Genomic DNA, 57135 nt, shown 5'->3' on the forward strand with positions numbered 1-57135 from the left:
ACGTGCATGCCTGAGATGGCGACAAGATGGGCAACCCCGGTATCGCGATACAAGGCCCAGTCCGAACGAGCGATTGGTTCAGGGCAAAAGAGTACTTCCGCGGGTATTGAGTACTTCCGAAGATTTGCCAACGGGAAAGTACTTCCCGCCGGCACGGACCAATAGGCCAAAATCGCTGCTAAGTCATTGATTTCAGCGAGAAGCACTTATTTGCCTGCCTGAAATTTAGGCAGAAATTCAAGAGGGTGGCACTGCCACCCTCTTTTTCATTTTTAAGCCGTGAACAGCACGTCGCCGCCACCCCTCCAAGAAAATCAACAACTTAGGCTCTCGACGGGTATTGAGTACTTCCCGACCCAACGCACAGCCTGGCGCCCGTCACGGGCAAAAGAGTACTTCGCCAACGGGAAAGTACTTCCCGACGTCGAGCACTCCCAGAGCGGCAATTATGGAAAATTATGGCGGAAACCATAATTGTACTTTTGGCCCATAACCGTGTCTAAGCCATTGATTTACAACACTTTCCACCGACTACGCGCAAATTTGTCCAAGGTCGGTGGAACGACGCTAAGTCCTTGTCACGTATCACTTTCCATCATGTACGCGCAGATTTGTCCAAAGATGATGGAAAACGCGAGCACGAGACACTTCAGCGCCTTGACGGGCAAAAGAGTACGTCGCCAACGCAAAGAGTTCTTCCCGACCTGGCGGGCAAAAGAGTACTTCCCAATATTTACCAACGGAAAGTACTTCCCGACGAGACGGGTAAAAGAGTATGTCGCCAACTGAAAGTGCTTCCGGACATTTGGAAACGAAGTATGTCTCGGCCGCGCGGCGCGCTTTTACTTGCCAGCACCAGCCGGTAGCCGCATCATCTTGCGACCACACCGCCCGCGAGGTTCGAATGCCCGCTCTCTACTTCTCCCCCGATGTCAGCGCCTTCACCTCGGTCGCGATGGTCGAAGGCTTCTATGTGGGGCGTGTCAGCTGTCTCCAAGGCAAGAAGGCGCTCAAGGTTGAGCACGAGTGCCTGTGCTACCGAGACACCTATGCCGAGGCTGAGCGAGACGCCAACCGAGATGCTGCAGCGCTTGTGCGCATGTGGGCCGACAAGGTGCGCATCTAAGCGTCTCGGGGCTGACTTTGGAGAGCTAGACTCGCTATGTGGCATGGCGTTAGCCCTGCCGCCCTGCTTTTCCTCCCTGAGCAGGCACTTAGCGTGATGACAGCGCATGGTGTTCCGGCCCCGACGGTGTAGACCCTCGGGGCCTTGTTTTTGTGCCTTGGCAATTTCAATCTCCGCCGGCTCTTGGGCTAGGGGGAAGCTTTCTCCTTGACACTAGCCCTGCATGGCGGGAATGCTTCGACGATGCAAATCCTCTCCGAGCGCTTGGCCTTCTGGTTCTTGCGCCTAAATGGCTTCCTCACCATCCCCAACTTCATCGTGCATCCGGAAGGCCCGCGGGAGGATGGGGCTTATCCGCAGCAGACAGATGTCGACGTGCTCGGCGTTCGTTTCCCGTTCCGAGCCGAAAACCGAAGTCGCCCGATGCCCGATTTCGAGCTGTTCACCGGCGAGAAGCGACCGATGGTTGTTCTTTCGGAGGTCAAGACGGACCAGTGCCGCTTAAACGGGCCTTGGACAGACCCCAAGCGCGAGAACCTGCAAAAGGTACTCTGTGCCGGCGGCTTCCGCCCTGCGGACCTTGCAGATGCCATCGCAGAGTCCCTGTACCAGAAGGGCGTTTGGGAGGACGAATCTCTCGTTGTCCGCATAGTGTGCTTCGGCGACCGACACAACTCGGGCCTAGAGCGTAGCCATCCGGCCGTGCCACAACTTCTTTGGAAGCGCCATGTGCTCCCCTTCATCTATCAGCGCTTCGACCAGTACAAGCTAGAAAAGCAGATGCATCACCAATGGGATGATGACGCCAAGGAGCTATTTGCCACGGCCGGTCAAAGTAGCAACGAAGGCGAGTTCTTGACGTCAATCGAAGTAGTCGACCGCTACAAGTAGTCGGATTGGGCAAGCTATGTCAACAGCCGCCGGCCAATTTCGAAGATGCCTGCCATCGGCAAGGACCGAACCGGCGCCAGCACCTCCCCAGTGTCCTGGCGAATCCAGTTCACACCATCGGTCCCCACTGCCTCCAACACAAGGCTGAAGTCGTGGGCTTCGTAGCACTTGAACTTGCCGCCACCCCGGATGAGTGCGGCCATCGTGCTGTGATTGCCGTTGGAAACCCAGACTATTGGCCACGGCTTCCAAGCGATACCGAAATGGTTCCGGTCCTGCCGCCAGGGGCCCCACTCTCGCTTCGAGCCCAGCTCCTGGAGCGCCTTGAAAAGTCGCCAGCGCTCCCACGGCGATGGAAAGACGATGGCATCGTTGAGCTCGACCGACAGTGTTCGAGAAACCTTCTTCGTCAACGAGGCGCGCGTGTCCCCAGCTGAGTTCAAGGGCAGTGACTCATCCCACAGCAAGTCGTCTGCATCCCAAGCTGGCTTATGGAACTCGCGAGCGTCCATGACCAGCGTCTCAAGGGCTCGGGCCCTGATGACCTGCGATAGTGCTACCGCTAGACCCCGAAGTGCATGCTTGCCGTTCGCCTGGGCCGAGTCGATTGACCAGAGCATCGACGTCCATTTCTGTCGCTGTGTCAGACGCCCCGATTGCGGAAGATTGGGATAGGGAACTCGCTCCGGCATTTTCTTTGAGGGGAACTCCTTCGACAGGTTCTTAAGCAGTGCAGCCAAGCTCTTTGGAATTGCAGTGTTCATGGATTGATTCGCTGCTCCGTTCAATGACAGCTCTGCCTTGCTTGCCTGCGTTGGCGACAAGTCTTCGGTGCCATAGGGTCGGGCTCTGCCCAGAGTCCACGCTTTGCAGCCTTGGCATCTGCTTGCAGGCGCCGATACCGCTCCCGGTCATGCGGGGCGTCTTCGTCGACGTAGTCCTCCGGGTACCAAGCCAGCCCCTCCGAAAGCATCAGGTCCGCGGCATCTCGACCATCGCTCGTTTTCAAACGGCAGACTTTTCGGCCATAGCGGTCGACCTTGTAGCAATCGACGGAACTACCTGGCGCCGCGAGTTCGCGAAGACGCGCCCTAGCAACTCGCCAGTAGGCTTGGCCGGTCTCAGGCGCATCAATGCTGGCAACGCGAACTACAAACTTGGAGGCTGGGGCCGATGCTGACTTGCAGGTGAACGTGTCCCCATCGTGATGGCCTGTCGTCTCAACGCAATGGACAGCCAACACCTGCGGCGTCTGGGCAAAGCTGCTGATGCCAATGGGCAACCCGGCAATGGCCAAGAGCGGCGCGCAAACCGCACGCCACTGCAGAAGGCATCGCATACCTAGCTACTCGATGACAACATAGAAGGGGTCTGACTGCCCGACCAGGCGGTTGTCGCGCTTCCGAATAAGAAACGCCTCAACGAAGTGAACGCCACGGTACTCCAGCCCTTCGGAACGACTCGTGCCACTGTCGGAAGCGTAGAACTCGCCCCGGAGCGCACCAGCTCGGGAAGCGACCTTATCCGTGTTCGTCACGCGCCATTGAACCTTGTAGTCAGAGGAAAATGGCATGCCGTGGGCGCCCGTGGCGTTGAACCGGACCCAATATCCCGGTTGCAACGCTTCCGCAGATTGAATGGTCCGAACGGTGTTTCCATATTGCCCGGTCCGTAGCTCTGCAGCCACTCTCACGGCATGCTGCTCAGGGGCCCTTCGCCAGGTTGGCCGCCGCACGTGAGGCAGTTGACGTAGCTTCGCAGGTACTGCGGCCGCCCCCAATGCCTTCACCTTCTCGACCAAGTCCTGAAAGTGGTTTCCCAGGACCAAAGCACCCGTAGTGGCTGCCTCGCTGACTTGCTCGGCGGCACGCTTGGCCTCGCCCGCGGCAAAGTTGTCGCCGAATACGCGCTGCCACTTGCCGATGCTTTCGTCACGGTCGGTCTCAGCGTACGCGTCGTCAATCCAGCCGCGATACAAATTCACCTTGTCGCGAAAGTTTCCGTATTGCGTTTGGTCCCAGCCACCGGCCTGGTCTTCGTGGGGCAGCTCTGGATTTGGCACGACCGGAACGTACGGCCGAGCCTGTAGCCAGTCATCCAGGCGGCCGACCAGCGTCTTGAGCGTAGTGGTCAAGTCTGCAAACTGAGCACTTCCTCGGTCACTCTCATAAACCTGCAGACCCATCAGCGTAGTCAGCAAGAATGAGGGGCACGTGAAGTTGCCCTTGATGTCGCGCATGTACTTCAATAGACGGGTGACCTTCTTCAAGTCGTTCCCACCGGCGACACCATTCTTGCCTTTCACCCACTCCGTGTATGCCAACGGTGCAGAGACTTCGAACTGGTCGGTATGGCGATTGCAGACTTCGTACTGGCCTGTGTAGCGCCGGTTGACCACACACGGCGCAATATCAATCTTGCGCTCGCCGGCGTACTCGATAGTGGCGCAATGCGAATAGCGACGGACCTTGCCGTCGTAGGCTGGGAGTTGCCCGAGCTTGGTGGCAAGCTCGTTTACATAGTCTTTGGGAGCCCAGCCTTCTTTGGCCTCCACGAATACGAGCAAGTCAGCGTCAAACGGTTGTCCCGGCTGCGGCTTGATGATGGTTTCGTGAGCCCACGACCCTTGATGCGCAAACGAAATAATCTTTGGACCCCAAGCAAGCGCGCGGACCGCATTCTCAACGGCAACACTGCTGCCCTCTAGTTGGCTAAGTCGCGTACTGTTCAGGTTGACATGGTCGTCGAGGAAGGTCTTGAAGTGTTCATGCAGCTTCATTAGGCCCCCGACAGCTTCAACTTGCTCACGGCCTCGGCAACAAGCTTCTCAGCTGCATGCCTAGCCTGCGCTTCGGACTTATTTCGAAGCCGGTAATAGAGCCAGTCAAACACCAGCGGATTGCTAGCGCGGTGCCGGTAGATGGCATCTTGGAGTGCACGCGAACTCAGCGTCAGGTCCTCTGCCGAAGCACCCACAAGAGCCTTGTCCCAAACCTTTTCGATTTCACCCTTGAGCGTCTTCAACGACTCGATGGTGTCCTCCTGTTTGCGGTATTCCCGGAGGACAAAACTAACCAGCGGCAACATTGGAAGACCCACAGAGATGATGAGTTCGTCGAGCTTTAGTCCGTGATAGAGGCCCACAGAAAACAACCCAACACCGAGAACCCCTGCGATGCAAAAGAGCGCTGCTGAATACTTTCGACGCACTCCCAAGTCGTAGACCACATTCGTTCGCTGGCACAGGAGCCGACCGACCGACAACGGCAACGTGGAGATGGCGCCTTCGTACCAGTTCTCGAACCCCTTCTTCTCCTTGTCGGACATCTGACCGGAAGCAATAGCGCGCAGCTCTTCAGGGTCAACTCGGCTACCAGCGACCAACTTGTTCCAATCCAGCTTCAAGACCTCGGTGTCGAATTGCTCCTGGACCAGGGCTCCCGCCTTGCTACTGGCACGCTGCCTCGGCGAAAGGACTGCCACGTCGAGGAGCAGTAGGGCAATCGACGCGAAGCCGAGATAGGGCCGAATTTCCGGAAATCGGGTTCCGAAGAGCAACCCGAGCGTCGGCAGTAACAACGCCGTGATGGCAACGAGGTTCTGACAGTTCTTCGCACGGGAATAGAAGCGCCGCTGCGCACGCAGCAGCTCCAGCCGTTCGGGCTTGTTCTGCTCGATGTCGATTCGATGTTCGGTGGTCATTGGTAGTCCTTCCCTTTTCAGTGTTCTTTAGAGGCAGCTACGGCGTTCTCGATGAGCGGTGGGCGCCGTCCCCACCTTCGCGTCTTGGGCTCCGGATGCTCTCCGCCGCCGGTCCAAACATCCGTTACGAGCCATTCCTCGAAGTAGTCGAGCCACTCCGCGGCCCAAGGAAGATAGGTCTCGCTGAACCGCATCTGTGGCGACCACTCGTGCGCACTTGGGAGCCAAAGACACAACTTGGTCCCCTGCCCTTTATGCGGATATACGTGCGGCAGCGGCCGTCCTACGGCGAGCCCCTTCGGGTCCGGGTTCATCACCAACAGCTCCGGGAAGTTCGAGGGATAAACCTTCAGAAGACATTGGTAGATACGACCCATCGGTGTCGGAGCCACCTTGAATCCGAATCTGAGCTCTCGCCCCTGGACAAACTCCAGCGTCGATTCCGGCCACCGCAGTGCCTTCAATTCGGCGTGGCGCTGGGCAAGGCTCGGAAGACGCAGTGGTGGCCTCAATCGGGTTACCCTCCGAAATAGGTGTGCGCACGGGCCGGCGTGACGACCGACGCCGCACCCGCAACCACAAAGCCGGCCTGCTTCAACGCCCGGTTGCCCTCACGTCGTTGCGCGCTGTGCGCCAGAACGGCCTGCTTTGCTCGCGGGCCGAACGCTTGCTCCACTGCCTTCGAGACAGCGTCGAGTCCATGGCTGCCTTCGATGGCAGCCAGCAACCCGTCCAGGTCGGCCACAAACTTCTGCTGCCATTGCGAAAACGCTTGCTGGCGTTTCGACTCGTTCATGGAGGCAGCAAGGTTGTCAGACTGGGCGCACGGGTTCATCAAGGTCCAGATTTCCTTACCGGACTCAAGAATCTCCCGCTCAAACAGCTCCGGCAGGAGCTCCACGATGTCGAAGAACAAGTCCAAAGGACCGTCGTGCGGCTGCGGCGCCAAGATGGCGAACGCCTTCGCAAACAGGCTCGTCAGAAAGACTGAGGTCGGCGCAATGTCGGAACCCGCCTCCAGCTCTCCGAATGAAATGTTGCGGTGCACCTTCCCCAGTTGGACGAACCTGCTCAGAAGACGAGCAAATACCTCGTCCGCCTCGGGCAGCGGCACGAGGTCGGCCTTGCGCGCCTCCGCGAAATCCGCTGTCAGCGCCGCTGAAAGCCGAAAGACTGGCGACACCTCTGCAGCCGCATCAAACCCCAGGCAGTACCCCTTCGGATTGGTCGAAAGATAGTTCTTGCGCTCGCGGTCAGGGATGCGCCCATGGTGCTCGCCATACGGAAGCACATGCAGCGGGTCGTCAATGACCGGAGCAAAGTCGGCTCGCATGCCGCCCGAGTAGATAAGCGTCACGCACCGCTCCCACCGCTCGATGCCCAGCCCATGCCGCTCGGCATAGCGCTTCAATACGACGTACAGGTGCTCGAGCAGCAGCGCCGCACCGCCGGGCCCGCCATATCTAACGAGTGCGGCCTTGGACAGTCGTACCACCAGGTCAATGTCGAAGCCCTCACGGTTCGCATCCATGGGCCGGACGATGGTTCCCATTTGGCGAGAACCCTGTGCGTGTACTTGCTCCACCAACCCATTGAATTCGGCGCAGTCGATGAGGTACTCGCCCGTCGCGATGTATGCCCGCTCAAGCTCCTGGAGCTGCGTGGCCGTGGGCTCGAAGGTCCTCGCGATGGCTTCCGCCAGGTACGTGAAACGAGCCGACGCCGAGGCGGTGACTTTGCGAATAGCGCGGGGAAGGCGGTCGGGTCGGTTCATATGGAGGTCGGGCTGCAAGCCTGTCGTTCGAAAGTGCGTCAGTTGCCCAGGTAGCGCTCGTGAACGCGTCCTGTGCGAGCTGCAATCAAGCCAGCAATCACCAACAGAATCGCCACGGCAAAGCCCAGCGCGCGCTCGGGCATCCAGACGCTGAGGTAACCAGGCAGCACATCAGACAGCGCGACCTCGGCGCGGGCAGAGCCGCCCAGCCCTTTCAAGGCCGATACGCCTGTAGTAGCCACCTGACCAACAAGGCCCGCGACTAGGAGGAAGCCGCCAGAACGCACCAGCGCAGCCCCGAGCGTGACGAGGCGCCTTGGCTTGGTGATGAAGTAGTCAGTCAGACGTTCCAGCATGGTCGGCCTACTTCTTTTCTTTGCGGACGCCCTTGAACGGCGTCTTATCGGACTTCACATCCATGAAGCGCCCCGTCTGCGCATCCCGCTTGACGTAGTGCCCAGAGGGCGTGGCGGTCTGGCTGCGCTCACGCACAGCTCCGATTCGGTGCCCGTCGCCGGGCGGGTTGTTCTTTGCCATTGCGACCTCCTGTTTCGTTTGAGTGTAGTATAGCTAATCAAAATGATTAGGCAAGAGAATTTTTTTGGAGTCATTAGGTCGCGCCATCGTCTATGATGCTTAGATGGCAGAAAACCTTGACCGGCGAACGCAGTTCCTCGCCGACCTAACCAAGACGCAGCGGGAACGGCTGTCGCACATTGACTTCAAGCTGTACTTCCTGGGAGAGCTCCGGCGAGCAGACGTTGTTGACCGCTTCGGCACCGGCCCTGCCGGCGCTACACGAGACATTGCGCTCTACCGGGAAATCGCACCTGAGAACCTCGAACTGGACAGCTCGGATAAGGTCTACCGGCCAACTCCGGTCTTCAAGCCTCTGTTCGAGCACAACCCTCGTCGAGTCCTGACCGCTCTGACGCAGGGGTACGGCGAAGGCCTGGGGGAGTTGCTGGGCGACGAGGCGCAGCCCATGCTGCGATGCGAGGTTCCAAGCGCACTGAGCCTGCCGAAGATGTCTGTATTGGCACCCATCACTCGCGCGATACACAGGGGCAAGGCAGTAAGGCTCGGCTACACCTCCATTGACAGTGGGCACACAGAACGTGAGCTGGTTCCGTTGGCCCTTGTGGACATTGGTATCCGCTGGCACGTACGAGCCTTCGACCGCAGGCACAAACAGTTCCGCGACTTCGTCTTCACACGAATGGATGAGCCCACCGTGCTTGAGGACAGCTCCGTGCATAGAGACGAAACAGCAGAGTTCGATGTGCAGTGGAGCCGCATCATTGAACTGGAGCTCGTGCCCCATCCAGAGCATCCCCGGCCTGAAATCGTGAAGATGGACTACGCCTTCCCTGCGGACGGCGTGCTCCGAGTTCGTGTCCGCGCGGCCAACGCAGGGTACATGCTTCGTCGTTGGACAGTAGACTGCTCGGCCGACCATCATCTGCGTGGTCTCGAGTACGCCCTCTGGCTACGTGACCCACTCGCGCTCTACGGTGCAAGCAACGCGCAGCTAGCACCCGGGTACCAGGACCCAAGGTCCGATAGAGAGATTAAGGCGCTCTAAACGACGGCCTCGGACTCGCCTCGAATTCGTCAAATGCCCACCGAATCTCAAGCCAGTCTGCTCTCATCCTTGAGGGACACCGACGTCTTCCGCATCTTGTTGGCGGACCTGCATGACGACGTAGGGGGCAAAGTCGCAAGATTTCATCAGCTCACGGACCTGTCCGCCACGCTCGGGTCCAGCGGAACGATGCTGCCCGGCGGCGAAACAGCGTTTGCCGCATGGACCGAGGCTAGGTCCAGCTTTGTGCACGGAAATTACGTCGCGACAGTCCTGCTATGCCAAGGATTGGCGGAGCACGTACTGGCAGCCCACCTCGCGCTTGATATCTTTGGAGACGAAGTTCCGCCTCACATCAAGTTCGACAAAACTCTAAAGAGGTGCGTCGAGAAAGGCGAACTCACGCAAGCCGATTCAGACGACTTCAAGCGACTCATGTCGCTGAGGAATCCGCTGTCTCACTACAGGGACATCAACGACCCCACGAACTTGTCTCGCCGGACCATGGATTCGCAAGTTCCTGCCGCAGTTCATCTGCTTAACGATGCGACCTTCGCCATCTCCATGGCAATTCGGCTACTTTCGATGCCCGCGTTCAAGCTCGGCGACTAGGTCACAACGTCATCCGAGCGCCGTGCACCTTCAGCCACTCGGCGGATTCGCGCCACGCTGGCAATTCCGTCGACACGATGTTCCAGAACTCAGCCGTGTGATTGCGCTCCTTCAGGTGCGCCAATTCGTGAACGACCAAGTAGTGCAGTACATCCAGAGGCGCCGCCATAGCCCGCCAGTGGAAATTCAAGTTGCCCGCTGCGGAGCAAGAAGCCCAGCGGTGGTTGAGCTCCCACACGCGTAGCTTTCCAGGCTTCACGCCCATAGACTGGCTGTGGTCGGCGATGAGTGAGGGCAGGCGCGCATAGCCAGCGCGTCGATAGAACGCCCGAAGCATCTCATCTGCTTTCGCACGATGCTCAGGTTGCAGCAAGAACCTATCGCCGACCAGGGATAGTGGCTCATCCCCTTCAGATGAGATGTCCAGGCGACACGGCTGCCCAAGAAAGTAAAAGGTCTCACCGGAGACGTACTCCTTGCCAATGGGCGCGCGGTTCAGCTCACCCCACTGCGCGAGAGTCCGATAAATCCAGGGCAATTTACGTTCGACAAGACGCTGAAGCTGCTGGTCGCTGGCCCGCGTCGGTGCCTTCACCGTGACGGTTCCATCCCGCTCAATGAAGATGGCTACCGTCCTGCGGTTCGACCTGGCGACCGAGTATTTGACGTCCCGAACTTCTGGCATTTCAGGAGAGCAAGTCGTGACTGCGCGACTTGGCCAGGTGCACAAGAGCTTTGGACCACTCATCCAAATGTTCGAGCACGACGTCGATGCCTGTGTCGACGAGCCTGTTGTAAACCTCGCCCTCCAACTCGGCAACCTTCACATGATTCGTCCAGAAGCCCGGGGCCTGAATAGTGGCGCGGAACAAGGGCACCAGGTCATTGACCAGGGACTTCAGGGTCAACGAATCAGCTGATTGCAACTTGATGGACTCGCCAAGCTTCATTGCAAGCAAACCGTAGAACGCGATGGCCTTTGGCTCAAGCCCCTCGTCCGCGGTGGTCTTCGGAGGGGTAGCCGCATCAACAAGCAGCTTCAGCTGCTTGGCCTGCTCGTCCCAGTTGTCCTTGTACTTGCGAATCACCTCTTCAAGCTTCTCGGACAGAGGGCCATAGAACGCAGGGTCCTCGTCCATGTGCATCGTGATGTGCTTGCGCAGCGCATGCTCCATCTCAGATGCCTTTGCCTTTGAGGAGGGTTGGGCCTCTGTACGCTTAAGGAAGTTCGCCTGCAGCAACTCTACAGGGGGAATCTTTGGGTCAACACCCAAGCTGACAAGGTGCTCATTGACTAGCCGACGAACCTTCTCGCCAGCATTTCCCAGGTCCAAGCTCGCGTCCTTGAACCTCTCGCGCGCCTGGGCCTTGAGCCAGGCAAACCGTTTGGCGGCCGGCTCGTACTGCATGGCCCGAGCGTCTGGAAGCACGGTGTTCATTGCCTGCAGGAAAAGCGTCAGCAGCACATCGAAGGTCTCGCGCTGTTTGACGTCGGCGATGACGTCCATCATCAGCTCAAAGACGATGTAGTCCTCGTCTGCCGGAAGCTTCTGCGCCGCCCAGTCGTAGACCTGGTCAATCTTGTGCTGCCGGAAGAACAACGCCAGGCGCTCGAATGTCGCCGTCAAGCGCAAGAACTCATCTTCCACAGAGCGGAAGCACGAAAGGAACTCGTCGACATCCTCGCCGACGTAGATGTCCAGAGCCTCCCGCAAATGCTTCGTCAACCCGATGTAGTCGACGATGATGCCGAACTTCTTGCCGGGCGCCTTGCGGTTCACTCGGGCAATAGCCTGCAGCAGAGTGTGCTCGCGCAGAGGCTTGTCCAGGTACATGACTTGTTCTATAGGGGCATCAAAGCCGGTCAACAGCATGTCGCAGACGTTGAGGAATGCGATGCCAGTTTCAGGCTTCGTCAAATCGAAGCGCTTCAGGAAGTTGTTGATGGCGTCGAGTTCCTTGGCGTCCTTACGAGCTTCACGGACTACCCCGAGCTCATTGGTGCCGTCTTCGGACACGATGGCAACAGTCTTGAGGAAGCGAATGCGCTCGAGGACCGCAGTGTCCGCGCTTGGGCGTTTGGCGTACACCATCGCATACGCGTCCAACGCCTTGCCAATGGCATCGCGATAACGAATGGCCGCTAGTTTGGAGTTAGCCACGACCTGGGCCTTGAAGCCTTCGGGCAGCACGCTCTCAACGTAGTGCTTGACGATGTCCTTCGCGACGTCGGCAATGCGAGCTTCGGCCTCAAGAATGTCGTCACGCCCGCCGTACTTTTGCTTGATTGCTTCCAGCTCTTCGGCCGTCCGCTCTGCAAACATGTCTTCAAACTTCTCATCGAACTCAGACTTGTGCGTCAACGCCGTGTTCGTCGTCTTCCCGATATAAATGATGGGCAACACTGCCTCGTCATCCTGAGCTTCCTTCAACCGGTAGGTGTCGATGACACCCCCGAAGCGCTCGACAGTGGTCTGCCGGTGCCGCTTGGTGATAAGCGGGGTTCCTGTGAACGCAATCTTGATGGCGTTTTCGAAAGCATTGGCGAGGTTGTTGCCCAGGTCGCTGTACTGCGTCCGATGAGCCTCGTCGATGAAGATGATGATGCGCGGGGAGCTGTTGACGCGCGGAAACGGCTTCACCTTCGGCACTTCCAGCGGAATGCCAATGGCGCTTTTCAGCGCTGGGGACAACTGCTCCTGCTGTTCCCGAAACTTGTGCACCATGACCATGTACAGCCCGGAGTCGTTTCCTGCCGTCTTGGTTCGAAGGTCTTCGGAGCTTTCAATGCGCGTGACTTTCTCACCCGTAAGCTGGACCGTGTCGCCCAACTGGTCTTCAAGGTCAGTGCGGTCGTTGACCATGATGACCTTGAGGTCGAACAGGTCCTTGCTAGTGCGCAGCTTGCGCACGAAGAAGACCATGGTCAAGGACTTACCCGAGCCCTGCGTATGCCAAATGACTCCGCCCCGCGCGGCACCGGTGTTGCTCCGGATGCGGTCCAGCGCCTTCAAGATGGCACGGTACTGCTGGTACCGCGGCACGACCTTCACCAACGCATCGCCTTTGGTCGTGAACAGTACGAAGTTCTGCAGAAGGTCGACCAGCGTATCGCGAGGCAACATGCCCTGGATAAGCGTCTCTTGCTGCCGCGCCTGACCACCCAACGGTGAAGTGAACGTCGCGTATTTTGTAGGCATGATGGACTTCCAACGCTGGAAGTCATCGGGGTCAGTTGTGATGGAACCGTACGACGCTTCGTTGCCGGTTGTGGCAATCAAGAAGAGGTTTGCATGGAACAGCCGCGCCTCCCCTTCGAGCTTTCCGCCTTTGGTGTCGTCGGGCCGGCGCTCGCAGTACCGCATGAGCTGCTTCTTCGCCTCCTGCATCGGAATGCTGGTGAAGGCATTCGCCTCTTTGGCTTCGACTACCACCAGTGGCAGGCCATTCACAAGGAGAACCAAGTCGGGACGGATGTGCGACTTCACCTGCCCCGGCGTATCGACTCGGAACTGGTTGATTGCGTGGAAGCTGTTGGCAAACGCGTCGTCGAAGGCAATCAGTCGCACAGGCACCGTTTCGATGCCCGTGGAAGTCTTGCGCTCAACGGGGATACCTTTGAGCAGCATCTCGTGGACGGCGCGATTGGCCTCCACTAGCGAGCCCTTCTGGCTAGTGACGTGCTCGAAAAGGGCCTCGAGGTCTTCGTCGGCCAGCCAAGTCGCACCCGATGCGTCCCTGTTGAGCGCTCGAACGCTGCTGAAGAACACAGCCTTTAGCGCGACCTCGCGGAAATCAGACCTCAGGCTCTTTGCTGGGTCAGTTGGAAGGGCCTCGCCCTGGTCGATGACTGTCCAACCAAGTGCCTCCAGCTGGGAGAGGAAAGGTAGTTCTACGAGGGTGCGTTCTGACATGTACTTATCCCTGAATCATGGTGGCTAATAGCTCTTTTCGGCTTAAGCCTTGTATAGGTAGCTTTAGGCGAATTGCCCTCTCGGGCCTCCAGACTCCAGCCCCTCGTCTAGCTGAGCAGCGCTTGAGCCAGCCCGACCTTAAGCTTTCGAAGCTTAGCCAACTCCCGCTGGTCCTGTTTAAGCTCAGCGGTGACCGTACCTACTAAGCGCAATACTTTCCGCTGCACTTCAATCTCTGGACGTAGTACCGGGAATTTTTTGAGCTGTGTCGAGTTGATTGAGGCCAAGTTCGTGGATTGCTTTGACGCGAGCATGAAGAACTTCTTTCCGAATTCGGAGGCAGCCCAAAGGGCAAGAAATTCAGGCAATAGCAGCTCCTGATTGCACCGGACACGAAATACATGGTTCTGGTGAAGACAGTTTGGCACCTCTCCTTGCCACACGGCACCACGCCCCAGCTTGTCGAAGTCACCACCCTCGTTCATAAGGACGTCACCCCGCTGCAACATTGCTCGTGCTGCGACAGACTCCGGCAGTCGAATGGTCTTCACCTCGTCGAGATTTAAATATCCGTCTTGAACATTTGCCACGCGCAAGTACGGATAGTCCACTGTTCCTGGCCCCGTGAATTTGCGACCCAGCGTGACCCCACTGCCTACCTCTGCCAAATTAGCGAGCGGCACGCGAGGTGCATCAGCAAGGCGCCCAAATGCATCAAAGACTACCCCCTCGACTACGGAAGTGCGCTTTGCTACGGCGAGCTCGACATAAGCAATCTGCTCATCTACAGCTGTCAGCAATTCAGCGATGCTTCGCTGCTCGTTTTGGTCAGGCGGAGTCGGCACCGACAAAGCGAGCAGGTGCTCGAGTCGGATGCCTTTGACGGTTGAGCCAACACCGAGACGAGACAGCCGTTCTGAAGAATTCTCGACGAGGTAGTACAGATACGTCCCATCAATGCCTTCAGATGGTAAGAGCGCTCTGAGGTCCTGGTTGATAGCGACTTCGTTAGAGAACGTAGCAACTGACCCGACCGCCATTCGCATCGCAACAATTGGCGTCCCCGGTTCTACGAGGTTAGCCGTGGATGCCTGGAGCCCAGCCGCTGAGATGAATTCTTCAGTGCATCGTAGATTCCGACCTGAAGTAGAGATGTCCTTAACAGACGCCCATGGAATCTCGGCCTTCCAGAACTCCGGAACAGCCCGAGATGGCGTACCGCCTCCGACAGTTCGACGAACAAGTGAACGCAGTGCTACCTCACTCATAGCCGAACTCCCGCATCAACTTAACAACAAGCTCAGCCTTTTCGCGACGCTGTTCGGCCAGGTGGTCGAGTGTCACTGCGTACTTTGACCACAAGGTCTCGATGCGCTGAATGAGCGAGTCACGGTACGCCTGCAATCGGCTTTCGTACGCGGATGCCAGTGTTCGCATCCATCGGTTAAGGATGAGCTGTTCGGCCTCGTCGTCCGAAATCTTTGCGCGCGCCGCGTCAACCAAGTCGTCACGACGCTTCTCTACGTTCTTGATGGTCTGCTTGGCCGTCTTGAGTTCGTCTTCCATCGCAACATGCCGCGCCAGCAGCTCATCGAGCTGCTCAGCTTCCGCGGTAAGTTCTGCTTGGTATTCGGGGTCGCCCTTCTTCTTTAAGGCTTTCAGCTCTGCTGCAACTTCTTTTTTGCGAACCTTCAGGGCGTCAACCACAGCTTTCGGCAGCACCGGTTGGTCGTCGGCAAAGTCATAGGTGGAGAGGTCAATGTCCTCCTCTTCCTCGCCCTCCTCCGGCTTGACCGCATCGAACATGGCCTGCAGCTCCGCAATGCGAGATTGCGCAGCCGCTACCTCTGCCAAAACCTCAGGGAACTGCGACTGCAGGATTTCATCGGCAGGGATAAGCTCCGCGTTCCATCCGGATGCAGCCACCGACTTGAAGTCCGCCGCGAGCACGCTGGCAAATTCAGCAAAGGCTCCGCGAATCTGGAACTTGTCCAGCACAGCCATTGCCAACAGCAAGTCCTCCAGGCTCTGCGAGAACTTCTTCTTCAACGGGAAGAAGCTGCCCGCCTTCGGAAGTGCGCGCAAGTCCGCAACGTTCTTTCCCCACCATTTGGCCAAGCGACCATGGAACTCTGCATGCTTGTCTTGAACAGCCTTGTGCTCTTCGACCAAGCGCTTGGCTATTGCCTTGTCCGCCTTTAGCTCGTCGACGAAGTCAACGTAAGCTGTGTCAGAAGGTCGCCCAACAAACAGGACATTCCGCAGTCCGGCGTAGTTCTGCCACCACTGGCTCAGCGCTTCGACTTCCGCACTCGGCACTCCACCGTGTAGATGAGCGCGCACGTCTTGCGGCTCTGGTGGCGGGGAGTTGTCGACATAACGCCGGATGTTCAAATTGAAGTCCTCGGCTTCCAGCTCCTTCACCGGAACCAGGCGTGAGTACGCATCCACCTGCAGCATCTCGTGATAGACGTAGGAAATCTTCTCGATGTCCTCTGGCCGCAAGGTGCTCTGATTCTTGCCTTCCGCATACTCGCGGTCAGCATTGATGAACAGAACATGGTCTCGCTTAATGGCACCCTTCTTATTCAGGACCAAGACGCAGGCCGGGATGCCCGTCCCATAGAAAAGACCCGGTGGCAGGCCGATGACAGCTTCCAACTGCCCGGCAAGAACGATGCGCTTGCGCGCCTCCTTCTCCTTGGAGCCACGGAACAGCACGCCGTGCGGCATCACTACCGCTGCCTTGCCTTCGGCGGCCAGCGTAGCCAGGATGTGCTGCACGAACATCAGGTCCGCCTTCTTGCCAGTTTCGGGCATGAAGGTGTGGAAGCGCTCTTTGAACTGCATCTCCTTCGCGGAATAGTTCAACGAGAACGGGGGGTTCGCAATCTGACGGTCCATCAACATCAGCTCACCGTTCTCGGCAAGATGGCGTGGGGACTTCAGGGTGTCGTCGTTGCGAATGTCCGCGGCCTTGTAGCCGTGAAGAATCATGTTCATCTTGCAGATAGCCCAGGTGGTCGGGTTGACCTCCTGGCCACAGAGCTGCAAGGTGCTCGGGTCACCACCGGACTCTTCAACGTACGCGCCAGCCTGCACCAACATGCCGCCCGAGCCACATGTTGGGTCCGCTACAGACATTAGCTCGAGCGGCTCCATGAGCTGCACAAGCAGGCGGACGACGGGCGCAGGCGTGTAGAACTCACCGCCCTTCTTACCAGCGGTGTCGGCAAAGTACTTGATGAGGTATTCGTAGCCAGCCCCCAGCAGGTCTGGGAATTCAAACCAGCCATTAGCCAAGTGGACCGTCGAGAAGTGCTCGATGAGTTCGACGATGACGTCGTCATCCACTCGGCGCTTCTTGTCGCCCTTGGTCGCCATGAAATTGATTGGCTTGAGCACGCCGGACAACGCCTCAACGTTCTCCTCTTCGATAGCAGCCAGCGACTTGTTGACCATGTCGCCTACAAGCTTCTTCACGTGCATCAGGCCGCGGAACTGCTGGCCGTTGTCGAGAGTGACAGGGTCGGCCAGCTCCCAGCGGGCGCGCTCAGGCACCCAGAAGGAGAAGCCCTTTTTGTTGCGCATCAGCGCCTGGACCTGCTTCTCAGACTTGCCCTCCGCAAGGGCCTTGCGCTGTAACGTTTCAAGGTCCTCTTCAAACTGGTCGCTCAACCGCTTGAGGAAGAGCATGCCGAAAAGGTATTCCTTGTATTCGGAGGCATCCATCCCGGTCTTACGAAGGATGTCTGCGGCTTTTAAAAGAAAAGACTCGAGCTGGGCAAGAGTCAGTTTGCTGCGTTTTGACTTGAGCATGGGAACCTGTAGACCGATATCAACTACAGGTGTAGAAGCGGTATTTATTGTTGTCATAATGGCAAATGCAGCAAAAAGAAAGCTGTTGCAAGCAGAAGCGCAAGGTGCGCGATACCCCAAGCAACCAGAGAACCCTCCTTTGTAGCAGGCTCTGGTCATGATTTAGGCAGTATCGAGCTAATGCCCAACATGTTTCAGCCCGCCTCGCCGGAAACGCTGGCCAGCCCCGCTCCAATCCCCCAGCTTGGGCAAGTACCCTAACCGGCTCATCAGCCAGTTCATGTTAGCTAAGCTATTGTTGTCATTGAAGTTTTTCTGAGACCAGGGCTTGCACAAAATGCTGTACGTTTGTACAGTAGTCGCGAACGAACAATCATTCGGTGCGACGACGATGAACGACCAAGCTCACATCCAGGCTCTCCAGCGGTACTGGAAGCGCCACAAGGCATTCCCCTCGATGGCCAAGCTCTGCAGCGTGGTTGGGCTGTCCTCCAGCGCCAGCGTCTTCGGCATGGTCGGGCGCCTGACCGAAGCTGGCTATCTGCAGCGCGTGGATGGGCGAATTGCACCCGGAGCTCGATTCTTCGCCCGCTCGGTTATGGGCTCCGTGCGCGCAGGCGTGCCCCAGCCAATCACGCAGGAGGACGTCGACGCCCTCACCTTGGACGACTACCTCATCGACGCTCCTGACCGCACCACGCTGCACCGCGTTCGAGGCGACTCCATGAAGGACGCCAACATCGTCGAAGGTGACATGGTCGTTGTCGAGCACAACTCGCCAACCAAACCCGGCGACATTGTGCTCGCCGTCGTGGACAACGAGCTGACCGTCAAGACGTTGGCCCTGGACGAGAACGGACAGTACTTTCTCCAGGCCGCGAATCCCGCCTACGAACCCATCCGTCCGGCGACATCGCTGGAACTTCTTGGCGTTGTCGTCAGCGTCGTGCGACGCGTGCGGAGGTGATGGCCTGACCACCGCACCCGACAGCGGCTAACACCGCCCTTCCCTTGCCTCTGCGCGTGCCTCGGCGCGCTGAGCCTTATATCGCCTGACCGACCTGCGCATACCGCGCAGCGGGCAGAGCTTTGCCAAAACCTGACCCAGGAGCATTCATGCAAGTGGTCTATCTAGGAATTTCAGGAGTACTGCATCCCAGCAAGAGCGCCTACACGTTCGTCGTCGGCCGCACACCCCTGCACGACGGGCGCCATGAATTCGAGGCCGTCCAAGTTCTGGAAGAGGCGCTGACGCCGTTCCCGGATGCCCACATTGTGCTGACCTCCACGCTACCGCGATTGCACGGGCTGCCTTGGGTGCTGGAGCGTCTGGGCCCTAGCTTGTCGGACAGAGTCATGGGCTTCGCATTCGAAGACCTGACTACCAAGGTTGGCGATGGCCCGCGGCAGGTGCTGACGGCCGAGGACTATTGGCGCTGCTCAAAAGCTCAAATCGTTCAGAAGCACGTCGCTTGGCTGAAGCCCAGCGCTTGGATTGCCGTGGACGACGAAGGCTCGCAGTGGCCTGCCGACATTGCTACCCAGAACCTGGTTTGGACCCATCCCTGTCGAGGTCTGATGGACCGAGCCGCTCAAGACCGGCTGCACACCGTTTTGCTGGGCAATTTCCGGCTCTACCTGGGCGTCACTTAGATGCGGCCGGTCTACTTAGTCCGACCCTTGGACCCGGCACTTGGCCGAGGCTTGCCGGGCGCAGGCTCCACAGTGAGGTCAGGCAGGTGTTCCAGGTCGAGGTGGTTGACGCCGGCGGCGCGCAAGACTCGCAGGGCGAATCCAAAGTTGAAGGAGCCCCGCGCGATGCGCTGGGTGAGCGCCTTGGCGGTGGTAGAGCCCAGGCCAGTGTTTTTAAGGCGCGCAGCCACATCCTTGGGCTTCAGTTCAGCCCCAAGCATTTCAGTTTTTAGTATCAACCGCGCCTGTTTGTCCCAGTAGTCCAAGGGCTTTCTGGGTTCGGTTTTCGGCGGTTCTACTTCGGCCTTCTTCCTTGGCATAGATATGCATTTTCGGCGTCCAAAAGCGTTCTTAAGGCTGCCAATTGGCAGCTTTGTATTCAGATTGGAATCACATAGGAAAAACGTCCCTTCACTCCGAGTCGGCCTCGCAAATCGCGGGACGTCCGGCGTAAGGACACAAGCAAATGGAGAGCAAACATGGCAGGGCCAAAGAAGTGGACAGAAGAACTGATTGATGCGCGAGTGAAGGCCGGCCGCGGCCAAGGTAGCGGCCAGACCTACAGCCCCTGGCTCAACGTCCAGGAGTTTTCATCTCGGGGAACGCAGACACGCGTGCCGAGCCACAAGCTGAACCGGACGATTCACACGTTCTCGTACCTCGAACGGGCACTGTTCTTGGTGACGGAGTTTCAAACCAACTTCGTGGACTTCAACGAGCAACGGCCGCTGGACCGTGGCGTCACCCTTGGCGCCGCGGCGAAGCTGGGGATTCGGCATCCCCGATATCCCCGCACCAACGTCCCGGTCGTCATGACGATGGACGCTCTCGTGACGACGACAGACGCCGACGGCGTGCTGACGTTCGCGGCCTGGGACGTCAAGCCGCAGAGGCGCCTGCAAGACGAGCGCGTACTGGCCAAGCTGAGCTTGCACAAGGCGTATTGCGCTCAGCAAGGCATCCCGCACTACCTGTTTACCGAGAACAGCGTGTCGCCCTATGTCGTCCGCAATATCGACTGGATTCGCATGGCACTGCCGAAGGACGGCGAGCAAGAAGTCGTACCTGGTCTTTTTACGGGGCATCTCGACCAATTCCAGGACGACCTGTTTACCTGCCGCACTCGCCCGACCATCAGCCACTTCTGCGGCCAGTACGACGCTGCGCACAAGGTTGACCGCGGCACAGGCCTGCGCATCTTCAAGCTGCTGCTTTGGCAGCATCGCGTCGATATGGACCTGAACGTCCAGTGGCTGGAGCGCCAACCCATCCCCCGTCGAGGCGAGGTAGCACCGACACCCTCGCTCCGGAAAGCAGCATGAGTGCAACGTTGCTCATCAACGACGTCTTTGAGGCGCTAGGCATTCGCTACCGCCTGCTTCATGTCGACGATGCCCGCAAAACGGCGTACGTCATTCAGCTCGATGCGCCGCATCCGCTCCCGGAGCCCTGGCCACTTGATGACTTGACATCCTGCGCCGACTTGCCCGACGTTCTACGGTTGGTACCAGACCCCTGCGCGCAGGACCGGCCGGTCAGCCCTAGGCCAGACGACGTTGCGACGCGTGACCGCCGCTACCGGAGGCTCAAAGACCTGGTTCATTTTCAGGACGGTAAGCCTCATCCAGACTTGTGGGAGCCAGAGAAACGGCGCCAGCTGCTCCGAGCTCATTCCCTCAAGGTGCATGTAACGGAAAAGTGGCTTCTGCAAGACCTACGCCGGTGGTGGCTCCGCGGCCAAACCATAGATGGACTCTTGGGCGAGTACTGGAAGTGCGGCCGCATCGACGGCAGCACTGCCGGCGCGCTCGTGTGCGAGGAGAAGAGCCGTAACGGACTGGTCAGCGTAGTCTTCGCTCCTGCAAAGCACCGAGCACGAGGCCGCACACCCAAAGACGGACAACACGGAAAGCTCGCTCTGTCTGCGGAACTGCGCGCGGTCATTCTCGAAGTGGCCAAGAAGCACTATCTCGAAGACCAAAGCCGCTCTGTTCACGGCACGACAATCACTGTCCTCGACGAGTTGTTCTCCCTTCGAGATGAAGACGGCCATCCCTTGCGCGACGAGAACGGCGCCGCCGTTCTGAAGGAACCTGGACAGCGCCCGACATTCGACCAAGTGCGATACCTGCTGCGTCGGGCGCTGCCGCTGTCGAAGGCTTTCGTCTCCCGCAATGACGCGGCCCTGTACGAGAACAATCACGCGCCGTCGACTGGCTCGGTGCTCGACGATTGCCTTGGCCCCGGCGATGTATTTGAAATCGACGCAACCATCTTGGATATGTGGGTCGTGGCGCGTGCCAACCGTGCGTCCATCATCGGCAAGCCCACCTTCTATCTCATCATCGACCGCGGGAGCCGTCTCATCGTTGGCTTCTATCTGAGCCTGGAGCCCCCTTCGTGGACTGAAGCACGACAAGCCATTCTCAGCATCGCCGGAGACTGGGAGGGTCTGTGCAAGCGCCTGGGCGTGACCTACAACCCTCGCGACTGGCCGGCTCGCGGCGTCATGCCGAACCGCTTCTTCGGGGACCGGGGCGACATGATTGCTTACGCCAGCGACGTGCTTTGTGATGGGGTGTCTGTCCAAGTGACCAACGCGCCGGCACTGCAATCCAAACGCAAGCCCTTGGTCGAATCAGGCTTCATCTGCGTCAGCACTCCGCTTCGCGACAACGCGCTGGGATATGAGCCTCCGAAGAACGCCTTCAAACGCCGGGCCAAGAAGTTCCACAAAGACGCCTGTCACACCCTTGATGAAGTTGCGGCCGACATGCTGCGCATCATCATCAAGCACAACCGTACGCAGAAGCTGGGCTACCAGCAGTCCCCGGAAGAAATCCTCGCCGACGAGTCCGTGAGCCCCATAGCGATTTGGAACCGCGAGGTGGCCAATCGCATCGGCAGCGTGGCGCGCATGCCTATCGACTTGCTGCGTCGCAAGCTCTTGCCTGAAGGCGAGGCCACCGTGCATGTCGATGGCGTCGAGTATGGCGGGCTGCTTTACAAGGCGAATGACCGCAGCCTGGGCGAGTGGCACGTGCGCGCCAGCTTGCGTGGCTCTTTCAAGGTCAAGGTGTCATACAACCCTTGCCTTGTCGACAACATCACCGTCCAAGACCCCTTCGACGACAGCAAGCGGCACGACCTGGTGCTGACCACAACCAGCGAGGCCTATGCGGGCTACTCCTTCGCCGAGGTCAAGTATGTGGTGGACAAGCGCGGTACGAAGGACCGTGCAGCGGCCAGGACAAATGAGGCTCATGCCGTGGCGCTGCGCCAGGACATGCGCACAGCTTCGTCGGTCACAGCCGCGGCAACTAAGGAAGCTGCGAAGGGCATGACGCCTGGCATGCGCCGCTCCGGTGGCGATGAAGTTCGGGAACTCGAAGCCCAAGAACGCCGTCGCGTCGTCAATGACCTACAAGCCCCGGACCTGCAGTACGGCCCACCTGGTGCAGCCAGTGACGCGGTGCGCCACGCCGCCGCGCCCGCCGGAACCTCTTCTTCGGTGCCACCAATGCCGGCCGCCGAACCGACCACTGCCGCGCGCCCTACTCCACCGGCGCCCACCTATTCCGATACCGACCCGTCGCTGATGGGCGACCTAGACAACATGCTGGACACCCTATGAACGACTACGCATTCCCCCACGTCATTGCCAACTACAGAGCTGAAGCCATCGCGAAGTACGCGGGCAATCCGTACATCGAAGCACTTCCCGACCTTCCGGACGACGCCGCCCTCGCTGCAGCGCTGAAGTACCTTCCTCGTTTTAATCCCGACGAACGGCTGCTGCCGGCGCCGGTGCGAATTCAGCTGCTGGACACGCTGCAACTGCTCGTCATTCCTCTCCCGAGGTTGGTGCGATTGGCGCGTGCCGTTCTGAAGATGATGCGAACCGGGTACGGCCCTCGCAAGCCGTATTCACGTGAAGACAAGGCCACGCTGCAAGCACTCTATGAACAACAGCAGTCGGGGTCGTTCCTCTCTGCCCGACAAACCACGCTGGCTGCGCAGCATTCGATGGCGCTCATCGGCGCGTCGGGCTGCGGCAAGACATATGGGCTGCGCCAAATCGCGGGACTGTTTCCGCCGGCCATCTATCACGAGGCAATTGGCAAGTGGCAGCTGCCGTGCTTGTTCATCGAGATGTCCTACGACGGTGAGAGCATTCACACCCTGGCCTCGGAACTGTTTGCAGAACTGGACCGGCTCTTGCCCGATGCGGGATACACCGAGCTGTACATGGAACGCAAGGGCTTGAACGCCCAGCAGCGGCTGGCCAAAGCGTTGGCTCTCGCCTACGAGCATGGCGTGGGCATGGTGTTTGTCGATGAGTCCCAAAACCAAAAATCGGTGGGCAACGGCCCGAAGCGGCGCGAGCGCAAGGACGCGTCAGCCAATGCCCCGAAGACCGAAACGCCGCTCACCAAGTTGCTCATCACCGCCTCGAACACGAGCCACATGCCGATGCTGCTCTCGGGAACGCTGGAGATGCAGGCACTGATGGGCTCTCGGTTCACTCGCGCCCGGCGGATGGCTGGTCGCGGCTCGGCAATCTGGACACCGCTGGAGTCGAGCGGCAACGTCGCGGCTCCCAATGAGTTCGAGCTGATGCTGAAGGCGCTGTGGCACTACCAGTGGATTCAGCGCCCTGTGGCGCTGACCGACGTCTGGGTGGCGCTGTTCTTCAAACTGACGCAGGGCATTCCGGACATCATGGTCAAGCTGTTCGAGTCCGCGCAAGAAGCGGCCATTGCGAGCAAGGTCGAAACGCTGACGCCCGAACTGGTCGAGCGAGTGTTTGCCAAGGAGTTCGTGACGACCGACTTCGGCATCACGGCGTTGCGCGAGAAGAACCGCGTTCTGCTCGATGCCGTCAGCGACCTGTACCAGCCGGACCCGATTGCTGAGCTCCTCGAAACACCCGCTCAGTTCGAACTGCCCAAAGGGGTGCGGGCCAAGCGGCCTCCTGCGGCTGCGCCTGAGCCGGTCGATGCATCGGTGCCGAGACGGCGACAGAAGCCCGCGAAGCCGAGTCCCGAGCCCGTTGCGGTGTCCGTCGACCTGGCGCGAGACTCGGACTTGCGCGAAACGCTGCTCGATGCAAGTACGGCCTCACGGCTGAACCTCGTCGACCTGGGCAACGGCTTTCCCGGCTGACTCCCATGCGATACCTGCTGCAACGACCTTTGCCAGACGAGTTGTTGGGCAGCGTCTGGATTCGAACCGCACGCCGAGCGGGCTTGCCCATTCGGACGGTGGCTCGTGTCCTGACGAATGGCCGCAAGTGGGCCCCGGGCTTCTTCACCGCAGGCCACCTGGTTGACCTGGCTACGGTTCTCGGAATGCAGCCCATCGACCTGCTTTGGGAGCACACGGTGTTTCCGTACGCTACTGCCTTCCACGCACCAGAGGTCTTCGAGTCGGCTATGGCTGCGGCCGTGTCTACGGGAACAGCGGCTATTGGCATGGGCGCGGTGACGCAGAGCGCCTCAGACCAAGTGCGGTTTCGAAGGTATTGCACCCGATGCGCTCGAGAGGAGCGCGCAGCCTGGGGAGAAAGCTACTGGCACCGGGCACACAACCTGCCAGGTGTCCTGATGTGCCTTAAGCACGGCAATGCGCTCAGGGTGACGGAAGTACAGACTGGCAATCGAACCTGGGAATCGGCACTGCCCCATGAGCTTGGTGGCCGACGAACATCGGAGACGCGCCCGGATGCTTTCGAGGTGGAGTTGGCAAGGCGCTCAGTCGAACTGCTTCTCCGGCCACAGCGGCAGCCCCTCGTACGAGAGCCGCAGTGGTATCGCGATGAATTGATTGAGCGCGGCTTGTTATCCCCTGACCGGCAACTGAATGCCAGCCGGCTGGCTGCCTGGCTCCTAGAGAGGACGGGAGGTCGGATGCGCCGCTTTGGGTTCAACGCCAAGGACGCTGAACTGAAATGGCCCGCACTGATGGTTCGGCCGCGTACCGGCATTCCGTTTGTTCCCTTGAAGCATCTGGTGTTCCAGACTGCCCTGGCGTTGCAGCCCCTTTCGGAGAAGCCGGTTCTGGACCACGCGCCTGTCGGACCTTCAGGACGGCCACGCGAACAATTGGATAAGCAGTTCTCTACAGCGGTGCGCGCGGTCATCCGCGCTTACGTTAGAAAGGGAGAGCGCGTGCGGGTCTGCGATGCCTTGGCCGAGGCGGGATGCTGGCAGCTGTATCGCCACAGCTCACAAGACTTCCCTCGCGTTACGGAGGCGGTTCGTCACCTGCGGCTGTCTGCTGCGAGCTATCGACCCAAGTACAGGCCTCGCTAGTCCCTACGACCTAGCCCTCTTGAGGTACCCAGTGTTTTTGCACCAAGCTGAACGCCGACAGGAAGCAAAAGGACACCTTAACCTGCTGGGGAATCTCATTGCAAAACTGAACTATGTCTTCGGTGATTGCCGGGTGCAAAACCTCCACGTCTTTGACTTGGCGCGCCATGCTGAGGGCACCAAGATTCTTGTAGTTCGCGGTTTGCATCTCTTGAAGGTCAAATTCGAATTGCAATACCGGTGCAGATGTCTCATGTCCTAGCCGGTCAACTAGTGGGGTCTGCGCCACGAAGCGCACCACCTTCCCATCGACGACGTGAAGATGAGCCTCCTGCAAGCCAGAGAGAAAGTTCTTTGCGTGGTCCATGGCTTCATAGGTTCCACGGGCGACTGTGAACGTGTTTACCAGAACCGGTTTCCCTGCTTCGTCTGCGGAATAGGACAGCGTCCCCATGTTCTTCTGCGCGGCAAACTCTTCCAAGGTCTTCGGGGACTGCTTTGCAGGCGCTTGGTCCTCTCCAAAGACAAAGTAGGCTCCCATGCCGACAAGAATGAGACCGCACAACGCTCGCGCAAGCTTGGAAAGCGGGTGCTGGGTGATTGATTCGTACATGGAGACTCCGTGGACAGGCGATGCCCGGGTATAGCCACATCCCGGGGGCTGACATCGCTGCAAATCGTGCGACCACAGCCGAATGACTAAACCCCATGCGCTTCACGTCTGGAAGGACGTACGAAGCACATGGATTGGATTTCCGGAATTGGTCGGGACAGCCGCAACAGGCTGCACGTGGAAGCGCAATGGCTCGATAGCCCGAGCACGTGGACCGACATTGAGCGACTGACGGCAGACCTTGGCATCGACGGCACTGTCCGGAGGAAGGTCGAACTGCCGCTGCATCAGTTCCATGTTGGCAATTTCGCCGAGTACTTGTCGGGCCTGGCCTTGGCCGGACTCAATGCCACCTGCCAGAGCGTCTACGAGTTCGAGACGACCGCTGGCACTGTTGTCCTTCCTTCCCAGCTCCTGGTTCTCGCGACCATCGGCGCAAACCGTCCATTCAGGCGAGCGCTTCTCAGGCCTTGGGGCCCATCCTTCCTGATGAACGCGACGGATGAGGATGGCCAGTATGAAGTCGCACCCACACCGCACCGACGGCATGACCTAAAGATGGCCCGGGACCCTTCAATCACGCGCATGCGGTGGCTGCAGGCGTATCCATCGGCTTCCGCAGCCTGGGGAAGCGTGTACGCCTCTGCGCTTAAGGGGCGCTTTGACATGCGCATGCCCAATGCAATCGTCAGTGCGTCCATCCGAGGCAAGCTGGTTGGGGGAAAACTGCTGGCCACGCGCCTTCAACTACTCGAGCTGTGGCCCACCGAGGAGCCCTTTGAGTTCGCAGAGCATGCTCCGCGACACTTCGTGTTCAACGAGGCCGTCCACCGACGGCCGGCGCATGGCAAGGCGGCAGCGCCGTCCTCTGATTCCGCGCTGACCGTCGTCGGGACGGTTCAGCCGCTCACCGATGCCGAGTGGGCGCGTGTTGAACCCTTGCTGCAGGCCATCCTCGCATCGCCGGACAGCAAGCACCCAGGCCGCTCACGTAGTCACGCGCTACGGGATGTCATCGAAACCATTCGGCTGAAACTGGGAACACCCTACGCCTGGTCGAAGTGTCCTGGGGACCGGCCGCTTGTGCAGTCGGCGTCGGTGCTGCTGTCGAAGCTGCAGCGCGCAGGCATGTGGGACAAGGTCGTCGCTGCCGGCGCCGGAGGTGCCGCGGCACCTCGGCCGCCAACAGTTATACGGAATTATCCGCCGTCGGTATAACCGCACCTAGCTGGTGTGCAGCTCATCAAGGCGGAGCCGAGACGCAAAGCGCCAAGATTTCAATTCCGCTCTCCGCAAAGACTTCGCTGAGAGACGCATACACCGGCGGCCGGGCCCAGAACTCATGGGCCATGAACTCTGCCGGAGGGTCCATCCTAGAGGCAGACATTCGAAACGCGGTGTGGCATACCTTGTGCGCCTGCACGGTGCTGTCAAGGAACCGCACTTTGTAGACCGCGCTCTTCTGTCTGAACTGGTCACGGAACCACACCGCGTCCTCAAGGGTTTCCCAAACGAAGGTAGAGGCAAGACGACGGGGTTTGTCGGGATAGTGCTCGGCCCGAATTCGTTCCCGGAGATGCTCCCCCAGCTCATCGGCGGCAACCTCGTCCGCAGGTGCCCCTTGAACAAGCGCGCCATAGGTGCCCGCCGGCTTTCGGTCGCCCGAACGGTAGACCCCCTCGCACACGTGGAAGAACTCTGCAGTCATGTCGACCGGTGTCGACGTCGGCGAATTATTGCTCATCGCACTCCGCGTAACGGTCGTTAGTGGATTTGACAAGCATTTCCAAGTCTACAGGCACTACCACTAGTCAATATTGGCCACCGTCTCTGACTCAAGTTTAAACGACCTTCGCTATAGCCCTAGTAAATCTTCGGTGCAAATTATTCAGCCAAACACATTTCAAACTCAAATACCCCTACCTATGCGCTTTCTCAGAACAGCCCTGTTAACTTTTGCATTCGGCGTGACTTCCCAATGTTTCGCTCAACAATCAAATTCAACCTGGTGCACACCACAAGAAACAACAGTTTTCAATTGCTCAATTGGCAAGAAAGTTCTTTCAATTTGCAGCTCCAGCCAGCTGACCAAGACCTCCGGTGAGATGCAATATCGTTTCGGACACCTTCACAGCCCACCCGAATTGGCGGTCCCGAAACAACCGCAGCATCCCTCGAAATTCCTCGAAATTTCCACGGGCCATTTATTCGCAAGTGGCGCACACGAGATGTTCTATCTCTTTGAATTTGAGAACAACAAAGTGCTCTATCAATTGCATTGGCAAGAATCTGACAGCAGCCCAAACGGAAAGGCGGACCTAACCATATCGGGGTCCGCAAAAAAAGCCCAGACATCCACACTGAAGTGTGCTTCGCGCTCAATTTTCATTGATACCAAGCATATCGAACCAATCATTACAACCCATTTTTGAGAATAGGCGAATCACTACATGTCAATGACATATACGCAGCAAAAAGAGCAGATGCTGATTAACGAGGAGAGCTTCACCGATTTCCTATACCTGGACGTTCACGGATTCCTTACTGCAGGCATTGGCTACCTGTATGTTAGGGACGCGAAAGGCGCCCTCCCTGGGGCGAGCACTCAAACTAGTCATGTCAACAAACTCGCTGCTAACGATATCCAGTTAACTGCAGCACAGCAAGCCGTAATCACCCAACTTTCGGCCGCGATGGCGGAGCTACCGGCTGCCTATAACTACCCGAAATATGGGAGATTGTCCGAATTTAATCCGTCCGCACTGGGGGTTGCATTGACGGACAAGCTGAAGCTTGTGAAGGAGAAGTCATCGACTGGCGCGCCCACATTCAAAGTTTCAGAGGTAAAGATTGATGGCCAATGGGTTCGCGTTGAGCCGCTATTTAGCGATTCAACAAAGCATGCCGCATATTTTGACGACATGTCAAAAACTTTTGAGGCTTTCATTGACAGGGCTTTGGCGCGCAATCCAGATGTTTCGCTCACTCAATCGCAAAGGGTTGGACTATTCTCTGCCGTCTGGAACTATCCAGACGTTGCGAGCAGAGCGGTCGCTGGTTTGGCAAAAGACTATTCTTACGATGAAATGCTGGCAGAGGTTGGAAAGGGTCGCCACAAAAGCGTTTCGATGGAGCGAATACAACTGGAGACGAAGCTCATTATGGGTTTGGTCCAAGCAGACGACGCCCTGGCAGCCCATCCACCGAAAAAAGCGAATCAGAATTTAGACGAGCTTGTGCGGATGATTATGACGCCGCCGTCTCAGTTTGTTTCCGATAGCTTCCTCCAAGCAGAAGCAACTCAGGAGCGACGAGACCCACTTATTCTCGACTTAAATGGCGACGGAATTATTAACACGCTACCCGAGTCCGGCTCGACCTACTTTGACCACGATGCGTCCGGATTTGCGGAAAGCACCGCATGGGCGGGGCCAGAAGACGGTTTGCTGGTCCGAGATTTGAATCACAACGGCCATATCGACTCCGGCCGTGAACTTTTCGGCGACCAAACGCAATTGGCTGGCGGTACGCTCGCGCAAAACGGTTTCCAAGCCTTGGCTGCCCTCGACTCGAATGGCGATGGTCGCGTCGATGCCAGTGACGCCGCATGGGGCGAACTACGTGTCTGGCGAGACGCCAACAGCGACGGTGTGGCTGCAGAGGACGAGCTACTGACGATGGATGAGGCCCAAATCCGTTCGCTCGGTACGACCGGGACACCAAGCAATCGTACGGATGCCGCCGGAAACATTCAGGCTTTTGAGGGCACCTTCGTTCGAACCGACGGCACCACAGGGGTGTCAGGTAGCTATTTGCTGTGGCGAGATACCGCCGATTCCATCGCCACTGATTGGGTTTCCGAGTCCGACGACATTCAAGCGTTGCCAGACCTCGCTGGTGGAGGCTCAGTGCGGAGTCTGCATCAAGCAATGGCCCGGGACTCCGCGTTGCTCGCGCAGGTCACAGCCCTCTCAACCTCCACCGACTACCTAAGTCTTCGTTCGCAGTTCGAAACAGTGCTGCAGAAATGGTCCGGAGCGGACGCCACCGTGACCGATTCACGAGGCTCGTTCATTGACGCAAAACAGCTTGTGGTGCTGGAGAAGTTTTATGGTCAAGGGTACGTTGGCCTGAATGGCGCCAACCCCAACAACAATGCAGCCACCATCTTGGCAAGCTCCTATCAAAAGCTGCTGGATACGCTGTACACGACTTACCTCGCCCAGGCGCAGTTAGCGTCAGTGTGGGACAAGGTTTCATTCGATTGGGATGACTCCGTCCAGGCTATGTCCCCGGATTTCTCCCAGTCAATTGCGGCGATGCAGGCATTGCTGGGGGACTCGCCGAGCTCAGCCGTCCAGCTCCTCTACGAGTTCGGCAAGAGCGCCAAGCTGTTCGGTCTCGACGCTAGCGCAGGGTTCGCTGCATTCAAGGACAGCTTCGCCGGGTCGCCATTCGAGTACGACAAGGTCCTACAGGGCGGCGTTGATGGGCTACCGCTTCTCCTGGGCACCAGCGGTGCAGACACGATTACCTTGACCTCAAAGGGCTTTGTGTTCGCGTTGGATGGCGGTGACACCGTGACAGGCAGCGGCGATGCCGATGTCCTCCTCGGTGGCGCAGGCAACGACACGTTGAACGGCAATGGCGGCAACGATGTACTGGACGGTGGCGCAGGCGATGACAGCCTCGACGGCGGCACGGGTAGCGACATCCTGCGCGGTGGCGACGGTAACGATACCCTGGGCGGGAACTGGGGTGGCGCCACCGTAGACAGCGGTGTCATCGGCAATGGCACTGTTGTATCGCCTGACGCCGTCGGCAATACCTACGAAGGAGGACACGGCAACGACGTCCTCAATGGCACAGCGATGTCCGACTTGTATTTGTTCAATCTCGGCGATGGCAACGACACGTTGTACGAACGTGCACTTCCAGCTGGATACACCCAGCCTGCGGGTCAAGTTGACGTCCTCCGGTTTGGACCTGGCATCGCTCCCACCGACGTCACGGTGACAAGGAACGGAGGCACCCTTGTCCTGACACTTGCAAACGGCAGCGACAGCATCAGTATCGCCAACTGGTACTCAGGGTCAGGCTATCGCGTAGAGCGTGTCGAGTTCGCCAACGGCACAGTGTGGACTGAAACGGACCTCACCAACCGAGGTGTGATGGTGTCCGGTACCAACGGAAATGACACGCTAACCGGCCTAACCGGGTACATCAACGCCATCGACGGTGGTGACGGGAATGACACCATCAGCGGAGGCTCGTTGGGAGACACGCTCTTTGGCGGCGGAGGTGATGATGTGCTCAAGGGTGTTGAGGGCAGCGACATCCTTGACGGTGGCGACGGTAACGACAACCTAGACGGAGGCAAGGGCAACGACATTCTTCGGGGTGGCGCCGGCAACGACACGCTCGGCGGAGCGTGGGGTAGCGCCTCGGAGGACAGTGGCGCCATTGGTGGCGGATTTACCGTGACCTCCGACGCGGTCGGAAATACATACCAAGGCGGCACCGGCGACGATGTGCTGAACGGTACGGCAATGTCAGACCTGTACTTGTTCAAGCTTGGGGACGGCAACGACACCTTGAACGAACACGCTGTACCCGCCGGTTACAACCAACCTGCCGGCCAAGTCGATGTGCTGCGCTTCGGCGAAGGAATATCGCCGTCCGACATCACAGTGGCTAGAGCTGGGGCCACGCTTACCCTGAAGCTCGCTAACGGAACGGACAGCATTGCCCTGCCAAACTGGTACTCGACTGCTGGCTACCGTGTTGAGCGCTTTGAATTTGCGGATGGCACCGTGTGGACCGATACGGACCTTACGAGCCGCGGGCTGCTCGTTGGAGGTACAGCCGGGGCCGACAATCTCACAGGGCTCAACGGCTACAGCAACACCCTCGACGGCGGGGATGGTAACGACATCCTCACCGGCGGAACCCTGGGCGACACCCTGCTGGGCGGCGTGGGCAACGATACGCTGAATGGCGTTGACGGTGATGACGTGCTGGACGGCGGTGATGGTGACGATGTGCTGGACGGCGGAAAAGGCGCCGACACCCTACGCGGCGGTGCAGGCAATGACACTCTGGGCGGCACTCCGACGGGTACTTCGGGCGACAGCGGCCTCAACACCAGCAGCTACTACATCGGAGGCACGCTGGGCAACAGCTATCAGGGCGGTCAAGGCAGTGACACCTTGAACGGCACTGCACTGGCAGACCTATATCTGTTCAATTTGGGGGATGGCGCAGACACCATCCTCGAGCCCTATGCGAACGGCGCTCCGACCGGTCAGGTCGATGTTCTGCGCTTCGGCGCAGGCATCAATCCAGCTGATGTTTCGGTCACTCGCATCAATGGTGGCGACCTCTTGCTCAAACTAGCCAACGGTGCCGACCAAGTAACGCTCAAGTATTGGTACTCCAACTCGCTGTATCGAACAGAGCGTGTTGAGTTCGCAGATGGGACGGTGTGGACGGATGCAGACCTAACCAATCGAGGCTTGGTAACGTCGGGCACTGCCGGTGCGGACATGCTCACCGGCCTCAATGGGTTCGTCAACACCATCGACGGCGGTGACGGCAACGACAACATCACCGGGGGCAACCTGGGCGACACCCTCTTAGGCGGCGCGGGCAACGATACCCTGAACGGCTTGGCAGGCGACGATACGCTAGACGGTGGCGACGGTAATGACACGCTAGATGGCGGCGCCGGTGCCGACATCCTGCGCGGAGGCGCCGGTGATGACACCCTGGGGGGCGCCATGGCAGGCAGCTCCAATGACAGCGGAACCGCCAGCAACTTCAGCTTTGTCGCCGGCTCCGCGGGCAACAGCTATGAAGGTGGAACCGGCAACGACAAGCTGAACGGCACGGTCATGGGCGACGGCTACCTCTTCAACTTGGGGGATGGCTTCGACACCATCTACGAGAATGAAGCTACGTACAGCCAACCAAGCGGCCAAGTCGATGTGCTGCGCTTCGGTGCGGGTATCAATCCCTCCGAGGTGAGCGTCACGCGTGGCGGCACTGGCGGTGACCTCATACTGACGCTCACCAATGGCACCGATAAAGTCACTATCCCTGGTTGGTACAACGGGTCGCGCTACCAAATTGAACGCTTCGAGTTCTCCGACGGAACCGTCTGGACAGCGGCAGACCTTACCGCTCGCGCTCTAGTGGTGTCAGGCACCTCGGGTGCCGACACACTCAATGGCTTGAGTGGGTACGTCAACACCCTTGACGGAGGCGGCGGCAACGACACTCTCAACGGCGGCAACCTTGGGGACATCCTACTGGGCGGTGCAGGAAACGACACACTGAACGGTGTAGCGGGTGACGACACGCTAGACGGTGGCGACGGTAATGACACGCTAGATGGCGGCGCCGGTGCCGACATCCTGCGCGGCGGCGCAGGTGATGACATCCTGGGAGGCGCCATGGCAGGCAGCTCCAATGACAGTGGCACCGCCAGTAACTTCAGCTTTATCGCCGGCTCCGTGGGCAACAGCTATGAAGGCGGAATGGGCAACGACAAGCTGAACGGCACAGTCATGGGTGACGCCTACATTTTTAACTTGGGCGACGGCTCTGACACTATCTACGAAAACGAAGCGACCTACAGCCAGCCAACCGGCCAAGTTGACGTCTTGCGCTTCGGCACAGGTATCACTCCAACCGATGTGTCGGTCTCTCGCGGTGGCGTAAGTGGCACAGACTTGATTCTGACGCTGAGCAACGGCAGCGACAAAGTCACCATTGCAGGCTGGTACAGCGGTACGCGCTATCAGATTGAACGCTTTGAGTTCGCCGAGGGCACTGTGTGGACAGCAGCTGAACTCACCGACCGCGCGCTTACCGTCTCCGGCACAGCCAGTGCGGACACCCTCAATGGTCTGGGCGGCTACTCAAACATCCTCCGGGGCCTGGCCGGCAATGACACACTGAACGGTAGCGCGCTGGCCGACACTCTGTGGGGCGGCACCGGCAATGACTTGCTACAAGGTGCCGGCGGCGATGACATCTATCGCTTCGTTCACGGAGAAGGTTTCGACACCATCAATGATGCAAGCGGAGCAGCCGACCTGCTGCGTTTTGACGACGTGGATATGAACCTGGTCCACTACTGGAAGCGCAACAACGACCTGGTGATTGACTTCGATGGAACGGAAGGCGTGACCGTGACGAACCACTTCTTGGTCGGCAACGCCAATCGCATCGAGAACTTCCTGTTCAACGACACGCCGATGACCTTCACTGACGTGGCTGCGCTCGTACAGCCAATGAGCTAACGCTCTCTGCCGCCATCCGCCGATGGCGACCAACAAATCGCCACCTCCCAAGGTGGCGATTTTTGTTCCAGCCCTGGCATCAGAACCGTGTGCCATTGCCAGCAAGACACCCTCTTTTGCCTGCAGTGCCCGTAGCCAGGCGGCTGATTCTTTCGGGACACCCTCATTGCCTGTCACCAGTCCCGGCCTTAGCCATCCCGCCTGCCGCACTTCGTTTGTCGGAAATCTCATGGCTTAGAAGCGCGCGGCAACCTGGTTTGTCGTAAAAACTATGGCTTAGACCAGTGTTTTGTCGTGTTTTTCATATTTATGTGTAACAAAGCGACCTGTGTGCGTCAAGGAAGTTGACGCCGGGTCGGCTGGTCCGTAGTCGGTGAGGCACACCAAGATTCTCGGGAAGTACTCTTTTGCCCGTCGTGCAACGCCTCGCCAAAAGGCCCGGAAGCACTTAATTACCCGGCCGCCTCCCCCGTTTGAAGCGCTTTCCAGACAAATCAAGAACTTAGCTGGGAAGTACTCTTTTGCCCGGCACCACGATGGCCGCCTGGTCGCCCAGGCTCAAGGCGGCGAGCAAGGCGGCGTGGCCGGGCTCGGCAATCCGCCGCTGGATCGCCTCGCGCAGGTCCTGGCGCAGCCCATCGATCTGCGGCCAGGGTGAATCTTGGAGGCGCTTCGGCGCCACGGGTCGCAGCACGCCGGTGGCCCGGATGCCCTGCTCGAGCAGCCAGAGTTCGTAGTCAAACGCGTAGGGGTTGGACAGCGCATGCGGCCGGCGCAGGCGCACCACGAGCTGCCAGCGTTGCCCGGCGCGCCAGTAGCTCAGCGCCTGATCGCCCTGCGCGTACTGGCTCAAGAGCAGCTCGCGCGGGATGGCCGGCAGCGGTCGGCCTCGCTCATCCAGCGCCTGCTCCACCGTGAAGCGGAAGCGCCAGGCGGCTGCGCCCGACTGGCTTTGCAGCGCCTGCGGCAAGGAAGAGACCACGCCCTGCAGCCAGACATCACGCCCCTCCCAGGCCACGGGCAGTTCCTCGCTCAGGCGCTGCTCCGCACGCCAGCTGCCCCAGCCCATCGCCATCAGGAGCGCCAGGGGCAAGGCCAGCCATGACCATCGCCTCCAAAGCCAGGCCAGCACGATGATCAACAGCACAAGCGCGGCGAACTCCCCCTCGCCAGGAAGGCGCGGGCATTGCTGCAAGAGCCCCAGGCCGAACAGCCATCCGACGAGCGGACAGGCCCAGCCCAGGGCCGTCGGTGCGCAGCTCCTCATTCCACTCCCCGGTGTAGGATGCCGGCCAATTTCAAGCCACTGGAGGCCCCATGAGCAACACCAACAATGTCTATGAGAAGCTGAAGGAACTGGGCATCGAGCTGCCACCCGTGGGCGTGCCGGTGGCTGCCTACGTGCCCTTCGTGCAGAGCGGCAAGCTCGTGTTCCTGTCGGGCCATATCGCCAAGAAGGACGGCAAGCCCTGGGTCGGCCAACTCGGCCGCGATACCGACACCGCCACCGGCCAGGCCGCGGCACGTGCCATCGCCATCGAGCTGCTCGGCACGCTGCATGCGGCCGTCGGCGACCTGAACAAGGTCAAGCGCATCGTCAAGCTGGTAAGCCTGGTGAACAGCACCGGCGACTTCACCGAACATCATCTCGTGACCAATGGCGCCTCCGAGCTGATGGCGCAGGTCTTCGGCCCGCAGATCGGTGCCCATGCCCGCGCAGCCTTCGGCGTGGCCCAGATCCCGATGGGCGCCTGCGTCGAGATCGACATGGTGGCCGAGGTCGAATAAGCCATGACGCTCAAGCCCGCCCGCGCCCTGGCGCTGATCTTCCTGTTGTGCTTTGCCGGCGTGGCTGCCGCCTTGATCGCCCAGCATGGCTTCAAGGTGCGGCCCTGCCCCTGGTGCGTGCTGCAGCGCCTGATCTTCATCGTGATCGGGGTCGTGGCGGGCCTGGGCTGGCTCCTGCAGCGCTACAAGCCGGCACTGCTGGCCAGCCTCGCTGTCGTTCCCTTGCTGGCCATCGGCGGCCTGGTCTCCGCCTGGTACCAGCATGAGGTGGCCAGCCAGATGGAATCCTGCAAGCTGACGGTGGCCGACAAGATCCTGACCTTTTTCGGCGTCGAGGAGCTTTGGCCCAAGGTCTTCATGGTGACCGCCTCCTGCGCGGAAGCCGCGGCCTACCGGCTGCTGGGCCTGCCCTACGAAATCTGGAGCGGCGCGCTCTACGGCCTCCTGATCGCGCTGGCCGTGCTGGCTTTCAAATCGAACCAGCGCTGAAAGGCCTGTGAACAAAGGCTGACCCGGCGCAAGGCGCGGCGCCGGTGCCAGCCTTAGTCTGACGGGATGCCAGACACCACACAACAAGTCCTCATCATCGGCGCCGGCCCGGCTGGCCTGTCCATGGCCTGCGCGCTGGCCGATGCCGGCATCGCAAGCACCGTGCTCGAGGCGTCGCCCGAAGCCGAGCTGGCCGAACCGCGCGAAGACGGCCGCGAGATTGCGCTGACCCATCGCGGCACGGCCATCCTGCAGGACCTGCAAGCCTGGCAAGACCTGCCCCCGGAAGCGATATCGCCGCTGCGGCAGGCACGGGTCTTCAACGGCACGGCGCCGCAATGCCTCCATTTCGACAGCGGTCAAGCCGAGCGCCTGGGCTCGCTGGTGCCCAACCACTGGCTGCGTCGCATTGCCTGGCTGGGCGCCGAGCGCCGCCCCCTGGTGCAAGTGCGCACGCAGGCCAAGGTCACGGCCCTCGAACTCTCGGCTGCCAGCGCCCGCTTGACGCTGGAAGGCGGCGAGCAATTGCAGGCGCCGCTGGTGATCGCAGCCGACAGCCGCTTTTCAGCCACGCGCCGCCTGGCCGGCATCGGCGCCGAGATGCGCGACTTCGGCCGCAGCGTGATCCTTTGCCGCATCGAGCATGAGAAGCCGCACGAGGACCAGGCGCTGGAATGCTTCCACCACGGCCACACCATGGCCTGGCTGCCGCTCGGCGGCTATTCGGCGCAGCTGAGCTCGCTGGTGCTGACACTGCCGACCGATCTGGCGCAGGCCCAATTGGCCTGGAGCGAGGAGCAATGGCTGGCTTGGGTGCAGGAGCACAGCCAGGGACGACTGGGGCGACTGAAACTGGCCGGCTCGCGCCACCACTACCCTTTGGTCGCCACCTACGCACATCGCTTTGCCGCGCCCCGCTTCGCCCTGGTCGGCGATGCAGCGGTCGGCATGCATCCGGTCACGGCGCATGGCTACAACTTCGGGCTCTATGGCGCGCAGTGCCTGGCGAGCCTGCTGGCTGGCGCGCCGGACCCGGGCGATGCGGCGCTCCTGACCCACTATGCCGCCGAGCACCGGCGCACAACCTGGCCGATCTACCAGGGCACGAATGCGGTGGTGCGCCTGTTCACCGATGAACGGCCGCCCGCACGCCTGCTGCGCCAGGGCGTGCTGGCCGTGGCCGACCGGCTGCCACCCTTGAAGGCCTTGATCACCCGGCAACTGACCGGTCAGGGCCGCATCGGCTTCAGCGCCCGCTGACGATGCCCTCGCGGCGCGGGTCGGCGCCACCCAGCAGGCGGCCGTCGGCTGTGCGCTGGATCGCCTGCAAACCGCTGGTCAACTCGCTTTGCTGGATCTGGTGTCCGCGCTCGCGCATTTGCTCCTGGAGCTCGGCCGGCCAGCGGTCCCGCTCCATGTAGAAGGGTCCGGTATTCATGCTCAGGGCATTGGGCAGGTCGATGGCCTGCTGCGGCGTCAGGCCCCAGGCCAGGGTGGCCAGCAGCGTCTTGGCCGTGAACGAGATGATGGCCGGCCCGCCCGGCGCGCCCAGGCTCAGGAGCAGGCGGCCGGTCTTGGCATCGAACACCAGCGTCGGGCTCATGCTGGAGCGCGGCCGCTTCAAGGGCTCGATGCGGTTGGCCACCAGGCGGCCATCGGCCTCGCGCGAACGCAGCGAGAAGTCGGTCATCTGGTTGTTCAACAGGAAACCGCCTGTGAGGCCGGTGCCACCGTCGCTCATGATGCGGGCACCAAAGGCCGCTTCGATTGTCGTGGTCATCGCCACGCCGCGGCCCTCGGCATCGATCACGCTGATGTGGCTGGTGCCGTATTCGGGCTGGTCCCGCTGCGGCGCCAGCGCCGTGACGGCCGCTCGCGGCTGGCCGGCCACTGCCTGACCCATGCTTTTCGAGCCGATCAAGGCGGCGCGGCGCTTCAGATAGTCCTCATCCAGCAGGCTTTGCCAATCACCGGCCGGCGCTGGCGTGAAGGCCGGGTCGGCGATGTAGAGCGCCCGGTCGGCAAAAGCGAGCTTGGAGGCCTCGGCATAGCGGTGCAGCCATTCGGCATTGGGCAGGCCATTGGCTTGCATCGGGTCGGTCGGAGCACCGCCATAGTCCAGCAGCTTGAGCACCTGCACCAGCGTCAGGTGCCCCGAGGACGGCGGCGGGAAGCCGCAAACCTTGTACTGCTGGCGCCAGACGGCGCAGATCGGCTCGCGCTGCAATGGCTTGTAGGCCTTCAGGTCTGCCTCGCTCAGCACGCCCTGGCGAGCCTGCACGCGTTTGACGATGTCTTGCGCCGCACTGCCTTCCTGCAGCACCACAGCGCCCTGCTCCGCAACGCGGCGCAAGACGGCGGCAAAAGCCGGGTTCTTCAGTTTGTGGCCAACCGGCCAGGGCCTGCCTTCGGCATCGAAGAAATAACGACGCGCCTGCTGATCCTTGACCAGCAACCGGTCTTGCGCGAGCAGCTTGTTCAGGCGCGGACTGACGGCAAAGCCCTGCTCGGCCAGCTCGATGGCCGGCTGCATGAGCTTCGCCCAGGGCAGGCGGCCGTTGCTGGCATGCGCTGCCTGCAGCATCGCCAGCACGCCCGGCGTTGCCACCACGCGGCCTTCGCCCTCGGCCACGCCCATGGGCCGACCGTCGGGACGCAGAAGCATCTCAGGCGTGGCGGCCGCGGGCGCCGTCTCGCGGCCATCCCAGGCCTGGACCTTGCTGCCATCCGACAGCATCAGGAAAGCGCCACCACCAATGCCGCTGCTTTGCGGCTCGACCAGGTTCAGGACCATCTGCACCGCCACCACCGCATCGAGCGCATTGCCACCCTCGCGCAGGATGCGAGCGCCGGCCTCCGCCGCCAGAGGGTTGGCCGCGGCCACCGCTTCGCGCTTGTAGCTCCAGCCCGGCTTGGGCACGAGGCCGGTATCGGCCTCGGGCAGGTTGGCGTCCTGCGCGTTGGCCAGGGAGGCGCCGAGCGCCAGCGTGAGGATCAGCTTGCTGCGAATGATTGATGGCATCGTGCAGCCATCATAGGCAGCATCAGGCAAACAGGCCGAGGTCACGCATGCTGTAGTTGGCGATCTGCGGCATCACCAGCGGCAGGTTGGTCGCACTCACGCCCATCCAGCTCGCCAAGGTGGCGCCAAGTTGATCGACGGCCGTGGTCGGCAGCAGCCGGCCCTGGCCGACGTCGTCCGGGCCGTTGATCGAGACCGAAGGCAGTTGTCCGAAGATGCGAGCGCCCTTCACCGCCCCGCCCATGATGAAGTGGTGGCTGCCCCAGCCGTGGTCGGACCCGTCGCCATTGCTGGTCAGGGTGCGGCCGAAATCGCTGGCGGTGAAGGCGGTGACCTGGTTGTTGGCGCCGATCTCGACCATGGCGTCGTGGAAGCTGGCCATGGCGCTGCCGATATTGGTGAGCAGGGTCGGATGCTGGTCGGGCAGGAAGTCGTGCAGGTCAAAGCCGCCCAGTGAAACAAAGAAGACCTGGCGGCTCGCGCCGAGGCTGGAGCGCGCGGCGATCAGCTTGGCCACCATCTGCAGTTGCGCCGCCAGACTGTTCGCTGTGTTGAACGGCGTCTTCAAGGCCGGCAGGCCGGCCAGTGCAGTGCTGACGATGCTCTGCGCACTGACCGAGCGGCTGACCACGCGGTTGAGCTCCTGTTCCATCCAGTGCGAACGCTGGGCCGTGATCAGGCTGCGCATGGCATCAGCACAGGCTTGCGAGCCATACATCGCCTTCGTGATGCCGTTGATGGCCACCGCACCATTGGTCGAGAGCTGGTATTGCACCGCCTGCTTGCCCGACATGAAGACCGCGTTGCCCGAGACATTGATGCAGGTGAAGGTCGAGTTGCCGTTGCTGTTCATGAACAGGTCGCCCAGGCGGCCGCCCCAGCCCGAGATCGCGCCTTCGGGCGTCGAGGCCTGCCAGACGCTTTGCTGGTCGTTGTGCGAGAACAGCTTGGGCGGCAACGGCACGCTCTGCGCCTTGTACTGGGCAAGCGTGGTCGGCTGCACCAGCGTGCCGATGTTCGCGAGCACGCCCAGATGTCCGGCATTGAAGATCGGCATCAGCGGGCTGAGCTGCGGCGCCAAGGCCATCTGCCGGCCGCTGGGCAGGGCCACGACCGGGTTCAACAGGGTCGCTGTCAACTGATCGCGTGGCGTGGCGATGGTCTGGCGAATGGTCGCGTAGGCGTTGTAGTTCGTCTGGTCGTAGGGCACCAGGGTGTTGCCGTAGTCATTGCCGCCGTAGAGAAAGATGCAGACCAGGGCCTTGTAGTCAGAGGGCGCACTCTGCGCCGCTGCCTCGCCGATGGCCGCCAGATTCAAGGCCCAGGGGGCGGCCACGCCGGTGACACCGAGGGCCGAGGCGCGGCGCAGGAATTCGCGGCGCTGCATCGCGCGCAGGTTCGAGACATTCATCGAAATCTCCTCGGCAGCCACAAACCAGTGGTCGCATCGCAAAAAGCAGGTCGAGCCAAGCGGAGCCCGAGGATCCGGCTTTGCCGGGCCTGCGGGCTCGCCCCCTTGAGGGGGCGCGCGAAGCGCGTAGGGGGTGGTCTCATTTCTGAATCTGGTATTCGGGCGAGGCCATCAGCAGAAGGATGGTGGCCTGGATGCGGTTGAGCCGCGCGGTGTCGCTGCTGGCGGTGATGCTGCCCACGGCTGTCTTGATTGCATTGAGCGTGACAACGCTGATGCCGCCACCCGCCAGCAGCAGCGCCCATTTGTCCACCAGCGCTGGCGCATCATTGGCCAGCGTCAGCTCGGCCGAGTAGTTGGGCTTGAGCTCGCCCACGCCGCTGGCAATCACCGTCTGCATGTAGTTGAGATAGCCGGCCACCGTACTCTCGTTGCAGAGCTGGAACTCGGGCGCGGTGACACCGCCGATGCCAAGGGCAGAGTTCGGCGGCACATAGCCGGGCCGGAAGAAGTTGAAGACCGAGGGACTGCGCATCGGACTCTGGCCCAGGCGCGTGGACGGGTCAGACAGATTGCCCACGTTCCACAAGTCAGTGGGCGACGTGAGGCCGGCATTGCGCGCCCACTGCACGAAGCGCTGCACCGGTTCACGCAGTTTGCCGCTGGCATCGCCCACGGGCGCCGAGCGAGCTTCGGTGTCGAGCAGGATGGCCTTCAGCACTGCTTTCAGGTCGCCGCGCTGGCCGCTGCCGTTGTTGTTGAAGACCGCGGCCACGCGCTGCACATAGGCAGTGCTGGGGTTGGAGCAGACCAGGCGCTGGATCAACTGCCGGCCGATGAAGGGGCCGACGTTGGGATGATTGGCCAGCGTGTCCAGCGCCGTCTTCAGGGCCGTTGGGCCATCGGCCGTGGACGGGATATCGACATCGAGCACCTTCTTGGCGCCGGTCGAGAAGCGGTTGGCGAGATGCACCATCGGGCGCTTTGCATGGCCCGGCTCGGTGCTCGAGGCATTGTCGAATTCCCAGCCGGTGAGCACCCGCGCCAGATCGGTGATATTGGCCTGCGTGTAGCTGTCCAGAGGCTTGCCGTCGGTGCCGAGCTTGGGCGTGCCGTCGATATTGAGCTGCACCAGGCCGATGGTGAACAGCTGCATCACCTCGCGGGCGTAGTTCTCGTCGGGCACGCGGCCCGTGGCCGCATCTTCCTTGCGGTTGCCCCGCATGTTCAGGTACACGCCCATGGCCGGCGACAAGGTCACCGCATTCAGCAGGTCTCGGTAGTTGCCGAAGGCGTGCTCCCCAAGCCAGTCCACATAGGCGGCAGTCATGAAGGCCGGCCAGTTGACCGGCAGGCCGTTCATCGACACCACGAAGATCTCTGACAAGGCCAGCACCATGCGCTGGCGCAACTGGTCGGGCGATCCAATCAACTGGCGCCAGATCGTGTTGTCGGCGCCTGCCAGGCTGTTGAGGTTGGCCGTCACGGCGTAGCCCTTGGCCACCATCCAGTCGTAGTGACCCTGGCTTCGCGGCAGCGCCAGCTGCGCGTCGATCCAGGCGGCATAGCCATTGGCGCGCACCGTGGCGATGTCCGCCGTGCTCGCTGCAAAACCGGCTTGAGCCAGGAAGCGCGAGGCTTCGGCTTCGGTGGGCTGCGGTGGCGGAGGTGGCGGAGGTGGCGGTGAGGGGCTTGGCGTGGGGACCGGTGCTGGGCTGCCGCCTCCACCGCCCCCTCCGCCACATGCGCTCAACAGTGCCGCGCTCAAGAGTACCGGCAATGGCGCTGAGCTCGCTGAGGTGTCGAGCGCCAGCGGCGGCGCTGGGGAATCCGCGGGCTCGGGAGCAAGGCTTGTCGCCAGGATTGATTCTTTTGCCATCGTCCGACCTCGTGCAAAGCTGCGACCCGATTAGATGGTGCGCCCGGCGAACCGGTACGTCTCAGGCGTAAAGAAGTGCAAGCCGTGCTGCACGCAGCCGACAAACCGTGAAATAGTACCGTTCAAATTGTCGACAGGGTTTACACCGTGGAGGCAACCACTTCCCTAGTTTCCTTTCAGATCAAGGACTTAGGGGTCTGGCACGAAAGCTGCTGAGACATTGCCATCTACGAACCACTGGAAGCTACGACATGCTGAACAAAATCGCTCGCACCATCGGCCTGGCCGCCCTGATCGGCGTGTCTGCCACGGCAGCCCAAGCTGGCGTCATGACCTTCACCTCGCTGGTCAGCAACACCAACTACTCTGAAGCCGGCCTGACGATGACGTCCACCTCCGTCTGGAACTGGCCCGGCGCGGGCATGGCCCACATGGATGACGGCGAGGCCATCTTCAAGCTCGCAAGCAATGGCTACTTCACCCTGGAAAGCGTCGACATGGTCAGGGACGGCGGCATTGGCCCAGCCGTCTTCGCTGCCTATGACGGCGGCAGCCTGATCGGCACGGTGGAAGTTGGCGGTGACGCAGGTCACTTCAGCTTTGACGCTGCGACATTCGGCGGCATCGATGAGATCCGCGTCAGCGTTCTGGACAACCACTTCACCTTCGACAACCTGACCTTCAGTGCCGCCACCGCCGCTGTGCCGGAACCTGCTTCGCTGGCCCTGGTGGGCGTGGCCTTGCTCGGCATCGGCGCTGCCCGCCGCCGCAAGGCCTGAGCATTGCAGAAGACCTGAGGCAAGCGGTTCGGCGCTTGCGTCATGAACAAGAAAAAGGCCCGCGTCACTGCGGGCCTTTGTCATTGCGGTGCGCGGTCTTCTCAGATCAGCGGCACGCCGGTCTTGCTCTGCACGAACTCGCGCGTCACGCCCTCGGCCAGCTCGACGAGCTTCAGGCCCTGCGGCGTCACATCCATCACTGCGAGGTCGGTGATGATGCGATTGACCACGGCCTTGCCGGTCAGCGGCAGCGTGCACTGGGGCAGGATCTTCATGTCTTCGCTGCCGTCCTTCTTGCGGGCCACATGCTCCATCAGCACGATGACGCGCTTGACGCCGGCCACCAGGTCCATGGCACCGCCCATGCCCTTGACCATCTTGCCCGGGATCATCCAGTTCGCCAGGTCACCGCTGGCTGTCACCTGCATGGCGCCGAGGATGGACAGGTTGATCTTGCCGCCACGGATCATGGCAAAACTGTCATGGCTGCCGAAGATCGAGGAGCCGGCGATCGTGGTCACCGTCTGCTTGCCGGCATTGATCAGGTCGGCATCGACCTCGTCTTCGGTCGGAAAGGGGCCGATGCCCAGCATGCCGTTCTCGCTCTGCAGCCAGACTTCCTTGTCTGCGGGCACGAAGTTGGCAACAAGGGTCGGAATGCCGATGCCCAGGTTGACGTAGAAACCGTCTTCCAGCTCTTGCGCCGCGCGGGCCGCCATTTGGTCTTGGGTCCAGGCCATGGTCAGGCTCCCTTCTTTTCACTCAGAGTGCGCTTCTCGATGCGCTTCTCGGGATTCGCGTTCACCACGATGCGGTGCACATAGATGCCGGGCAGATGAACCGAGTCCGGGTCGAAGCTGCCGGTGGGCACGATCTCTTCCACTTCCACCACGGTGATCTTGCCGGCCATGGCAGCGGCCGGGTTGAAGTTGCGGGCGGTGCGGCGGAACAGCAGGTTGCCGCTCTCATCGGCCTTCCAGGCCTTGACCAGCGCCACCTCGGGCACAAGGGCCAGCTCCATCACATAGGTCTGGCCATCGAACTCGCGCAGTTCCTTGCCCTCGGCCACGATGGTGCCGACGCCGGTGCGCGTGAAAAAGGCCGGGATGCCGGCACCACCGGCCCGCAGCTTCTCCGCGAGCGTGCCCTGCGGCGTGAACTCGAGCTCCAGTTCGCCGGCCAGGTACTGGCGCTCGAACTCCTTGTTCTCGCCCACATAGCTGGAGATCATCTTCTTGATCTGCCGGGTCTCCAGCAACTGGCCCAGGCCGAAGCCATCGACGCCGGCATTGTTGGAGATCACCGTCAGGTTCTTGACGCCGCTGTCGCGCAGCGCGGCGATCAGGGCCTCGGGAATGCCGCAGAGGCCGAAGCCGCCGACGGCCAGCAACTGGCCGTCGCGGACGATGCCATCCAGCGCTGCAGCCGCGCTGGGAAAGAGCTTGTTCATGAAATTTATCTCCTGGCTTCCCGGGTATTCGGAACGCCGGATAGCGTACTACGCAGGCCCGGTCCGGGTCGTTACGTAAATTCGCCTAGGCACTGCCACCACTTACAGTACGGCCCATGACGCCACAAGCCCTGCAGGACAGCATCCCCGCCATCTTTGCGCCCTGGATCATCGCGATGGACCTCGAAGTCCTCGCGGTCGATGTCGAAGGCATCACCCTGCGCCTGCCGGTGCGGCGCGAGTACCTGCATGTGGGAGGCGTGATGTGCGGCCAGGCTGCCATGGCGGTGGCCGACACGGCCATGGTGCTGGCGCTCAGCGCCAAGCTGGGCGGCTTTCGGCCCATGACCACGGTGCAATTGCAGACTTCCTTCCTGCGGCCGATCGGCGGCGAGCACTGCATCGTCAAGGCCCGGGTGCTGCGCTCGGGCAAGACCATGGCCTTCGGCTCGATAGACATCGAAGACCACGAAGGCCGGCTGGCGGCGCAGGCCACGACGACCTACGCCCTGCTCTGATGGCTGTGAAGGCTCTCATGGACTACCGGCTCGCCTTCGACCTCGCGCCCATCGGCCTGATCCTGTCCGAGCAGCGCGTCATCCGCGACTGCAACAGGCATGTGCTGGCCATGTTCGGTGCCGAGCGCGAGCAGCTGATAGGCCAGAGCTTCGAGCTGCTCTACCCGACACCCGCCGAGTTCCAGCGCACCGGCGAGCGCATCGTCGCCAGCCTCGACACGCAAGGCTATTACGCCGACGACCGCATCATGAAGCGCGCCAGCGGCCAGCTGTTCTGGTGTCATGTGACCGGCCGGGCACTGAACCCCCAGGACCCCCACGCGAGCGGCATCTGGAGCTTCGAAGACCTCTCGGCCCACCGGCAATTGACCGCCACGCTGACTGCGCGCGAACGCGAGATCGCCGCCCTCCTGATCGACGGGTTGACCAGCAAGCTGATCGGCAAGAAGCTGGGCATCAGCCCTCGCACGGTGGACGTCTACCGTGCGCGCTTGATGAAGAAGTACGAGGCGGCGACGACGCCGGAGCTGGTGCACAAGCTCTTGATTGCATGAGGCTGCGTGTCAGCGCTGCATCGTGACCGGCTCCATATCCCGGATGTAGAAGACACCGTCCCATTGATAGCCCAGACCTGAGCGTGCATAAGGCGTGCTGTAGCCGAATTCCATCTTGCGTTCTGCCAGCCCAGCCTTCAGCGGCTGCGGCGCATTCAGGAATGCGAACTCGGCATTGCTGGTGGCGAAGGCCGACTCCAGGCTGCGCGGATAGGCCGGCGGTATGGGCTGCTTCTCGCCGGAGGCGAACTCCATGAAGCTGCCTTGCAGCGCGGTCAGGTTGAGCACGTAGTAGTCGCGGCCCAGCTTCTCGCCCAGGATGTCGCCCGCATAGCGATGCTGCTCGTCGAGCTTCACGCCGCGCGCCACATGGATGGTGTGGGCCCAGATCACGGCCTTCTTGCCGGGATATAGCTTGTTCAGCTGCCACAGCACGTTGTTGGCCATCTCGTGGTCACGCTGGTAGTCCCCTCGCCAGAAGTTGGCCGCCTGGGCTTGCAAGCCGGCGAGGCTGCGGCACAGCAGCTCATCGCCCATGGGAGCACACAGCCGCTTGCGCAGGCGCTGGGCCATGGTTTCGAAGGCCTGCTGGTCAGCCGTACTCGGCGCCTCGCGCTTCATCTGCATCAGCTCGCCGGCCAGCCGCTCGAACAGCGGCCAGCCGGTGGCATCAACCTGCAACTGCTTGCGCAGCCCCGGCAGCAAGGCCTTGCGGCTGTAACCGCCGCTGAGCTGGCTGTCGATGCCCGAGAGCAGCAGCGGCCGCGGGCCCGCCTGCTGCTCGTCCAGATAGCGCAGGAGCCCGCGGCCGGCATCGCTGTTGGCGTACATGTAGAACACATTGCCCGAGGCCAGCGCATCGAGCTTCTCGCCGCGCTGCATGGCTTGCTGCAATTGCGCGATGTCGAACACACCGCTTTCCAGCAGCAGCACGTCGAAGCCCTTCTTCTCGTGCAGATAGCGCAGGAGCCGCGTCTTCAACTCGAACTCCTGGCGGCCGCCATGGGTCTGCTCGCCCAGCGCCACCACGCGCGTCTCGCCCAGCGCATCGCCGAAGGCCTGCAGCTGCGCGTCAGTGAGCGCGGCGGCATGGCCGGCGGCCATCGGTTTCATGCGGGCCTGCACCCAGGCCATCGATTCATCGGCCGCCCATGCAGCAGCCATGGGCACCAGCAGGGCTGCCAGCGCCATCCATTTCCTCGTCATCTTCTTCGCTCCTCCAAGAGTGCGGCCAGCATAGCGGCGCGCAAGGCGCGAGTCTGAACGTCACCTCAAGGGCGGCTGAAGGTCAGCTTGCAGCCAGCGACAGTTCCCAGATCGGGCCGCCATCGTCGATGCGCACATGCCGGCCCGGCGCAAAGCCGCTGGCACGCAGCACCTTCAGGGCCGGCTGGGCTGCCACGCCGGCCTGCCCGACTGCCGCCTGCGCTGCGGCATCGAGGAAGGAAAGATAGAGCAGCTGGCGCGGCAGCAGCGCCGCCAAGTGGCTGCGCCAGGCCTCGCCCATCGAGACCTGTGCTTCGGCCGGGTCGCGCGGGCAGAAATGAGCCCCCAGGCCCTGCCAGAAGACAGACCTGCCTGCCGCATCGCGCACACCACCCAGCTCCACGATCAGGCGCGCGCCATGGCGCAGCGGCTCGCCGGCAATGCGGGCCAGGGCTGAGTCCAGCAGGGTCTGCAAGGCCGCCTGTTGCAGCGCTTCATCGAGGCCGGGCGCGCAGGCGATGTCGGTCAGCTCGCTGTCTCCGGTCTGGTCGTTGCCCAGCAGCAAGGTGGCCTGGCGCTGGAACAGGCCCAGCTCGGAGGCGGCATGCACCGCCTGCCCCACGTGATAGCTGTAGCGCGGCAGCGCAAGGCCCAGATGCTCGCGCAGGCGCAGGCAGGCCACGGGGCGATCCCCTTCATCGATGGCCAGGTACAGGCGTTCGCCCTCGGCCTGGGTGTCGGTATCGACCGCATGGCCCGTCTGGTTGACCCAGCCGGCCATGGAGACGGCATCAGCGCTCGACGCAGCGCGGATCTTGATCGGGTTCATGGTTGGCCCTCCTCGCCGTCCATCGGCTCTACTGGCGTGACGGTGATGCGCTCGCCTTCGCCCAGCTCGAGCCGCTGCACCAGCTCATGGCGCGGCGGCAGCTCCAGCGCCGCCAGCGGCAAGGCCGCGAGCACCGCACGGAAGCCGGCGCGGTCGCGGCGCGCGGCCACATGCCAATGCGCCTGCCCCAGCGCCAACGCGCCGCTGCGCAGGCTCAGCTCACGCGCATGCCGCACGCTGCGCAGCAAATGCAGGCTCGCTTCGACGGTCGGTCCGCCGTCGAAGATGTCGACATAGCTGTCGGCATCGAAGCCCTCGGCCTGCAGGATGGAGAACGGCAGCTCTCCCACCGGATGCAACTGCCCCAGCGCGAACTGCGCGTTCTCGGGCAGCAGGCTCACATGGATGGGCGAATGCGGCATCAGGTCGGCGATGAAGGCCTTGCTGCGGCCGCCGATCACCGCCTCGGCCTGCGGATAGTCCATGTTGAAGAAGCGCCGGCCCACCGCATCCCAGAACGGGCTCTGGCCCTGTGCATCAACGAGGCCCGGGCTCTCGGCGGCGATGCGCTCGTTGAAGCGCTCCAGGTGCTGGCGGATGAAGAGCAGGCGCGCCCGCGACAGCAGCTGCGGCGCCAGCCCCTGCTCGTAGGCCGGCTCGATGTAGAACGAGGTCAGCAGCGTGCAGCCGGTCAGGTCGTGGCACAGGTGCAGGGTGTGCATGCGCTGGCTCACGCCCAGGGCCTTGGAGGCATGGACGACAAACTCGTTGCGGTAGCTGTAGAAGCGGTCGTGGAAACCAGCGCTGGCGGCAATGCCACTGCAGCCGACCACGCGCCCGGCGCGGCGGTCTTCCAGCACGAAGAGATAGGTTTCCTCGCCGCTGGCGGCATCCTCGCTGGCGAAGGCCTGCATGGAGCGCTCGATGCGCGTCTGCAACTGCAGCCTGTCGCTGGGCAGCGAGCTGATGCCGTCGACCGAGGCCGCGGCAATGCACTCCAGGGCCGTCAGGTCGGTGAGCGCCACCGGGCGCAGGAGGAAGTCGTCAGGGCTGCTCATCAGTGGTCTCCGGTGCACGCTGGCGCCAGGCGGCGGCCCGCTGGCTGCGCTCATCGCGCGGCGTGTGGCCGAAATGGGATTTGTAGGCATTGGAGAAATGCGGCCCCGAGGCAAAGCCGCTGGACAGCCCGATCTGCAGGATCGACTGGCTGCTCTGCTGCAGAAGCCGCTGCGCACGCTTGAGCCGCAGCTCCAGGTAGTAGCGCGAAGGCAGGGCATCGAGATGCTGCTTGAAGAGGCGCTCCAGCTGACGGCGTGACAGGCCAACGAGGCGCGCCACATCTTCGGTAGGCAGCGGCTCGCTCAAATTCGCTTCCATCAGCGCCAGCGCTTCGCTCAGCTTGGGGCTGCCACCACCCATGCGCTCGGTGATCGGCACGCGCTGGCGCTCGCCAGCACCGCGCGCGCGCTCCAGGCCCAGATGTTGCGCCAGCTCCTGGCCCACACGGTCACCATGCAGGCGCGCGGCCCAGGCCAGGACCAGGTCCAGCGAAGCCGTGCCGCCCGCGCAGCTGAGCAAGCGCCCGTCGGCCGCGATCTCCCAGACATGGCCAGACCAGACCACGCCACCATGCTCCTGCATTGCGGCGTCGACCAGCGTCCAGTGGATCGTGGCGCGTTGGCCATCGAGCAGCCCTGCCGCCGCCAGCAAGGCTGCGCCACCATCGACGCCGGCCAGCACGGTGCCGCGCAGCGCGTGCGATTGAAGCGCCTGTACGAGCGCTGGTGACGGCAGCGGGGCCTCGGCCGCGATCAGGAAGAGCGCCTGCCAGTCCGCATCCGCATCGAAGGCCTGGGTCTGCAGCAGGACATCCCCCCCGGCAACGAGCAAGCCCCCGGCTTCGGACAGGAGCCGGCACTCATAGCGCGCCTCTTCCTGCAATTCATTGAGCGCCTGCAGCGCCTCGACCACGCCCGCCACGGCCAGCATCGAGCAGCCTGGCAGCAAGACCAGGGCGCACAGGCGCTGCGGCGCAGGGTTCACTGCCAGCCTATGAGGTGTGGAATCGCCAGCAGCCCCAGAGCCATCACGAGATAGAGCCCCTGCAGCGGCAGCATCCAGCGCGCCCACTTGGTCCAGGGAATGCCGGCCAGAGCCAGCACGCCCACGGTGATGCCCGAGGTCGGAATCATCGGCGTGGTCAGCTCACCGAACTGGAAGGCCAGGATGGCGGTCTGGCGGCTGACGCCCACCAGGTCGGCCAGCGGGCCCATGATGGGCATGGTCAGCGCCGCCTGGCCCGTGCCCGAATGGATGAAGAAATTGATCACCGACTGGATCAGGAACATCTTCTGCGCCGAGAACACCGGGCTGTCGCTCTGCACATAGGGCACCAGCGCATGCAGCATGGTGTCGACGATGTGGGCATCGCGCATGACGACGACCGTGGCCTTGGCCAGCGCGATCACCAGCGCCGTGCTCACCATGTCGCGCGCACCTTGCAGGAAGGCGGCCACCCAGTCGTCCGCCGACAGCCGGGCAACCAGGCCCACGGAAATGCCCATCACCAGGAACAGCGCCGCGATGTTGTCGATGTCCCAGCCGTACTTGACGACACCCAGAATCATCACGCCCAAGCTGCCGGCAAAGATCGCCAGGACCAGCTTGTGCGTGAGCGTCATTCCCAAGAAGGTCTCGAACTCGGCCAGGTTCAGGGTGCGGCGTTTCTCCTCGTCCATCGCGAACGTGGGGCTCAGCTGTGGCGTGCGCTTGACCCGGGCGGCGTACCACATCAGGAAGGCGATCGTGACCGTCGTGGCCACCACCCAGCAGATCATGCGAAAGCCAATGCCCGAGAACAGAGGCACGCCGGCAATGCCCTGCGCAACGCCCACATTGAAGGGGTTCAGGAAGGCGGTGGCAAAGCCTATCTGCGAGCCGACAAAGGGAATCGCTACGCCGACCACCGTGTCGTACTTCAGGGCCAGGGCCAGCGGAATGAAGATCAGCACGAAGGGAATCGCCTCCTCCGCCATGCCGAAGGTGGCGCCGCCCATTGAAAACAAGGTGACGAAAGCGGGAATCGTGGCCGCGCGCACAAAGGCCGAGCGCGTGTGCGCCTTGGCCACCGACTTGATCATCGCGTCGATGGCCTGGGTCTTGTGCAGCACATTGAAGACCCCGCCCACCATCAGCACGAAGCCGATGATCAGCCCGGCCTCGACAAAGCCCTTGATCGGCGCAATCAGCAATTGCACCGGCCCTTGCGGGTTGGCGGCGATGTAGCGGAAGGAGTTCGGGTCGATGACCTTGCGGCCATTGAGCATCGTGGTGTCGTACTGCCCGCCCGGCACCAGCCAGGTGGCCGCAGCAATCAGGGCCAGCAGGCCGAACAGCAGGACAAAGGTGTTGGGGAATTTGAGCTTCATCGCGCCCTGCCCTTACATCGACAGCAGCTTGCCGCTGCGGAAAGCCTTGGCGCCAGCGATCTTGGCCACGCGCATGCCGCGCGAAGCATAGCGGCGCGCCACGCGGGCAAAGAGAACACCCGAGACCGTGGCCTTGAGCTCGGTGCGCTGGTCGGTGTTCGGGTCGATCAGCTCGACCACCACATCGCCGGCCTGCACCTGCTCGCCCGGCTCTTTCTTGAACACCAGCAAGCCGGCATGTGGTGCGGCAATCGGCTCCACGCCTTCCAGCGGCGTGGCTGCACAACGCGCAGGCGGCGCCGCACGCGGCGTGCCGCCGATATGGCCGGCCTGCTGCAGGTAGGCGACCAGCGCCGCCGCATCCTGCTCGGCCAGGCCATGCTCCACCTGCGTCTCGCCGCGCAGCTCCACGGTGATGGCCACGCAGGCATTCGGTATCGGGTGCGCCGGCAGCTGCTCGGCCAGCTCCCACCAGATGCGCGACAGCGATTCATCAAAGGGGTCGTCTCCCGACATCCGGGCCAGAAGCACCGCCTCGGCGCCGATCTGCGCAGACAGCGGCATCACCTGGTCTGCCAGCGGCGTGCCGGTGTAGAGATGCAGGACGGCCTGGTTGTCGCAATGCAGGTCCAGCACGATGTCGGCATCGCAGGCCAGCGTCTGCAAGGTCTTCTTCAGGACTTCGGTCTCGGTCGTGGCCTCCCACTCGCCGAGCAGCGCGCGGCTGGCGGCGCGGATCGCCTCCACATTGGCGGCTGCGTCACTGCCCAGCTTGCCCTTCAGACGCTCCAGCAGCGGCGCGGTGAGATGCTTGTAGTTCCGGTTGAAATTGACGCCGGTGCTCAGGTCGAAGCGGCCGAACAGCGTGCCTTGCAGGTCTTGCGACAGGCCGATCGGATTGGCCATCGGCACCAGCACGATCTCGCCGTCGATCAGGCCGGCGGCCTCAAGCTGCAAGAGCTGCTCGCGCAGATGCTGCGCCACCAGCATGGCCGGTATTTCGTCGGCATGCAGTGAGGCCTGGACATAGACCTTGCGGCCGCTCCTGGCCGGGCCGAAGTGCAGGCTGCGAAGCGTACGGCAAAGACCGCTGCTGCTGGAAGGAAGTGCGTGCTGCACGGTGCGCATGGTCAGGCTTTCTTGCTGCTTGGCGCCTCAGGCGGCGCCACGATGGATGGGGTGATGGGCTTCAGTGCGAGGCGGCCAGCGGCGTGTAGAACGGGCGCTTGATCTGTACCGGCTGTACGTCCAGGCGCAGGTCCAGCACCGTGTAGTCGTCGCCACCAAGCCAGGCCAGGCTGTCGCTGGCCTTGTAGAGGCGGAACTCGAAACCGACATCGGGCTGCGGGTCTTGTGCGCCGGCCCGGCCCTTGAAGGCGAGGCCGCGAAGCTCCGGGTGCGGGCTGTCAATCAGGCGACCCATGGCGTTCACGATGGCGTTGTCGGCCAGCATGTCGACGTAGAACGGCTCGACCATGAAGCGCGGCTTGAAGCCCTCGGCCCGCGGGTCGATCTTCTGGCCGACCAGCTTTTCGGTCGAGGGCTTGCTGACGCCGCTGCGCAAGTCGTGCCTGTCGCCATGGTCGAGATAGCTCAGGCGCACATTGCGGATGTTGAAGGCTGCAAGCGCCGCATCGCTGCTGGCCTGGGTGAGGTCCAGCAGCAGGCCGCCGCGTGCGCCGATCAGCTCGATTTCTTCACCGCGTATCACCGCCGCGCTGTTCTCCTCGATGCCCAGGCCCAGCTTGTAGCCGGTGGCCTGCATGGCCGGCAGCAAGCGGCCGATGCGGCCGCGCTTGAGGAAATGCTGGTCAACGATCAGCTGCCTGGTGATGAAGCCAAGGCCGCGATCCAGTTCCTTGCCCTCGCGCAGCCGGCCCTGCAGCACCGAGATGTTGTCGGGTGCATCGCGAAACATCGTGTGGCTCATGATGGCCGCACCGGCGCTGGTGCCGGCCACCAGGCCGCCGCGATTGAACACCGCCCAGATCGCCTGCAGCATTGCGGTGGGCTTGCCGCCAGGTTGCAGGGTGTCAACGATCAGCTCCTGAGCGCCACCGGCGAAAAACACGCCCTGGGCCGTGCGCACCTGTTCGATCAGGGCCGGGTCATTGAGCTTGCTTTGCAGGTCGACACCGGCCAGGCGCGGCGCGACCGGTATGACTTCGGCGCGGGCGCCGTGACGGGTCAGCGGCTCGACGATCAGATTGGCCGCGCGCTGTGGATTGCCGGCAGCGGTGCCGAAGACCACGATGCGCGCGCCCGTGCCGCCCGCTTCATCCACCACGCGCTGCCAGACCTCGGTGTTGTCGGAGCGCAGGGCGCCGCCGATGGCGATCACGACGCCGGGCTTGCTCTGCGCCTGCGAGAGCGTTGGCACCAGGCTACCCAGGCAAACGGCAGCTACAAGAGCCTGCAAGTAACGGCGGCGGACAGGGACGGTTCGGGTTTGCATGGCCGCATCTTGTCAGCCCCCGCCCTTGCCCACCAGCGGGAAAGGCCGGACCGGTGCCGGCTTGGGCGAGGCGCGCAAGTGCATGTCGCTTTGAAGCAAGGCATTTCCTGGCACCCAGCTGCCGCTTTACGGCTTTGCGACAACTTCTTGCGAGCAAGTGCGCAGGCCGCCAAAACCCCATAGGCAAGCGGCAAAGCCCGCTCCTAGAGTCGCGGCCATTCCTGCTCACCGCCCTCCTTCCAACACCTCTTCAAGGCAAGACCCACTCATGACGCCTCAACGATTCTTCAAGCTGCAGACGCTGGCCCAGGCCGCCCTGCTCCTGGCTGCCACCGTCTCCGTCCAGGCCCAGGAGGCCAAGCTGGAGCGGGTCGAAGTGACCGGCTCCAGCATCAAGCGCATTGACGGCGAAGCCGCCCTGCCGGTCGAGACCATCAAGCGCGCCGACATCGACAAGCTCGGCGTCACCACTGCCGCAGAACTGCTGCAGAAGATCACCTCCAACGTCGGCGGCCTGACCGACGGCGCGTCCATCAGCGACCAAAGCGGCGGTCAGCGCGGCTTCAACGGCGCCAACCTGCGTGGACTCGGTGTCTCCAGCACCTTGGTGCTGCTGAACGGCCGCCGCCTGGCCAACTTTGCCAGCCCGGGTGACGACGCCGGCGTCGACTTGAACAGCATCCCCTCCGGAGCCATCCAGCGCGTCGAAGTGCTGAAGGACGGCGCCTCGGCCATCTACGGCACCGACGCCATGGGCGGCGTGATCAACTTCATCACCCGCAAGGACTTCCAGGGCGCCAACTTCAACGTCTACGGCCTCAAGACCGACGAAGGCGGCGGCGGCAAGAAGACCGCGACCCTCGGCGGCGGCTTCGGCGACCTGCGCAAGGACCGCTTCAACGTCTTCGCCACGCTGGACCTGCAGAAACTCGACGAGCTGGATGCCTCGCAGCGCAAGTTCATCCGCGAGTACAGCCTGCCCACCCGCCTGCCACCGCAGGCGTCGAGCAACTCCTTCCCGGCCAACGTCGACCTCTCGAGCGCCCAGCTGACCGCGCTGAACAACTTCGTTCGCGCCAACCCGGGCACCGCGCTCAAGGGCACGAACGCCGACGGCACCTGGAACCCGGGCGGGCCGAACTCCGGCTCGCGTCGCGTGAGCTTTGACAAGGCCAGCTGCACCGGTGCGCCCAATGCCAATTTCGTCGACGGCACCAGCCTGGGTGGCCGTGAGGGCTGCTCGTACGACTACGTGGCGGGCTCGCAGATCTACCCCAAGGCTGACAAGCAGAGCCTGCTCGGCCGCTTCACGGCGCAGCTTGACGATGACAACCAGGTCTTCGCCGAGGTGATGCTGGCCAAGGCCGAGACGGACTACGCGGCCTCGCCGGCGACGGCACGTTTCCGCACCAGCTCGGGCATCGCCCTGCCCGCGTCGCTGCAGGCCGTCACCGGCGTGACCGGAGCTGTGGACTTCCGCTTCCGCCTGGAGGACGCCGGCAAGCGCACCAGCCGCGTGGAAAGCGACGCCAGCCGCCTGGTGATCGGCGCCACCGGCAACATGGCCGGCTGGGACTACGACACGGCCCTCAGCCAAAGCGTGAACAAGGCCACCGACACCGACCTGTCGGGCTGGGTATCGCTGACAAAGCTGGAAGCCGGCCTCAAGGCGGGCACCTACAACCCGTTCGTGAAACCCGCCGACCGCTCGGCCGGCCAGGCCTTCATGAACTCGATCCGCCTGGACGGCGCGGCACGCATCAGCAAGGGCACATCGACGAGCATCGACGGCAAGCTGACCCGCGCCCTGGCCGCCCTGGAAGGCGGCGACCTGATGCTGGCCTTGGGTGCCGAGCTGCGCAAGGAGAAGACCGAGTTCCGCGCCACCGACGTGCTCAAGGGCAACGATGTCAACGGCGACCGATCCAGCTCGGGAGAACTGCTGGCCGACACCAGCCACTCGCGCAACGTGGCTGGCATCTTCGCCGAGCTCAGCGCGCCGATTACCAAGGAGCTCGAAGCGCAGATCGCGCTGCGTCACGACCGCTACAGCGGCGTGCACGACGCCGCCACCAACAAGACCTCGCCCGACCTCAGCACCACCAACCCCAAGCTCGGCCTGAGCTGGAGGCCCAGCAAGCAGCTGCTGACCCGCGCCTCCTACGGCACCGGCTTTCGCGCACCGACAGTGTCCGAGATGTTCCTGCCGCTGCGCTCGGGCATCACCGCCAGCTTCGTGCGCGACCCAGTGAGCGGCGAAGTCGGCCAGCTCGCCATCGACCGCTATTCCAACCCCGAGCTCAAGCCCGAGAAGTCCAAGCAGGCAAGCCTCGGTGTGGTGTTCGAGCCGATGCGCAGCCTGACCGGCAGCATCGACTACTGGAGCATCCGCAAGTCCGACATCATTTCGCAGATCGGCGAAGAAACGATCTTCACGACACCCGCGCTCTACAACGACCCCAAGGTCGTGGCGCGCTTCGATGACGGCTTCGTCGACTACATCACCGTCAAGAAGGAGAACCGCGGCAAGCTGAACACCTCCGGCTTCGATGTGTCGTTGAACTGGCGCGGCGAGGAGACCGGCTTCGGCACCTTTGGCGCCGGATTCAGCGGCACCCTGATCACCGAGTACAAGTTCGCCACCGACCCGCGCTCGCCGCTGGTCGACGGCCTGGGCAAGTTCAAGGATGACAAGGCCGTGCAGCGCTGGCGCCACAAGCTCAACCTGGACTGGGACTACGGCCCGGTCAGCCTGACGGTGACCAACACCTACCTGGCCGGCTATCGCGACCAGAACGTGGACGGCCTGGCCGCGCCCGAGTGGAACAACCGCGACGTCAAGCCCTACTCGCTGTGGGACCTGAGCGCGAGCTACCGCTTCTCGCCAGCCCTGCGACTGCGTGCCGGCGTGTTGAACCTGCTCGACACCGCGCCGCCGTTCACCAACCAGTCGCGCTACTTCCAGGTGACCTGGGACCC

49 protein-coding genes (2 of these 49 running past the window's edge) are annotated in these 57135 nt (G+C 61.8%); 20 read left to right on the top strand and 29 right to left on the bottom strand.

All coding sequences use genetic code 11. The features are described from left to right. Positions 1-206, bottom strand: the 5' portion of a protein-coding gene (locus ABT392_RS10075; RefSeq protein WP_464970966.1) for a DNA internalization-related competence protein ComEC/Rec2. The gene continues 1603 nt to the left of window position 1, outside the view; the window shows 206 of its 1809 coding nt (coding positions 1-206); it begins with the start codon at positions 204-206; its stop codon lies off the left edge, out of view. Positions 207-904: 698 nt separating this feature from the next. Here ABT392_RS10075 and ABT392_RS10080 point away from each other — a divergent pair. Next, the gene (locus ABT392_RS10080; protein ID WP_395385846.1) at positions 905-1126 is read left to right on the top strand and encodes a hypothetical protein; all 222 of its coding nucleotides are present in this window, start codon (positions 905-907) and stop codon (positions 1124-1126) included. A 207-nt stretch (positions 1127-1333) separates the two neighbouring features. Then, complete coding sequence (locus tag ABT392_RS10085) at positions 1334-2017, top strand: hypothetical protein (protein ID WP_395385845.1); 684 nt, start codon at positions 1334-1336, stop codon at positions 2015-2017. A gap of 14 nt (positions 2018-2031) precedes the next feature. On the opposite strand, the gene ABT392_RS10090 is transcribed toward ABT392_RS10085, so the two are convergent. Genes ABT392_RS10090 through ABT392_RS10125 form a run of 8 tightly spaced genes read right to left on the bottom strand, consistent with a single transcriptional unit; the run spans position 2032 to position 8030 of the window. Next, positions 2032-2781: a DUF6710 family protein gene (locus ABT392_RS10090; RefSeq protein ID WP_395385844.1), complete on the bottom strand. Its 750-nt coding sequence runs from the start codon at positions 2779-2781 to the stop codon at positions 2032-2034. Between the two features lie 20 nt (positions 2782-2801). Next, positions 2802-3356, bottom strand: coding sequence for a thermonuclease family protein (locus tag ABT392_RS10095; protein WP_395385843.1), 555 nt, complete (start codon positions 3354-3356; stop codon positions 2802-2804). Between the two features lie 6 nt (positions 3357-3362). Beyond that, on the bottom strand, positions 3363-4796 hold the full coding sequence (locus ABT392_RS10100; protein WP_395385842.1) for an SMODS domain-containing nucleotidyltransferase: 1434 nt from the start codon (positions 4794-4796) through the stop codon (positions 3363-3365). Further along, positions 4796-5719: an S-4TM family putative pore-forming effector gene (locus ABT392_RS10105; protein WP_395385841.1), complete on the bottom strand. Its 924-nt coding sequence runs from the start codon at positions 5717-5719 to the stop codon at positions 4796-4798. Before ABT392_RS10105 ends, ABT392_RS10100 begins: the two co-directional genes overlap by 1 nt. A gap of 17 nt (positions 5720-5736) precedes the next feature. Beyond that, entirely contained in the window at positions 5737-6231 is a 495-nt protein-coding gene (locus tag ABT392_RS10110) for a hypothetical protein (protein ID WP_464970967.1), read from the bottom strand. A gap of 5 nt (positions 6232-6236) precedes the next feature. Next, entirely contained in the window at positions 6237-7493 is a 1257-nt protein-coding gene (locus ABT392_RS10115; RefSeq protein WP_395385840.1) for a nucleotidyltransferase domain-containing protein, read from the bottom strand. Positions 7494-7531: 38 nt separating this feature from the next. Beyond that, the gene (locus ABT392_RS10120; protein WP_395385839.1) at positions 7532-7849 is read right to left on the bottom strand and encodes a hypothetical protein; all 318 of its coding nucleotides are present in this window, start codon (positions 7847-7849) and stop codon (positions 7532-7534) included. Between the two features lie 7 nt (positions 7850-7856). Continuing rightward, positions 7857-8030 (bottom strand): hypothetical protein, encoded by a 174-nt coding sequence (locus ABT392_RS10125; protein WP_395385838.1) that lies wholly within the window; start codon positions 8028-8030, stop codon positions 7857-7859. A 103-nt stretch (positions 8031-8133) separates the two neighbouring features. On the opposite strand from ABT392_RS10125, the gene ABT392_RS10130 reads away from it, so the two are divergent. Together ABT392_RS10130 and ABT392_RS10135 are read left to right on the top strand one after the other, a co-directional pair. Further along, entirely contained in the window at positions 8134-9078 is a 945-nt protein-coding gene (locus tag ABT392_RS10130; RefSeq protein WP_395385837.1) for a WYL domain-containing protein, read from the top strand. Between the two features lie 33 nt (positions 9079-9111). Beyond that, the gene (locus ABT392_RS10135; RefSeq protein WP_395385836.1) at positions 9112-9690 is read left to right on the top strand and encodes a hypothetical protein; all 579 of its coding nucleotides are present in this window, start codon (positions 9112-9114) and stop codon (positions 9688-9690) included. 1 nt (position 9691) lies between these two features. On the opposite strand, the gene ABT392_RS10140 is transcribed toward ABT392_RS10135, so the two are convergent. The 4 genes from ABT392_RS10140 to ABT392_RS10155 form a co-directional block, all read right to left on the bottom strand. Continuing rightward, positions 9692-10375, bottom strand: coding sequence for a M48 family metallopeptidase (locus ABT392_RS10140; RefSeq protein ID WP_395385835.1), 684 nt, complete (start codon positions 10373-10375; stop codon positions 9692-9694). Between the two features lies 1 nt (position 10376). After that, entirely contained in the window at positions 10377-13604 is a 3228-nt protein-coding gene (locus ABT392_RS10145) for a type I restriction endonuclease subunit R (RefSeq protein ID WP_395385834.1), read from the bottom strand. A gap of 107 nt (positions 13605-13711) precedes the next feature. Further along, positions 13712-14872: a restriction endonuclease subunit S gene (locus tag ABT392_RS10150; protein ID WP_395385833.1), complete on the bottom strand. Its 1161-nt coding sequence runs from the start codon at positions 14870-14872 to the stop codon at positions 13712-13714. Then, the gene (locus ABT392_RS10155; protein WP_464970968.1) at positions 14865-17423 is read right to left on the bottom strand and encodes a type I restriction-modification system subunit M; all 2559 of its coding nucleotides are present in this window, start codon (positions 17421-17423) and stop codon (positions 14865-14867) included. The genes ABT392_RS10150 and ABT392_RS10155 overlap by 8 nt, the downstream gene beginning before the upstream one ends. A 391-nt stretch (positions 17424-17814) precedes the next feature. On the opposite strand from ABT392_RS10155, the gene ABT392_RS10160 reads away from it, so the two are divergent. After that, positions 17815-18390 carry a LexA family protein gene (locus tag ABT392_RS10160; RefSeq protein WP_395385830.1) on the top strand — a complete coding sequence of 192 codons (576 nt, stop codon included), beginning with the start codon at positions 17815-17817 and terminating at the stop codon, positions 18388-18390. Positions 18391-18539: 149 nt separating this feature from the next. Next, entirely contained in the window at positions 18540-19076 is a 537-nt protein-coding gene (locus tag ABT392_RS10165; protein ID WP_395385829.1) for an HAD domain-containing protein, read from the top strand. An 11-nt stretch (positions 19077-19087) separates the two neighbouring features. On the opposite strand, the gene ABT392_RS10170 is transcribed toward ABT392_RS10165, so the two are convergent. Next, positions 19088-19381: a DUF6471 domain-containing protein gene (locus ABT392_RS10170; protein ID WP_464970969.1), complete on the bottom strand. Its 294-nt coding sequence runs from the start codon at positions 19379-19381 to the stop codon at positions 19088-19090. A gap of 213 nt (positions 19382-19594) precedes the next feature. Here ABT392_RS10170 and ABT392_RS10175 point away from each other — a divergent pair, with 213 nt between their 5' ends. The 4 genes from ABT392_RS10175 to ABT392_RS10190 are packed head-to-tail and all read left to right on the top strand — an operon-like array spanning position 19595 to position 25429. After that, positions 19595-20437, top strand: a complete 843-nt coding sequence (locus ABT392_RS10175; protein WP_395385827.1) for a TnsA endonuclease N-terminal domain-containing protein — start codon at positions 19595-19597, stop codon at positions 20435-20437. Then, positions 20434-22749 (top strand): hypothetical protein, encoded by a 2316-nt coding sequence (locus ABT392_RS10180; protein WP_395385826.1) that lies wholly within the window; start codon positions 20434-20436, stop codon positions 22747-22749. Before ABT392_RS10175 ends, ABT392_RS10180 begins: the two co-directional genes overlap by 4 nt. Beyond that, positions 22746-24281, top strand: coding sequence for an ATP-binding protein (locus ABT392_RS10185; RefSeq protein ID WP_395385825.1), 1536 nt, complete (start codon positions 22746-22748; stop codon positions 24279-24281). Before ABT392_RS10180 ends, ABT392_RS10185 begins: the two co-directional genes overlap by 4 nt. Before the next feature lie 5 nt (positions 24282-24286). Next, a complete protein-coding gene (locus tag ABT392_RS10190) occupies positions 24287-25429 on the top strand; it encodes a TniQ family protein (RefSeq protein WP_395385824.1) in 1143 nt (380 codons plus the stop codon). 10 nt (positions 25430-25439) lie between these two features. Here the strand turns inward: ABT392_RS10190 and ABT392_RS10195 are convergent, their stop codons facing one another. Beyond that, positions 25440-26042 carry a hypothetical protein gene (locus tag ABT392_RS10195; RefSeq protein WP_395385823.1) on the bottom strand — a complete coding sequence of 201 codons (603 nt, stop codon included), beginning with the start codon at positions 26040-26042 and terminating at the stop codon, positions 25440-25442. 129 nt (positions 26043-26171) lie between these two features. Here ABT392_RS10195 and ABT392_RS10200 point away from each other — a divergent pair, with 129 nt between their 5' ends. After that, positions 26172-27260 (top strand): transposase, encoded by a 1089-nt coding sequence (locus ABT392_RS10200; protein ID WP_395385822.1) that lies wholly within the window; start codon positions 26172-26174, stop codon positions 27258-27260. Positions 27261-27285: 25 nt separating this feature from the next. Here the strand turns inward: ABT392_RS10200 and ABT392_RS10205 are convergent, their stop codons facing one another. Then, positions 27286-27786 carry a hypothetical protein gene (locus ABT392_RS10205; RefSeq protein WP_395385821.1) on the bottom strand — a complete coding sequence of 167 codons (501 nt, stop codon included), beginning with the start codon at positions 27784-27786 and terminating at the stop codon, positions 27286-27288. A 181-nt stretch (positions 27787-27967) separates the two neighbouring features. On the opposite strand from ABT392_RS10205, the gene ABT392_RS10210 reads away from it, so the two are divergent. Together ABT392_RS10210 and ABT392_RS10215 are read left to right on the top strand one after the other, a co-directional pair. Then, positions 27968-28474, top strand: coding sequence for a hypothetical protein (locus ABT392_RS10210; protein WP_395385820.1), 507 nt, complete (start codon positions 27968-27970; stop codon positions 28472-28474). An 18-nt stretch (positions 28475-28492) separates the two neighbouring features. Beyond that, positions 28493-34348, top strand: coding sequence for a calcium-binding protein (locus ABT392_RS10215; RefSeq protein WP_464970970.1), 5856 nt, complete (start codon positions 28493-28495; stop codon positions 34346-34348). Between the two features lie 502 nt (positions 34349-34850). Here ABT392_RS10215 and ABT392_RS10220 read toward each other — a convergent pair. After that, on the bottom strand, positions 34851-35615 hold the full coding sequence (locus ABT392_RS10220) for a ComEC/Rec2 family competence protein (protein ID WP_395385818.1): 765 nt from the start codon (positions 35613-35615) through the stop codon (positions 34851-34853). Positions 35616-35665: 50 nt separating this feature from the next. Here ABT392_RS10220 and ABT392_RS10225 point away from each other — a divergent pair, with 50 nt between their 5' ends. From ABT392_RS10225 to ubiM, 3 genes are all read left to right on the top strand, one after another. Continuing rightward, complete coding sequence (locus ABT392_RS10225) at positions 35666-36136, top strand: RidA family protein (RefSeq protein ID WP_395385817.1); 471 nt, start codon at positions 35666-35668, stop codon at positions 36134-36136. 3 nt (positions 36137-36139) lie between these two features. Next, the gene (locus ABT392_RS10230; RefSeq protein WP_334275739.1) at positions 36140-36625 is read left to right on the top strand and encodes a disulfide bond formation protein B; all 486 of its coding nucleotides are present in this window, start codon (positions 36140-36142) and stop codon (positions 36623-36625) included. Between the two features lie 66 nt (positions 36626-36691). Further along, positions 36692-37885, top strand: coding sequence for a 5-demethoxyubiquinol-8 5-hydroxylase UbiM (gene ubiM / locus ABT392_RS10235; RefSeq protein ID WP_395385816.1), 1194 nt, complete (start codon positions 36692-36694; stop codon positions 37883-37885). Here the strand turns inward: ubiM and ABT392_RS10240 are convergent. The 3 genes from ABT392_RS10240 to ABT392_RS10250 all read right to left on the bottom strand — a co-directional run bounded on the left by ABT392_RS10240 (position 37872) and on the right by ABT392_RS10250 (position 42937). After that, positions 37872-39647, bottom strand: a complete 1776-nt coding sequence (locus ABT392_RS10240) for a gamma-glutamyltransferase family protein (protein ID WP_395385815.1) — start codon at positions 39645-39647, stop codon at positions 37872-37874. The genes ubiM and ABT392_RS10240 overlap by 14 nt on opposite strands. Before the next feature lie 22 nt (positions 39648-39669). After that, positions 39670-41058 carry a DUF1501 domain-containing protein gene (locus ABT392_RS10245; RefSeq protein ID WP_334275742.1) on the bottom strand — a complete coding sequence of 463 codons (1389 nt, stop codon included), beginning with the start codon at positions 41056-41058 and terminating at the stop codon, positions 39670-39672. Positions 41059-41197: 139 nt separating this feature from the next. Continuing rightward, entirely contained in the window at positions 41198-42937 is a 1740-nt protein-coding gene (locus ABT392_RS10250; protein WP_334275743.1) for a DUF1800 domain-containing protein, read from the bottom strand. Between the two features lie 251 nt (positions 42938-43188). On the opposite strand from ABT392_RS10250, the gene ABT392_RS10255 reads away from it, so the two are divergent. Then, on the top strand, positions 43189-43716 hold the full coding sequence (locus tag ABT392_RS10255; RefSeq protein WP_334275744.1) for a PEP-CTERM sorting domain-containing protein: 528 nt from the start codon (positions 43189-43191) through the stop codon (positions 43714-43716). A 101-nt stretch (positions 43717-43817) separates the two neighbouring features. Here the strand turns inward: ABT392_RS10255 and ABT392_RS10260 are convergent, their stop codons facing one another. Further along, entirely contained in the window at positions 43818-44456 is a 639-nt protein-coding gene (locus tag ABT392_RS10260; RefSeq protein ID WP_334275745.1) for a 3-oxoacid CoA-transferase subunit B, read from the bottom strand. A gap of 2 nt (positions 44457-44458) precedes the next feature. Continuing rightward, positions 44459-45166 (bottom strand): CoA transferase subunit A, encoded by a 708-nt coding sequence (locus ABT392_RS10265; protein ID WP_334275746.1) that lies wholly within the window; start codon positions 45164-45166, stop codon positions 44459-44461. Between the two features lie 116 nt (positions 45167-45282). Between ABT392_RS10265 and ABT392_RS10270 the strand changes: the two genes are divergently transcribed. Then, positions 45283-45684, top strand: coding sequence for a PaaI family thioesterase (locus ABT392_RS10270; RefSeq protein ID WP_334275747.1), 402 nt, complete (start codon positions 45283-45285; stop codon positions 45682-45684). Between the two features lie 17 nt (positions 45685-45701). After that, the gene (locus tag ABT392_RS10275; RefSeq protein ID WP_334275748.1) at positions 45702-46238 is read left to right on the top strand and encodes a LuxR C-terminal-related transcriptional regulator; all 537 of its coding nucleotides are present in this window, start codon (positions 45702-45704) and stop codon (positions 46236-46238) included. 9 nt (positions 46239-46247) lie between these two features. On the opposite strand, the gene ABT392_RS10280 is transcribed toward ABT392_RS10275, so the two are convergent. The 7 genes from ABT392_RS10280 to ABT392_RS10310 all read right to left on the bottom strand — a co-directional run bounded on the left by ABT392_RS10280 (position 46248) and on the right by ABT392_RS10310 (position 54081). After that, complete coding sequence (locus tag ABT392_RS10280) at positions 46248-47444, bottom strand: erythromycin esterase family protein (RefSeq protein ID WP_395385814.1); 1197 nt, start codon at positions 47442-47444, stop codon at positions 46248-46250. Positions 47445-47526: 82 nt separating this feature from the next. After that, positions 47527-48273 carry an arginine N-succinyltransferase gene (locus ABT392_RS10285; RefSeq protein WP_334275750.1) on the bottom strand — a complete coding sequence of 249 codons (747 nt, stop codon included), beginning with the start codon at positions 48271-48273 and terminating at the stop codon, positions 47527-47529. Beyond that, complete coding sequence (locus ABT392_RS10290) at positions 48270-49331, bottom strand: arginine N-succinyltransferase (protein ID WP_395385813.1); 1062 nt, start codon at positions 49329-49331, stop codon at positions 48270-48272. The genes ABT392_RS10285 and ABT392_RS10290 overlap by 4 nt, the downstream gene beginning before the upstream one ends. Further along, complete coding sequence (locus ABT392_RS10295) at positions 49318-50316, bottom strand: GlxA family transcriptional regulator (protein WP_395385812.1); 999 nt, start codon at positions 50314-50316, stop codon at positions 49318-49320. The genes ABT392_RS10290 and ABT392_RS10295 overlap by 14 nt, the downstream gene beginning before the upstream one ends. After that, positions 50313-51701 (bottom strand): YfcC family protein, encoded by a 1389-nt coding sequence (locus ABT392_RS10300; RefSeq protein WP_395385811.1) that lies wholly within the window; start codon positions 51699-51701, stop codon positions 50313-50315. The genes ABT392_RS10295 and ABT392_RS10300 overlap by 4 nt, the downstream gene beginning before the upstream one ends. A 12-nt stretch (positions 51702-51713) precedes the next feature. Then, positions 51714-52829 carry a succinylglutamate desuccinylase/aspartoacylase family protein gene (locus ABT392_RS10305; protein ID WP_395385810.1) on the bottom strand — a complete coding sequence of 372 codons (1116 nt, stop codon included), beginning with the start codon at positions 52827-52829 and terminating at the stop codon, positions 51714-51716. Between the two features lie 61 nt (positions 52830-52890). Further along, the gene (locus ABT392_RS10310) at positions 52891-54081 is read right to left on the bottom strand and encodes a cyanophycinase (RefSeq protein WP_334275755.1); all 1191 of its coding nucleotides are present in this window, start codon (positions 54079-54081) and stop codon (positions 52891-52893) included. Between the two features lie 343 nt (positions 54082-54424). Here ABT392_RS10310 and ABT392_RS10315 point away from each other — a divergent pair, with 343 nt between their 5' ends. Next, on the top strand, positions 54425-57135 hold the 5' portion of the coding sequence (locus ABT392_RS10315; RefSeq protein ID WP_334275756.1) for a TonB-dependent receptor. It continues 61 nt past the right edge of the window; only the first 2711 of its 2772 coding nucleotides appear in the window; its start codon is at positions 54425-54427; the stop codon falls past the right edge of the window.

It is taken from the genome of Paucibacter sp. JuS9 (assembly GCF_044043925.2).
Classification (GTDB): domain Bacteria; phylum Pseudomonadota; class Gammaproteobacteria; order Burkholderiales; family Burkholderiaceae_C; genus JAUASW01.

Excerpts from the sequence above, each read along its gene's own strand:
- ABT392_RS10080 (WP_395385846.1), top strand. The coding sequence starts at position 905 with ATGCCCGCTCTCTACTTCTCCCCCGATGTCAGCGCCTTCACCTCGGTC.
- ABT392_RS10090 (WP_395385844.1), bottom strand. The coding sequence starts at position 2,781 with ATGAACACTGCAATTCCAAAGAGCTTGGCTGCACTGCTTAAGAACCTG.
- ABT392_RS10095 (WP_395385843.1), bottom strand. The coding sequence starts at position 3,356 with ATGCGATGCCTTCTGCAGTGGCGTGCGGTTTGCGCGCCGCTCTTGGCC.
- ABT392_RS10100 (WP_395385842.1), bottom strand. The coding sequence starts at position 4,796 with ATGAAGCTGCATGAACACTTCAAGACCTTCCTCGACGACCATGTCAAC.
- ABT392_RS10105 (WP_395385841.1), bottom strand. The coding sequence starts at position 5,719 with ATGACCACCGAACATCGAATCGACATCGAGCAGAACAAGCCCGAACGG.
- ABT392_RS10115 (WP_395385840.1), bottom strand. The coding sequence starts at position 7,493 with ATGAACCGACCCGACCGCCTTCCCCGCGCTATTCGCAAAGTCACCGCC.
- ABT392_RS10120 (WP_395385839.1), bottom strand. The coding sequence starts at position 7,849 with ATGCTGGAACGTCTGACTGACTACTTCATCACCAAGCCAAGGCGCCTC.
- ABT392_RS10125 (WP_395385838.1), bottom strand. The coding sequence starts at position 8,030 with ATGGCAAAGAACAACCCGCCCGGCGACGGGCACCGAATCGGAGCTGTG.
- ABT392_RS10130 (WP_395385837.1), top strand. The coding sequence starts at position 8,134 with ATGGCAGAAAACCTTGACCGGCGAACGCAGTTCCTCGCCGACCTAACC.
- ABT392_RS10135 (WP_395385836.1), top strand. The coding sequence starts at position 9,112 with ATGCCCACCGAATCTCAAGCCAGTCTGCTCTCATCCTTGAGGGACACC.
- ABT392_RS10140 (WP_395385835.1), bottom strand. The coding sequence starts at position 10,375 with ATGCCAGAAGTTCGGGACGTCAAATACTCGGTCGCCAGGTCGAACCGC.
- ABT392_RS10145 (WP_395385834.1), bottom strand. The coding sequence starts at position 13,604 with ATGTCAGAACGCACCCTCGTAGAACTACCTTTCCTCTCCCAGCTGGAG.
- ABT392_RS10150 (WP_395385833.1), bottom strand. The coding sequence starts at position 14,872 with ATGAGTGAGGTAGCACTGCGTTCACTTGTTCGTCGAACTGTCGGAGGC.
- ABT392_RS10155 (WP_464970968.1), bottom strand. The coding sequence starts at position 17,423 with ATGCTCAAGTCAAAACGCAGCAAACTGACTCTTGCCCAGCTCGAGTCT.
- ABT392_RS10160 (WP_395385830.1), top strand. The coding sequence starts at position 17,815 with ATGAACGACCAAGCTCACATCCAGGCTCTCCAGCGGTACTGGAAGCGC.
- ABT392_RS10165 (WP_395385829.1), top strand. The coding sequence starts at position 18,540 with ATGCAAGTGGTCTATCTAGGAATTTCAGGAGTACTGCATCCCAGCAAG.
- ABT392_RS10175 (WP_395385827.1), top strand. The coding sequence starts at position 19,595 with ATGGCAGGGCCAAAGAAGTGGACAGAAGAACTGATTGATGCGCGAGTG.
- ABT392_RS10180 (WP_395385826.1), top strand. The coding sequence starts at position 20,434 with ATGAGTGCAACGTTGCTCATCAACGACGTCTTTGAGGCGCTAGGCATT.
- ABT392_RS10185 (WP_395385825.1), top strand. The coding sequence starts at position 22,746 with ATGAACGACTACGCATTCCCCCACGTCATTGCCAACTACAGAGCTGAA.
- ABT392_RS10190 (WP_395385824.1), top strand. The coding sequence starts at position 24,287 with ATGCGATACCTGCTGCAACGACCTTTGCCAGACGAGTTGTTGGGCAGC.
- ABT392_RS10195 (WP_395385823.1), bottom strand. The coding sequence starts at position 26,042 with ATGTACGAATCAATCACCCAGCACCCGCTTTCCAAGCTTGCGCGAGCG.
- ABT392_RS10200 (WP_395385822.1), top strand. The coding sequence starts at position 26,172 with ATGGATTGGATTTCCGGAATTGGTCGGGACAGCCGCAACAGGCTGCAC.
- ABT392_RS10205 (WP_395385821.1), bottom strand. The coding sequence starts at position 27,786 with ATGAGCAATAATTCGCCGACGTCGACACCGGTCGACATGACTGCAGAG.
- ABT392_RS10210 (WP_395385820.1), top strand. The coding sequence starts at position 27,968 with ATGCGCTTTCTCAGAACAGCCCTGTTAACTTTTGCATTCGGCGTGACT.
- ABT392_RS10215 (WP_464970970.1), top strand. The coding sequence starts at position 28,493 with ATGTCAATGACATATACGCAGCAAAAAGAGCAGATGCTGATTAACGAG.
- ABT392_RS10220 (WP_395385818.1), bottom strand. The coding sequence starts at position 35,615 with ATGAGGAGCTGCGCACCGACGGCCCTGGGCTGGGCCTGTCCGCTCGTC.
- ABT392_RS10225 (WP_395385817.1), top strand. The coding sequence starts at position 35,666 with ATGAGCAACACCAACAATGTCTATGAGAAGCTGAAGGAACTGGGCATC.
- ABT392_RS10230 (WP_334275739.1), top strand. The coding sequence starts at position 36,140 with ATGACGCTCAAGCCCGCCCGCGCCCTGGCGCTGATCTTCCTGTTGTGC.
- ubiM (WP_395385816.1), top strand. The coding sequence starts at position 36,692 with ATGCCAGACACCACACAACAAGTCCTCATCATCGGCGCCGGCCCGGCT.
- ABT392_RS10240 (WP_395385815.1), bottom strand. The coding sequence starts at position 39,647 with ATGCCATCAATCATTCGCAGCAAGCTGATCCTCACGCTGGCGCTCGGC.
- ABT392_RS10245 (WP_334275742.1), bottom strand. The coding sequence starts at position 41,058 with ATGAATGTCTCGAACCTGCGCGCGATGCAGCGCCGCGAATTCCTGCGC.
- ABT392_RS10250 (WP_334275743.1), bottom strand. The coding sequence starts at position 42,937 with ATGGCAAAAGAATCAATCCTGGCGACAAGCCTTGCTCCCGAGCCCGCG.
- ABT392_RS10255 (WP_334275744.1), top strand. The coding sequence starts at position 43,189 with ATGCTGAACAAAATCGCTCGCACCATCGGCCTGGCCGCCCTGATCGGC.
- ABT392_RS10260 (WP_334275745.1), bottom strand. The coding sequence starts at position 44,456 with ATGGCCTGGACCCAAGACCAAATGGCGGCCCGCGCGGCGCAAGAGCTG.
- ABT392_RS10265 (WP_334275746.1), bottom strand. The coding sequence starts at position 45,166 with ATGAACAAGCTCTTTCCCAGCGCGGCTGCAGCGCTGGATGGCATCGTC.
- ABT392_RS10270 (WP_334275747.1), top strand. The coding sequence starts at position 45,283 with ATGACGCCACAAGCCCTGCAGGACAGCATCCCCGCCATCTTTGCGCCC.
- ABT392_RS10275 (WP_334275748.1), top strand. The coding sequence starts at position 45,702 with ATGGACTACCGGCTCGCCTTCGACCTCGCGCCCATCGGCCTGATCCTG.
- ABT392_RS10280 (WP_395385814.1), bottom strand. The coding sequence starts at position 47,444 with ATGACGAGGAAATGGATGGCGCTGGCAGCCCTGCTGGTGCCCATGGCT.
- ABT392_RS10285 (WP_334275750.1), bottom strand. The coding sequence starts at position 48,273 with ATGAACCCGATCAAGATCCGCGCTGCGTCGAGCGCTGATGCCGTCTCC.
- ABT392_RS10290 (WP_395385813.1), bottom strand. The coding sequence starts at position 49,331 with ATGAGCAGCCCTGACGACTTCCTCCTGCGCCCGGTGGCGCTCACCGAC.
- ABT392_RS10300 (WP_395385811.1), bottom strand. The coding sequence starts at position 51,701 with ATGAAGCTCAAATTCCCCAACACCTTTGTCCTGCTGTTCGGCCTGCTG.
- ABT392_RS10305 (WP_395385810.1), bottom strand. The coding sequence starts at position 52,829 with ATGCGCACCGTGCAGCACGCACTTCCTTCCAGCAGCAGCGGTCTTTGC.